General features: G+C 41.8%; 57 protein-coding genes, 1 rRNA gene, 1 pseudogene and 1 CRISPR repeat array (1 of these 60 cut by a window edge). Of the genes and pseudogenes, 43 read left to right on the top strand and 16 right to left on the bottom strand.

The features are described 5' to 3' along the window. Window positions 1–28 precede the first annotated feature (28 nt). The 4 genes from NSS92_RS10365 (at window position 29) to NSS92_RS10350 (ending at window position 5,517) form a co-directional block, all read left to right on the top strand. Complete coding sequence (locus NSS92_RS10365) at window positions 29–1,069, top strand: NAD(P)/FAD-dependent oxidoreductase (RefSeq protein WP_267588018.1); 1,041 nt, start codon at window positions 29–31, stop codon at window positions 1,067–1,069. 78 nt (window positions 1,070–1,147) lie between these two features. Then, the gene (locus NSS92_RS10360; protein WP_340867704.1) at window positions 1,148–2,752 is read left to right on the top strand and encodes an AraC family transcriptional regulator; all 1,605 of its coding nucleotides are present in this window, start codon (window positions 1,148–1,150) and stop codon (window positions 2,750–2,752) included. Window positions 2,753–2,862: 110 nt separating this feature from the next. Next, window positions 2,863–3,789, top strand: coding sequence for an ABC transporter substrate-binding protein (locus tag NSS92_RS10355; RefSeq protein WP_267588020.1), 927 nt, complete (start codon window positions 2,863–2,865; stop codon window positions 3,787–3,789). A 12-nt stretch (window positions 3,790–3,801) separates the two neighbouring features. Then, window positions 3,802–5,517 (top strand): ABC transporter ATP-binding protein, encoded by a 1,716-nt coding sequence (locus NSS92_RS10350; RefSeq protein ID WP_340867700.1) that lies wholly within the window; start codon window positions 3,802–3,804, stop codon window positions 5,515–5,517. 71 nt (window positions 5,518–5,588) lie between these two features. Here NSS92_RS10350 and NSS92_RS10345 read toward each other — a convergent pair whose 3' ends face one another. Beyond that, complete coding sequence (locus tag NSS92_RS10345; RefSeq protein WP_034283743.1) at window positions 5,589–5,915, bottom strand: YnfA family protein; 327 nt, start codon at window positions 5,913–5,915, stop codon at window positions 5,589–5,591. A 356-nt stretch (window positions 5,916–6,271) separates the two neighbouring features. Here NSS92_RS10345 and NSS92_RS10340 point away from each other — a divergent pair, with 356 nt between their 5' ends. The 6 genes from NSS92_RS10340 to NSS92_RS10315 all read left to right on the top strand — a co-directional run bounded on the left by NSS92_RS10340 (window position 6,272) and on the right by NSS92_RS10315 (window position 10,122). Then, entirely contained in the window at window positions 6,272–6,838 is a 567-nt protein-coding gene (locus NSS92_RS10340; protein WP_267588023.1) for an RNA polymerase sigma factor, read from the top strand. Next, complete coding sequence (locus NSS92_RS10335; RefSeq protein WP_340867697.1) at window positions 6,835–7,581, top strand: anti-sigma factor; 747 nt, start codon at window positions 6,835–6,837, stop codon at window positions 7,579–7,581. The genes NSS92_RS10340 and NSS92_RS10335 overlap by 4 nt, the downstream gene beginning before the upstream one ends. A gap of 103 nt (window positions 7,582–7,684) precedes the next feature. Continuing rightward, window positions 7,685–8,188, top strand: a complete 504-nt coding sequence (locus tag NSS92_RS10330; protein ID WP_340867695.1) for a hypothetical protein — start codon at window positions 7,685–7,687, stop codon at window positions 8,186–8,188. 90 nt (window positions 8,189–8,278) lie between these two features. Continuing rightward, window positions 8,279–9,304, top strand: a complete 1,026-nt coding sequence (locus tag NSS92_RS10325; protein WP_267588026.1) for a zinc-binding alcohol dehydrogenase family protein — start codon at window positions 8,279–8,281, stop codon at window positions 9,302–9,304. Beyond that, window positions 9,301–9,828, top strand: a complete 528-nt coding sequence (locus NSS92_RS10320) for a YfiT family bacillithiol transferase (RefSeq protein ID WP_267588027.1) — start codon at window positions 9,301–9,303, stop codon at window positions 9,826–9,828. The genes NSS92_RS10325 and NSS92_RS10320 overlap by 4 nt, the downstream gene beginning before the upstream one ends. A gap of 12 nt (window positions 9,829–9,840) precedes the next feature. After that, the gene (locus tag NSS92_RS10315; RefSeq protein ID WP_340867690.1) at window positions 9,841–10,122 is read left to right on the top strand and encodes a hypothetical protein; all 282 of its coding nucleotides are present in this window, start codon (window positions 9,841–9,843) and stop codon (window positions 10,120–10,122) included. A 23-nt stretch (window positions 10,123–10,145) separates the two neighbouring features. On the opposite strand, the gene NSS92_RS10310 is transcribed toward NSS92_RS10315, so the two are convergent. Then, a complete protein-coding gene (locus NSS92_RS10310) occupies window positions 10,146–10,625 on the bottom strand; it encodes a MarR family transcriptional regulator (RefSeq protein ID WP_267588028.1) in 480 nt (159 codons plus the stop codon). Window positions 10,626–10,794: 169 nt separating this feature from the next. Here NSS92_RS10310 and mprF point away from each other — a divergent pair, with 169 nt between their 5' ends. The 3 genes from mprF (at window position 10,795) to NSS92_RS10295 (ending at window position 14,806) form a co-directional block, all read left to right on the top strand. Continuing rightward, entirely contained in the window at window positions 10,795–13,365 is a 2,571-nt protein-coding gene (mprF, locus tag NSS92_RS10305; RefSeq protein WP_340867687.1) for a bifunctional lysylphosphatidylglycerol flippase/synthetase MprF, read from the top strand. A 92-nt stretch (window positions 13,366–13,457) separates the two neighbouring features. Next, entirely contained in the window at window positions 13,458–14,006 is a 549-nt protein-coding gene (locus tag NSS92_RS10300) for a thioredoxin family protein (RefSeq protein ID WP_267588030.1), read from the top strand. 332 nt (window positions 14,007–14,338) lie between these two features. Then, window positions 14,339–14,806: a thiol-disulfide oxidoreductase DCC family protein gene (locus NSS92_RS10295; RefSeq protein WP_142946303.1), complete on the top strand. Its 468-nt coding sequence runs from the start codon at window positions 14,339–14,341 to the stop codon at window positions 14,804–14,806. 36 nt (window positions 14,807–14,842) lie between these two features. Here NSS92_RS10295 and NSS92_RS10290 read toward each other — a convergent pair whose 3' ends face one another. Next, window positions 14,843–16,099 carry a transcriptional regulator gene (locus NSS92_RS10290; RefSeq protein WP_340867682.1) on the bottom strand — a complete coding sequence of 419 codons (1,257 nt, stop codon included), beginning with the start codon at window positions 16,097–16,099 and terminating at the stop codon, window positions 14,843–14,845. Between the two features lie 276 nt (window positions 16,100–16,375). On the opposite strand from NSS92_RS10290, the gene NSS92_RS10285 reads away from it, so the two are divergent. Continuing rightward, window positions 16,376–16,963 carry a nitroreductase family protein gene (locus NSS92_RS10285; RefSeq protein ID WP_267588032.1) on the top strand — a complete coding sequence of 196 codons (588 nt, stop codon included), beginning with the start codon at window positions 16,376–16,378 and terminating at the stop codon, window positions 16,961–16,963. A gap of 38 nt (window positions 16,964–17,001) precedes the next feature. Here NSS92_RS10285 and NSS92_RS10280 read toward each other — a convergent pair whose 3' ends face one another. The 3 genes from NSS92_RS10280 to NSS92_RS10270 all read right to left on the bottom strand — a co-directional run bounded on the left by NSS92_RS10280 (window position 17,002) and on the right by NSS92_RS10270 (window position 18,278). Then, the gene (locus tag NSS92_RS10280; RefSeq protein ID WP_024425223.1) at window positions 17,002–17,157 is read right to left on the bottom strand and encodes a YfhD family protein; all 156 of its coding nucleotides are present in this window, start codon (window positions 17,155–17,157) and stop codon (window positions 17,002–17,004) included. Between the two features lie 61 nt (window positions 17,158–17,218). Continuing rightward, window positions 17,219–17,329 (bottom strand): YfhE family protein, encoded by a 111-nt coding sequence (locus tag NSS92_RS10275; RefSeq protein WP_017358836.1) that lies wholly within the window; start codon window positions 17,327–17,329, stop codon window positions 17,219–17,221. 52 nt (window positions 17,330–17,381) lie between these two features. Then, entirely contained in the window at window positions 17,382–18,278 is an 897-nt protein-coding gene (locus tag NSS92_RS10270; protein ID WP_340867679.1) for a TIGR01777 family oxidoreductase, read from the bottom strand. Between the two features lie 94 nt (window positions 18,279–18,372). Here NSS92_RS10270 and recX point away from each other — a divergent pair, with 94 nt between their 5' ends. Both recX and NSS92_RS10260 read left to right on the top strand, forming a co-directional pair. Further along, entirely contained in the window at window positions 18,373–19,164 is a 792-nt protein-coding gene (gene recX / locus NSS92_RS10265; protein WP_340867677.1) for a recombination regulator RecX, read from the top strand. Window positions 19,165–19,167: 3 nt separating this feature from the next. Continuing rightward, window positions 19,168–19,482 carry a YfhH family protein gene (locus NSS92_RS10260; RefSeq protein WP_340867675.1) on the top strand — a complete coding sequence of 105 codons (315 nt, stop codon included), beginning with the start codon at window positions 19,168–19,170 and terminating at the stop codon, window positions 19,480–19,482. 225 nt (window positions 19,483–19,707) lie between these two features. Here the strand turns inward: NSS92_RS10260 and NSS92_RS10255 are convergent, their stop codons facing one another. Both NSS92_RS10255 and NSS92_RS10250 read right to left on the bottom strand, forming a co-directional pair. Further along, window positions 19,708–19,881 (bottom strand): YpzG family protein, encoded by a 174-nt coding sequence (locus NSS92_RS10255; protein WP_003217811.1) that lies wholly within the window; start codon window positions 19,879–19,881, stop codon window positions 19,708–19,710. 25 nt (window positions 19,882–19,906) lie between these two features. Next, complete coding sequence (locus NSS92_RS10250; protein ID WP_003217849.1) at window positions 19,907–20,056, bottom strand: small, acid-soluble spore protein K; 150 nt, start codon at window positions 20,054–20,056, stop codon at window positions 19,907–19,909. Window positions 20,057–20,172: 116 nt separating this feature from the next. Here NSS92_RS10250 and NSS92_RS10245 point away from each other — a divergent pair, with 116 nt between their 5' ends. From NSS92_RS10245 to NSS92_RS10235, 3 genes are all read left to right on the top strand, one after another. Continuing rightward, window positions 20,173–20,445, top strand: a complete 273-nt coding sequence (locus NSS92_RS10245) for a YfhJ family protein (RefSeq protein ID WP_267588035.1) — start codon at window positions 20,173–20,175, stop codon at window positions 20,443–20,445. 300 nt (window positions 20,446–20,745) lie between these two features. Beyond that, window positions 20,746–21,729, top strand: coding sequence for a glycosyltransferase family 2 protein (locus NSS92_RS10240; RefSeq protein WP_081124119.1), 984 nt, complete (start codon window positions 20,746–20,748; stop codon window positions 21,727–21,729). Between the two features lie 87 nt (window positions 21,730–21,816). Further along, the gene (locus tag NSS92_RS10235) at window positions 21,817–24,414 is read left to right on the top strand and encodes a YfhO family protein (RefSeq protein WP_340867666.1); all 2,598 of its coding nucleotides are present in this window, start codon (window positions 21,817–21,819) and stop codon (window positions 24,412–24,414) included. 61 nt (window positions 24,415–24,475) lie between these two features. Here NSS92_RS10235 and NSS92_RS10230 read toward each other — a convergent pair whose 3' ends face one another. The 3 genes from NSS92_RS10230 to NSS92_RS10220 form a co-directional block, all read right to left on the bottom strand. After that, the gene (locus NSS92_RS10230; protein ID WP_340867664.1) at window positions 24,476–24,895 is read right to left on the bottom strand and encodes a regulatory YrvL family protein; all 420 of its coding nucleotides are present in this window, start codon (window positions 24,893–24,895) and stop codon (window positions 24,476–24,478) included. 69 nt (window positions 24,896–24,964) lie between these two features. Further along, window positions 24,965–26,128, bottom strand: a complete 1,164-nt coding sequence (locus tag NSS92_RS10225; RefSeq protein ID WP_340867662.1) for an oxalate decarboxylase family bicupin — start codon at window positions 26,126–26,128, stop codon at window positions 24,965–24,967. A 94-nt stretch (window positions 26,129–26,222) separates the two neighbouring features. Further along, window positions 26,223–26,387, bottom strand: a complete 165-nt coding sequence (locus tag NSS92_RS10220; RefSeq protein WP_073204399.1) for a YvrJ family protein — start codon at window positions 26,385–26,387, stop codon at window positions 26,223–26,225. A gap of 166 nt (window positions 26,388–26,553) precedes the next feature. On the opposite strand from NSS92_RS10220, the gene NSS92_RS10215 reads away from it, so the two are divergent. The 9 genes from NSS92_RS10215 to cmr6 all read left to right on the top strand — a co-directional run bounded on the left by NSS92_RS10215 (window position 26,554) and on the right by cmr6 (window position 36,601). Beyond that, the gene (locus NSS92_RS10215) at window positions 26,554–27,156 is read left to right on the top strand and encodes a sigma-70 family RNA polymerase sigma factor (protein ID WP_149125850.1); all 603 of its coding nucleotides are present in this window, start codon (window positions 26,554–26,556) and stop codon (window positions 27,154–27,156) included. Next, window positions 27,104–27,325, top strand: coding sequence for a sigma-O factor regulator RsoA (gene rsoA / locus NSS92_RS10210; protein WP_039177285.1), 222 nt, complete (start codon window positions 27,104–27,106; stop codon window positions 27,323–27,325). The genes NSS92_RS10215 and rsoA overlap by 53 nt, the downstream gene beginning before the upstream one ends. 181 nt (window positions 27,326–27,506) lie before the next feature. Beyond that, window positions 27,507–27,938: direct repeats of the CRISPR family, unit length 34 nt; unit sequence GTCGCACTCTATATGAGTGCGTGGATTGAAATAT. A gap of 1,467 nt (window positions 27,939–29,405) precedes the next feature. Beyond that, window positions 29,406–30,248: a DUF6602 domain-containing protein gene (locus tag NSS92_RS10205; RefSeq protein ID WP_197198050.1), complete on the top strand. Its 843-nt coding sequence runs from the start codon at window positions 29,406–29,408 to the stop codon at window positions 30,246–30,248. Between the two features lie 15 nt (window positions 30,249–30,263). Further along, window positions 30,264–31,571 carry a type III-B CRISPR module RAMP protein Cmr1 gene (gene cmr1 / locus NSS92_RS10200; RefSeq protein WP_340867652.1) on the top strand — a complete coding sequence of 436 codons (1,308 nt, stop codon included), beginning with the start codon at window positions 30,264–30,266 and terminating at the stop codon, window positions 31,569–31,571. After that, on the top strand, window positions 31,541–33,352 hold the full coding sequence (gene cas10 / locus NSS92_RS10195) for a type III-B CRISPR-associated protein Cas10/Cmr2 (RefSeq protein ID WP_340867649.1): 1,812 nt from the start codon (window positions 31,541–31,543) through the stop codon (window positions 33,350–33,352). Before cmr1 ends, cas10 begins: the two co-directional genes overlap by 31 nt. Beyond that, window positions 33,345–34,577: a type III-B CRISPR module-associated protein Cmr3 gene (gene cmr3 / locus NSS92_RS10190; protein WP_340867647.1), complete on the top strand. Its 1,233-nt coding sequence runs from the start codon at window positions 33,345–33,347 to the stop codon at window positions 34,575–34,577. Before cas10 ends, cmr3 begins: the two co-directional genes overlap by 8 nt. 10 nt (window positions 34,578–34,587) lie before the next feature. Next, a complete protein-coding gene (cmr4, locus tag NSS92_RS10185) occupies window positions 34,588–35,460 on the top strand; it encodes a type III-B CRISPR module RAMP protein Cmr4 (protein ID WP_340867645.1) in 873 nt (290 codons plus the stop codon). Next, window positions 35,457–35,825: a type III-B CRISPR module-associated protein Cmr5 gene (gene cmr5, locus NSS92_RS10180; RefSeq protein WP_041090765.1), complete on the top strand. Its 369-nt coding sequence runs from the start codon at window positions 35,457–35,459 to the stop codon at window positions 35,823–35,825. The genes cmr4 and cmr5 overlap by 4 nt, the downstream gene beginning before the upstream one ends. Further along, the gene (gene cmr6 / locus NSS92_RS10175; RefSeq protein WP_340867640.1) at window positions 35,822–36,601 is read left to right on the top strand and encodes a type III-B CRISPR module RAMP protein Cmr6; all 780 of its coding nucleotides are present in this window, start codon (window positions 35,822–35,824) and stop codon (window positions 36,599–36,601) included. The genes cmr5 and cmr6 overlap by 4 nt, the downstream gene beginning before the upstream one ends. Before the next feature lie 1,619 nt (window positions 36,602–38,220). On the opposite strand, the gene NSS92_RS10170 is transcribed toward cmr6, so the two are convergent. Further along, window positions 38,221–39,201, bottom strand: a complete 981-nt coding sequence (locus tag NSS92_RS10170) for a metal-dependent hydrolase (protein WP_041087350.1) — start codon at window positions 39,199–39,201, stop codon at window positions 38,221–38,223. Window positions 39,202–39,392: 191 nt separating this feature from the next. Here NSS92_RS10170 and mutY point away from each other — a divergent pair, with 191 nt between their 5' ends. After that, complete coding sequence (gene mutY, locus NSS92_RS10165; RefSeq protein WP_340867635.1) at window positions 39,393–40,493, top strand: A/G-specific adenine glycosylase; 1,101 nt, start codon at window positions 39,393–39,395, stop codon at window positions 40,491–40,493. Here mutY and NSS92_RS10160 read toward each other — a convergent pair. After that, window positions 40,480–40,704 (bottom strand): hypothetical protein, encoded by a 225-nt coding sequence (locus NSS92_RS10160; RefSeq protein ID WP_003217808.1) that lies wholly within the window; start codon window positions 40,702–40,704, stop codon window positions 40,480–40,482. The two genes, mutY and NSS92_RS10160, sit on opposite strands and share 14 nt — an antisense overlap. A gap of 81 nt (window positions 40,705–40,785) precedes the next feature. Here NSS92_RS10160 and fabL point away from each other — a divergent pair, with 81 nt between their 5' ends. The 10 genes and pseudogenes from fabL to NSS92_RS10110 all read left to right on the top strand — a co-directional run bounded on the left by fabL (window position 40,786) and on the right by NSS92_RS10110 (window position 50,332). Continuing rightward, window positions 40,786–41,538 (top strand): enoyl-[acyl-carrier-protein] reductase FabL, encoded by a 753-nt coding sequence (fabL, locus tag NSS92_RS10155; protein ID WP_024425211.1) that lies wholly within the window; start codon window positions 40,786–40,788, stop codon window positions 41,536–41,538. A gap of 75 nt (window positions 41,539–41,613) precedes the next feature. Beyond that, window positions 41,614–41,763 (top strand): annotated as a pseudogene (locus NSS92_RS10150) (gamma-type small acid-soluble spore protein); the annotation flags it as partial. Between the two features lie 174 nt (window positions 41,764–41,937). Then, on the top strand, window positions 41,938–42,198 hold the full coding sequence (locus NSS92_RS10145) for a YgaB family protein (protein WP_039177303.1): 261 nt from the start codon (window positions 41,938–41,940) through the stop codon (window positions 42,196–42,198). A gap of 147 nt (window positions 42,199–42,345) precedes the next feature. Then, on the top strand, window positions 42,346–42,876 hold the full coding sequence (gene ntdP / locus NSS92_RS10140; protein ID WP_024425209.1) for a nucleoside tri-diphosphate phosphatase: 531 nt from the start codon (window positions 42,346–42,348) through the stop codon (window positions 42,874–42,876). 95 nt (window positions 42,877–42,971) lie between these two features. Beyond that, window positions 42,972–44,714, top strand: a complete 1,743-nt coding sequence (locus NSS92_RS10135) for an ABC transporter ATP-binding protein (RefSeq protein WP_267588046.1) — start codon at window positions 42,972–42,974, stop codon at window positions 44,712–44,714. 111 nt (window positions 44,715–44,825) lie between these two features. Next, entirely contained in the window at window positions 44,826–45,848 is a 1,023-nt protein-coding gene (locus NSS92_RS10130; RefSeq protein ID WP_267588047.1) for an ABC transporter ATP-binding protein, read from the top strand. Further along, the gene (locus NSS92_RS10125) at window positions 45,817–46,794 is read left to right on the top strand and encodes an ABC transporter ATP-binding protein (RefSeq protein ID WP_340867630.1); all 978 of its coding nucleotides are present in this window, start codon (window positions 45,817–45,819) and stop codon (window positions 46,792–46,794) included. Before NSS92_RS10130 ends, NSS92_RS10125 begins: the two co-directional genes overlap by 32 nt. Further along, window positions 46,769–48,355 carry an ABC transporter substrate-binding protein gene (locus tag NSS92_RS10120; RefSeq protein WP_340867627.1) on the top strand — a complete coding sequence of 529 codons (1,587 nt, stop codon included), beginning with the start codon at window positions 46,769–46,771 and terminating at the stop codon, window positions 48,353–48,355. Before NSS92_RS10125 ends, NSS92_RS10120 begins: the two co-directional genes overlap by 26 nt. A 61-nt stretch (window positions 48,356–48,416) precedes the next feature. Continuing rightward, on the top strand, window positions 48,417–49,418 hold the full coding sequence (locus NSS92_RS10115; protein ID WP_024425205.1) for an ABC transporter permease: 1,002 nt from the start codon (window positions 48,417–48,419) through the stop codon (window positions 49,416–49,418). Between the two features lie 17 nt (window positions 49,419–49,435). After that, window positions 49,436–50,332, top strand: coding sequence for an ABC transporter permease (locus tag NSS92_RS10110; RefSeq protein WP_025093464.1), 897 nt, complete (start codon window positions 49,436–49,438; stop codon window positions 50,330–50,332). A gap of 180 nt (window positions 50,333–50,512) precedes the next feature. Here the strand turns inward: NSS92_RS10110 and NSS92_RS10105 are convergent, their stop codons facing one another. Both NSS92_RS10105 and NSS92_RS10100 read right to left on the bottom strand, forming a co-directional pair. Next, window positions 50,513–51,586, bottom strand: coding sequence for an FUSC family protein (locus NSS92_RS10105; RefSeq protein ID WP_034284217.1), 1,074 nt, complete (start codon window positions 51,584–51,586; stop codon window positions 50,513–50,515). A 247-nt stretch (window positions 51,587–51,833) separates the two neighbouring features. Beyond that, complete coding sequence (locus NSS92_RS10100) at window positions 51,834–53,129, bottom strand: glutamate-1-semialdehyde 2,1-aminomutase (protein WP_340867623.1); 1,296 nt, start codon at window positions 53,127–53,129, stop codon at window positions 51,834–51,836. Window positions 53,130–53,258: 129 nt separating this feature from the next. Here NSS92_RS10100 and bcp point away from each other — a divergent pair, with 129 nt between their 5' ends. Both bcp and perR read left to right on the top strand, forming a co-directional pair. Further along, a complete protein-coding gene (gene bcp / locus NSS92_RS10095; protein ID WP_024425791.1) occupies window positions 53,259–53,726 on the top strand; it encodes a thioredoxin-dependent thiol peroxidase in 468 nt (155 codons plus the stop codon). 157 nt (window positions 53,727–53,883) lie between these two features. Next, complete coding sequence (perR, locus tag NSS92_RS10090; RefSeq protein ID WP_012009347.1) at window positions 53,884–54,321, top strand: peroxide-responsive transcriptional repressor PerR; 438 nt, start codon at window positions 53,884–53,886, stop codon at window positions 54,319–54,321. A gap of 35 nt (window positions 54,322–54,356) precedes the next feature. On the opposite strand, the gene NSS92_RS10085 is transcribed toward perR, so the two are convergent. Next, window positions 54,357–54,704: a YgzB family protein gene (locus tag NSS92_RS10085; protein WP_024425201.1), complete on the bottom strand. Its 348-nt coding sequence runs from the start codon at window positions 54,702–54,704 to the stop codon at window positions 54,357–54,359. 189 nt (window positions 54,705–54,893) lie between these two features. Between NSS92_RS10085 and NSS92_RS10080 the strand changes: the two genes are divergently transcribed. Both NSS92_RS10080 and NSS92_RS10075 read left to right on the top strand, forming a co-directional pair. After that, a complete protein-coding gene (locus NSS92_RS10080; protein ID WP_024425790.1) occupies window positions 54,894–55,772 on the top strand; it encodes a nucleotidyltransferase-like protein in 879 nt (292 codons plus the stop codon). 316 nt (window positions 55,773–56,088) lie between these two features. Continuing rightward, window positions 56,089–57,534 (top strand): 16S ribosomal RNA (locus NSS92_RS10075) (it continues 103 nt past the right edge of the window).

The following is a 57,534-nucleotide window of genomic DNA, read 5'->3' as shown; positions in this document are numbered from 1 at the left end:
CATTCGATGGAAAACTGGAGGGACTCAAATGACAGATCAGCTTGAATTGTTTGACGTCACCATTATTGGCGGCGGTCCAGCAGGCATGTACACCGCCTTTTATAGTGGGATGCGGGACTTAAAGACGAAGGTACTTGAGTACAACGAAAGCCTTGGCGGGAAAATCCTTCTGTATCCTGAAAAGGTCATTTGGGATGTCGGCGGTTTGCCGCCAACAAGAGGAGAACAGCTGATACAGCAGCTGGAAACACAGGCGAAAACATTTGAACCAGAGATTGCACTGAATCAAAAAATCACGTCATTTGAGCGAGATGAACATAATCATATCCTGCTGACGGCTGAAAATGGTGATCGTCATTTGACAAAGACCCTCATATTAGCGATGGGTCACGGCATTCCAGTTCAGCGGAAACTTGAAATCGAGCATGCTGACCGCTATGAAGTGACAAACCTTTATTACACTGTCCAGGAGCTCAAGACATTTGCTGGGAAGCGGGTTGTTATTTCTGGAGGCGGCGATTCAGCAGTTGACTGGGCCAATGCCCTTGCACCGATTGCTGAAAGTGTCACCGTCGTGCATCGCCGTGACATGTTTGGCGGACATGAGAAAAACGTCGCCAACATGAAGGCATCTTGCAAACGAATTTTAACACCGCATGAACTGACAGAGCTGCATGGTCAAGGCGACAAAATTGATGCTGTCACCATTCAAAACATAGAGACAGGTGAAAAAGAACGAATAGAAACAGATGCTGTGATCGTCAATCATGGGATGAAAGGCGATTTAAGCGTGCTATCAGAATGGGGTCTCAAGCAAGGTGAATGGGGACTAATTGAGGTCAATGAAAAAATGGAAACCAATTTACCGGGCGTCTATGCGGTAGGCGACTTGTGTACACATAAAAGCAAGGTTCGCTTAATTGCCGGCACGTTTGTTGATGGAGTCAATGCACTGAATAGCGCAAAGCTTTACATCGAACCAGAAGCTGAAAAAGTGGCATATGTTTCCTCTCATAACGAACGCTTTAAAGAGAAAAACAAAGAATTACAAACGGCTGGAGCGCGATAATCACCATTCAGTCAGCCATTGAAGTGCTAAAATGATGTTTATTTTAGCACTTTTTTTATATGGAAGGAGAAAAAGAAAATGGCAGCCTATACTCATACAATTCTTCGCATGAAAGAAAGCAGTGAACGATCTCTTTCTGTGAAACAAACGAACTCATGGCAAACCTCTTCACTTATGTTTTTGACAACGGACGGTGCGGTGAGAATTGAAATGGAAGGAATTCAATATGAGCTAAACGCCAAAGACAGTGTACTAATCCGCTCAGGAATAGATGTCATGGTTCAATCTTTATCCACCGAGCAAGTGGTGATCTATACTGTCACATTTGACCAATTCACTCTGGCACATGATGCACAAAATGAATTGGTCTATAAGGTGAATCACGATGATCTCCCTGACAACGGGGAAGTGGTGAAGGGCTCTGCCGTCCTTTTTTCCTACATCAAACAAATACAGACGGGCCAAAGCGTACAAGAACAGACGAAATGGCTGGAAGAAATGATGCACATTTTCCGCAAACAATCCAAGCCATACAATGAGAAAGTGCATTATTCAATCGACATGATCTTGCAGTATATGGCTGAGCATTATAATCAAAAACTAACAAGAAAAGACTTAGCTCATAAGATGGGGTTTCATGAAAGTTACTTTTCCACCTTTTTTAAACAAAGTATGGGACTGAGTGTGACAGAATACATTGCCCAAATTCGAATAGACGAAGCCAAAAAACGTCTTCTGCAAACAGATGATCAAATTCAAATCATAGCAAGGCAAGTAGGGTATGCAGACAGTTTATATTTCAGCAGGAAATTCCGTCAAAAAACAGGAAGAACGCCTAGTCAGTTTCGAATGAATCGGAGTCCTCAGCGTATTGCGGCGTTTCAATTTGTCGGTTCATTGGCCGCGGTAGGCATTCAGCCTGTTTGCATTGATCAAGATACCTATCTTCATTCTGATATGCTCAAGGAGCAATTGGCCAGTTCTCTCGTCATAGATGAACACACGCCTGATGACGTATTCAAATCATTTCAACTAGATTTAATCATTATTCCTAACTATTTTTATTCGAAGCATGCGTTGATCAAGCGGTTGGAGCGGATTGCCCCTGTCCTTGTTCTGCCATATGCCGGTGGTCATGTTGTACAAGAGGTCTTATCTACAGGTCGCCTGTTAGGAAGAGAGAAAGAGGCAGATGATTGGGTGAAACGCTTCGAACATCTGAGTCAAAAGGCAAGAAATGATCTATCTTCCTTTAGGGAAAAAGGAGAGACAGTGGCGATTTATGAAATGAGAGGACATGACAAAGTGTATATGTGGTCCTATGATGCTAGAGGCGCCTTCTACCTTTACGAAACGCTTGACTTAAAGCCTCCGAAGACGATTCTAGAAGAAGTTCTTCTCCCCAATCAACATACAGTCATTCCTTTAGAAAGGTTAAGAGAATACGAGGCGGATCACATGTTTTTTATTGTAGGTGTTGAACATGGGTGGTATGACCAAATGGATCAGCGGATGGAGGAAAGCGATGTTCTCTGTCAATTGTCCGCTGTGAAAAACGGAACCTTCTACCCATTAAGGCTAGAGGAGTTTCGATTTGATGAAGGGGAGCGGGCTCTTCATTTGATTGACCGTTTTGTCTCCCGATTGACTCAGGCAGCCAATCCAACAATTGTCCATATGTAAGTTGCGAGAATCCTCCATAGACCACGACAGGTGAGGTTGATAGAATACATGAGACTAGTAATTGATAATAGTTCTCATTTGTGACGTGGAACTGAAGGAGGAATACTGATATGAAAAAGGCGTATTGGATATATGCTGTCATTCTTCTGATGATATTGACAGCCTGCGGCAATAAAGAGCAAGCCAAAACAGCAGAATCAAAGAAGCAAACAAAAACAGTTGAAACAGTAAAAGGGAACATAGAAATTCCAGCTGAACCAAAACGAATACTCGTAGATGGATATTTAGGGAGTGTGATTGCACTTGACGTTCATCCTGTGGGATCAACCACGCAGGATTTAAAGAATGTTCACTTAAAAGGCAAGATAAAAGGAATAGAGGACATCAGTGACGAGCGCTCAGCTGAAAAAGCACTGAGCTTAAAGCCTGATCTGATTATCACAGCCGTAGAGGATGAAAAAGTCTATAATGTTTACAAAAAAATAGCCCCTACCATCGTGTATCCTTACGGCTCTTTCAAAGACGCCCATGAAGAAATAACGACATTGGCAAAGCTCTTAAATAAAGAAGAGGAAGGAAAAGCATTCCTCGCCTCCTTTGATCAACGAATCGAGGCGGCTCGAAAAAAAGTAAAATCTGCATTAAAAGAGAACGAAACAGTTTCCATTATGGGTGCATTTAAAAATGATGTGTATGTGTATGGGAACGGAATTTACCGAGGCGGACAGGCGCTATATCAACAATTGAAAATGAATCCACCAAAAGAGGTCGAAGATACAATTTTAAACAGTAAGACAGGCTACGAAGTACTCTCCTATGAAACCCTTCCGAAATATGCAGGGGATTATATATTCATTGATGAATCCAATGGCGGGACATTTGATAAAAATAATTCCGTTTGGAAGAGTTTAAAAGCTGTCAAAAAAGAGCAAACCTATCAACTGAATGCAGAATTCTTTTGGCCTTATGATCCCATTGCAGTCATGAATCAAGCAGAAAAATTTGCTGATTTATTGACAGATTTATCTAATCAGTAGGAGGTCTGTCAATTGTTTAAACGCTTTTTTTCATACTACAAACCCTATATGGGGCTGTTTATATTAGATTTTTCCTGTGCGGTACTTGCGGCCTTACTCGAATTATCCTTTCCACTAGCCATCAGTAAAGTGATGGACGATTTATTGCCAAATGGTAATTGGGAAGCCATTTGGTTCTGGGGCAGTTTGCTGCTCATTTTATATGTCATTAGCTCCACCATGCATTACGTTGTGACTTATTTTGGCCATAAGTTGGGGATCAATATTGAGACCGATATGAGGAATCAACTATTCTCTCATGTACAGAGAATGTCATTCCGTTTCTTTGACCAAAAGAAAACAGGAAAACTCGTTTCCCGTATGACCAATGATTTAATGGATATTGGAGAGATGGCACATCACGGCCCAGAGGATTTATTTATCGCTGTGATGACATTAACGGGCGCGTTTGGCTTGATGCTATCGATTAACTGGCAGCTTGCGGTTCTCACATTTATTGTCGTTCCATTCCTGATCGGATTATCTGTCTACTTTACGAAAAAAATGTCTGCTGCTTTTGATAAAATGTTTTCAAGCATTGGACAATTCCATTCACGTGTGGAAAACAATATTAGCGGCATCCGTGTGGTGAAAGCCTTCGGGAATGAGTCACATGAATTGGATCGTTTTATCGAGCATAACGAGCAGTTTAGAAAAACAAAACTGACAACTTATCAAATGATGGCACTGCATACAGCAGTGAGTCATTTACTCATTAAAAGTGTCACCGTATTTGGGCTGGTGTGCGGTGCATGGTTTGTGCTACAAAAAAATATGACATATGGGGAATTTGTTTCATTCGTGCTATTAACAGGTATTTTCTTAGGACCCATTCAACAAATCAATGCAGTCATTGAAATGTATCCAAAAGGTGCAGCAGGCTTTAAACGATTCGCATCACTGATCGACCAAACACCAGATGAAAAGGATGATGAGGATGCAATCGAAGTCCATCAGTTAAAAGGGAATATCATTTTTGAGCATGTATCTTTTCAATATGAATCAAACAAACCTGTGCTGCATGACATCAATCTTGAGGTCAAACAAGGAGAGAAAATTGCCATTGTCGGCCCATCTGGTGCTGGAAAATCGACCCTTTGCAGCCTGCTTCCCCGTTTTTATGAATGGCAGGAGGGGAGTATTACAATTGATGGCATAGAAACGCGAAAGATGACACTTGCATCGCTGCGCGCACAAATTGGTGTCGTTCAGCAGGAGATTTATTTATTCCATGGAACGATACGTGAAAACATCCTTTACGGAAAACTGAATGCATCTGAAGAGGAAATTTGGCAGGCAGTAGAAAAGGCTCAGCTGACGGACTTAGTCAATAGTTTGCCAAAAGGGCTTGATACGGTCATTGGTGAGCGCGGGATGATGTTATCTGGAGGACAAAAACAGCGTATCTCCATAGCGCGTATTTTCTTGAAAAATCCGCCCATTTTCATTTTAGATGAGGCGACCTCTTCGCTTGATACCGAGACAGAGTCTTTTATTCAAGCATCACTAGAAGAGCTGGCTGAAGGACGAACGACCTTTATCATTGCGCATCGTTTAGCGACAATTCAGCACGCCGACCGCATTATCGTTCTCACAAAAGAAGGCGTAAAAGAGCAAGGAAAACATGAAGAGTTACTCAAAATGGATGGTCTGTACCGTCGTTTATACGAAACACAATTTAGAATGTAAGGTTCGAAAAGAAGACAAGGGGCTAAAATAAACATATTTTAGCCCCTTTTTGATTTGTAGAAATGAGGAATTTAACTGCGAGGAGCAAATAACATCACACTGACTCCGGCCAAACAGATCAAAGCACCCATCCAGTCATATAGATCAGGTGTTTTTCGATCGACCCACCAGCCCCAAAACACAGCAAGAATGACAAAAACACCGCCATAGGCAGCATAAACCCGTCCGAAAGTCGGGAACTGCTGGAAGGTTGGAATGATGCCATATGCAACCAAGATGAGGCTGCCGGCGATGCCGAAGCTGACAGGTTTTGCTTCACGCAGCCAAAGCCATACCAAATAGCCGCCGCCAATTTCTGCTAAACCTGCTAATAAAAAAAGAACAATCGTCACCATCATATACGGACACTCCAATTTCTCCAATTTACACCCTATTATGACATGAGGAAAGAATGCGTTCTACCTCAATTGAATTGAGAGGGAGACGAGAGTTTGCTAAAATCAGCTGATCAGAGAGTGGTCACACATGGATTCTTGACTTTTGTACCACGAGTGATCCAAATGGTCTGTTATGCCGTAAAGTAAGTACATTCTCATGAGGAGCACACTTCCTTTTTCAGCGCTCTTTTTTTCTCCTTGAAAAAAGAGTAAAGTACAAGGTAGGCTTATTTCAGTAAATCGAGTGATAAGCAATACGTGAAGGATTTCATGATGAATACGCATGCTCTTTCTCATGAAAAAGGAAGGAGATGACCATGGACACACTGAAAGATTTTGAGCTGTATCACAAGATCAGATATGATCGTCACAAGCCCTCGCTTGAAGTGCTGTACGATCGCTATGAACGTGTGTTATATTCGTTTATTTATAAAATGACTGGCAACCGTGAGCTCGCGGAGGAAGTGCTTCAAGAGGTCTTTATCAAGCTCTGGCGCGGCATAGGAGAATATCATACGGATAAAGGGAAATTCTCCTCGTGGTTATTCATGATGTCACGCAACACAGCCATTGATCTCATAAGAAAGAACCGGAATGAAACGGCTTTGGAAGATGAGCATATTGAATATTTAGCCGATCATCAAGAAGATGTATCAAAAGAAGTAGAATGGAACGAGGAAAAACAAATCATACGTGAAGCAGTATCTACATTGTCAAAAGAACAGCAAATCATCATAGAAGATGTCTATTTTAAAGGGATGACACAAAAGAGCATCGCGGAAAAGCTGGGCATCCCTATTGGTACGGTAAAAGGAAGGGTTCGATTGTCATTGAAGCATTTGCGATCGAAACTGTCTCGCGGAGGAAAGGAGGAAGAGGCATGACTCAGTGTAAACATCAAGTGATTGATTATTTCAACGGGCATTTACAAGGAGAAGAAAAAACGCAATTTGAAGAGCACATCAAGCACTGCTCAGCTTGCAAAGAAGAGCTTGAAGAATTGACATCGCTCATGTCTGACATTCCATTTCTAGCAGGTGACCAAACACCTCCGGCAGGGATGAAAGATCGTATTTTATCCCAGGTGTTTGAAGAAGAGACAGTCGAAGAAAAGAACAGCCATAGAAAAGAGCTCAAGGCTGCACCCGAGCCAAACGAAATCAAACCGCTTCAAAAGAAACGAAACCAGTGGCTCTTACCACTCGTTGCGGCACTGCTTCTCATATCTGCAGCTGGAAATGTGTATTTCCTGACGAATGGAAAAGAACAGGCGGAAGAACCTGTCAGGGTTGTTGCCACAAAATCATTGGCATCGGCCGCATCACCAAAAACGACAGGTGCTTTTTCAGTGATAGAGCATAACGGCAAAAAAGAACTTGTGGTGAGTGCAGATGGCTTAAAGGGTCAGCTTGATCCATCTGCTGTTTATCAAGTGTGGCTCATTAAAGGAGATCAGCCGGTGCCAGCCGGTGCCTTTAAAACAGATAACAAAGGGGAAGGAACCGTCACCTATGCGTTATCTGAAAAAGAAGCAAGTGAATCATGGGATACCGTGGCTGTTACCCTTGAACCAAAAAAGGATAACAAGCTTCCGCAAGGTCCTGTCGTACTAAGCGCTGCTTTTTAAGTTCTTTGATTCATGAAAAGGATGCCTTCTTGGGGCATCCTTTTTTGATAGCGAAGGGGAACATTCAGGTAAATGAAACGTAGTACATATGGAGGTGAAACACATGAAAACATCCATAGAAAAAGACCTATTTCTCTTATCAGTCAGACACGCATTGATTGCCTGTTATTTTTTAGTGTTTCCGTTCGTTGCACAAATCCTTTATACCCCATCACCTTTATTCATCACCCTCATCGCTCTTTTTATGATTCATAACCTAACAGAAAGTATCATTTGGTTCTACAAATCGAGAAAGATGAGAAAGCACCAGTCTGGTGATTTATCAAAACGCGGGCAGCACTTTAGCCAGTTCGTGCAAAGACTTGAACAGCTCCTCATCCTAGGTTTTGTGATTCTTTTGATCAGTGAATGGATACAAGGAAGGGCGGATCTATCTACACTCTCATTCACTCTTTTTCTATTGATCATTGTTTTTCTTCAGCACGTCCAGTTTTACTACGTTCAGCTATTTTTTAAATCCAACAGCTGGTTCACTTATGTTCCTTCTTTGCAAAAGGCACGTCCTTCATACATGGCGAGGGAGCGAAAGGCCATGAAAAGGTCATAAATGTGCCATCACTCATTTGATCCAGCCATAAACATCAGAAAATTATGATAAAATGTGGAAAGAAAGAATGGAGAAAGGGAGTGCGAGCGAGTGAAAGCAGTTGGACTATTGGAGTATTTGCCGATTGAGCATGAGCAAAGCCTGATGGATCAGGAGGTCGCAAAGCCTAAAGCGTCTGGCAGAGATGTACTTGTGAAGATAGAGGCTGTGTCCGTGAATCCAGTTGATACAAAGGTGAGATCACCGAAGGATCAGAAGGAAGAAAAACTGAAAATTCTAGGCTATGATGCAAGCGGTACGGTTGTTGAAGTGGGCGAAGCGTGTACATTGTTTCAGCCAGGTGATCACGTATACTATGCGGGAGATATTACACGTCAAGGCTCGAATAGCGAATACCAGCTTGTGGATGAACGTATTGTGGCGAAAAAGCCTGCCAATCTATCCTTTGCAGAAGCAGCCGCAATGCCCCTTACAACAATTACGGCTTATGAGGCTTTATTTGACCGGATGCATATGAAGCGGAATGCTGAAGGCTCAACCTTGCTGATCATTGGTGGTGCAGGCGGTGTTGGTTCTATCGCCATTCAACTAGCTAAATTAGCGAAGGCCACTGTGATCGCTACCGCATCAAGACCAGAAACAAAAGAGTGGTGTCTGTCTTTAGGTGCCGATCATATCATTGATCATCATCAGCCGCTTTTAGCCCAGCTTGAGGAAAAAGGAATAGGCGAAGTGGATTTTATTTTATGCTTAAATGATACAGATGGACATTTCAAAGGCATGGCAGAAGCCATCAAACCGCAAGGCACGATCTGTACCATTGTCGAAAACCAGCACAACCTAGACATTCAATTACTCAAAAATAAAAGTGCTGCATTTGTATGGGAATTCATGTTTACACGTCCTATGTACGAAACAGCGGACATGATCAAACAGCATGAGCTTTTGACAGAGGCGAGTGAGTTATTTGAGCAGGGAAAAATAACGCATACTTTAACAAAGATTCTCAGTCCGATCAATGCTGCTAACTTGAAGCAGGCACATCAAACGCTTGAGCAAGGAAAGATGATTGGAAAATTTGTACTTGAAGGATTTGAGAGAGGAGAGAGCGTATGACGTCATTACAATATCCGATTGGCTTATATGAACCAGTTGAAACAAAAACGAAAGCACAGCTTGAAGCATGGATTGATCAGCTGGCTGCAATCCCCGAAGAGTATGAAGCAGTGACCGCACCGTTGACAGATGCTCAGCTTGATACACCTTATCGGCCGGAAGGATGGACTGTTCGTCAGCTCATTCACCACGTAGCAGACAGCCATCTGAATGCATACTTACGATTCAAACTTGCTTTGACAGAAGATACACCGGATATACGTCCATATGATCAGGAGGGATTTGCCTCACTTCCTGACAGCAAAGCGCCCATTAGTTTATCCCTGCCTTTGATCAGCAGTCTGCATCGCAGGTGGGTCACTTTACTGCGGGGAATGTCAGAGGAAGACTTCAACGCTTCTTATTATCACCCTGCCGATCAACAAACGGTGTCCTTATATGATGCAACAGGAATGTACGTCTGGCATTCAAAGCATCACCTGGCCCATATCACGGAATTAATCAAAAGAAATAAGTGGAATTAAAGGAGTAAACGCATGTCTGGTAGAAGAATTGTCGGCGCCATGTTTATCTGTATGGCGGCATTGTTTTATATAGCGAAATATGTTCTTTTTGAGATACGCTATAGTAACAGCTTAGGCTCAGAAAGAACGATTGAGGAACTTGAACAGCTGCTCCCTGGCGGTACGTGGATCAGCATCTTTTTTCTCATCATTGGCTTAGCCTATCTTTTATGGGATGACAGGGAAGTGATTCGTAAAAATCTTTTCACCCCAGATCGACAAGTAGAAGAAATAAAAAAGACGGACCTCAAGTGACCGTCTTTTTTCCTTTTCTTTTGTTAACCGCGTTCAGGACGCAGTGCTTTTTCTAAAATAGCAAGGCCTTCATTGACTTTTTCTTTTTCCTCGTCATTGAGCCGCTGCAGGGAATTTTTAATTTTTTCGTGTCCTTTTTGATAAATACTTCTGAAAATATTTTTCGCTTCCTCTGTCAGCTCTACGACAATGATTCTCCGGTCACGCTCAGAGTGCTTTCGCACGACAAAGTTAGACTGTTCTAACCGGTCAAGCAGACCTGTCATATTGGACAAAGAAGCGCCCATTTTTTCAGCGATTTCAGATACTTTGAGAGAGCCATGGTTATTGAGCAGCATGAGCACCTTCATTTGAGGCATACTCATATCAAGCTTCATCCATTCAGAAACATCTCCAAGACCTGCAGCTGTGAGCACTTTCATATAAAGAACCCATGTCTTTCTTTCCTCTGGAGATAGAATCTCTTCTTTTAATACGGTGGTATCATGAATATTATATTCCACGCTTGTTCACTTCCTTTAAGCGGCTCTTATTCTTTATATTACTGATTTTTACTTCTAATTGAAAGGATCGTCAAGCTTTTAAATGTTAAACTGCATGAATCAAGTGGTATTTGTTGTATAATAATGTTCAGTTGAAATAATTGAAGCAACCTAGAAAGTTGGGAAAAACATGTGGAACAAAAAAACGGGTATGACGATCTTAAAAATGCTTTTTCCGATCGTAATTATCCTTGTCGTAATCTTCATTGCGAAGCAGGAGCTGAGCGGACTTTCCATTAAAAAGACGTTTTATATTATTGATAGCTTGAACCGAATGGACTTGTTTATTCTTGTCTTTCTTGGACTTGTCGCGGTTTTATCGATGTCCTTATATGATTTTATTTTACGAAAAAGCCTTAATATGCCCATCAGCGGCTGGAAAACGATACGCATTTCCTGGATTGCGAACTCCTTTAACAGTGTTCTTGGATTTGGCGGTCTATCAGGAGCAGGGCTTAGAACGCTTCTCTATAAGGAGTACATAAAAGATACGAAAAAACTGCTGAAAGGCATTGCCCTTTTGACTTCCTCTGTCCTTTTGGGCTTATCTATTTTCAGTGATTTGATCTTGGTCAGGGTGCTTCCTGTTGAAAGTATTATCAGCCAAGAGCCGTGGCTATGGGCATTTGTCATTATCTTTGCCTGTATTGTACCGATATATATCGTCATGGCATCCATTCGAAAAAGCTCGATCGAGAGCGGTGAAAATGGACTAAAGCATCCAATTTACGCTTATATCGGTGCCTCGTTTTTAGAATGGCTGGCAGCTGGTCTTGTCATGTACATGGCTGTCGTCTCTATGGGGATGAATGTCGATGTCCGAATTGTTTTAGGTGTATTTGCGATTGCGTCAATCGGCGGTTTAATCAGTATGGTTCCGGGCGGCTTTGGTTCGTTTGACCTCATCTTTTTACTGAGCATGCAGTACATTGGTTTCGATAAAGAGATGGTGCTGACGGCGCTCGTCTTGTACCGCTTCGTGTACTCGATCTTCCCGTTTATCCTAGGGCTTTGTCTAGCTGCTTTCGATTTAACGGGAACGACGCTTAGACGTCTTGAAGGCAATCCAAAAATGGCGCCTGCCATTGAAACAACGAACGTCTTGATTGTTTTGCACCGTGCTTTATTAATCCGTTTATTGTACGGATCTTTATCGATTTTAACCTTTGGAAGCGGCCTTCTCATCATGGCGTCTGTTGTGCTTCCAGTCGATCGATTAGGTGTGATTACCAGCATTCCGCACTTTCTGTTATCGGGATTTAATGGTCTTTCTTTAATGTTCGGAATCATTCTGATGATTTTGTCCATTGAAGTGTATAAAAGAACGAAAAGATCGTACGTGCTGACAATGATCTCCTTAGCAGGCGGTTTTGTGTTTACGTTGTTAAAGGGATTTAACCTCAGTCTGATCTTTATTTTGCCTGTCATCATGGCCGTGTTTTTCTCTCTTCGAAATCAATTTGTGAAGCAGCAGGCACCTTATTCCTTAAATCAGTTTGTGGCGGCTGCCGTTGGATATTTATTCGTGCTCTTTAACTATAATGTCATTGGCAACTTTATTTGGACAAAAATCGGGCATTTCTTGAGTAAGGATTACTTGGTGCATAATGAACGGCATATCACGATGACAAGCATGATCGCTCTCATCGGTGTACCGCTTTTCTTTTTCATTAGTAAATTGATTTTTAATAAAAAAGCATTTCCAATTGGAGAAAAAGCAGATGAGGAAAAATTAAAAACGTTTTTAGAAGAAAAGGGCGGAAATGCTCTCAGTCATCTTGGCTTTTTAGGCGACAAAAAACTATTTTTCTCAAGTGATGGAGAAGCGATGCTTCAGTTTGGACGAATAGGCCGCTGCGTCATTGTGCTCGGAGATCCATCTGGACGTAAAGCGTCTTATCCGCTTGTACTTGAAGAGTTTTTACAGGAGACAGAAAAAGCCGGCTACCGCGTTGCTTTTTATCAAGTAGAACGAGAAGGAATGGCTCTCTATCATGACTTAGGCTTTCACTTCTTTAAGCTTGGGGAAGAAGCCATGGTCGATTTAGAAACGTTTACTCTGTCAGGTAAGAAAAAATCAAATTTACGAGCTGTGGCGAATAAATTTGAACGAGAAGGCTACACCTTTGAAATGCTGGAACCGCCCTTTTCAGATGAGTTGATCTCAACCTTAAAACAGATATCTGACAGCTGGCTTGGAAAGAAAAAAGAAAAAGGATTTTCGCTCGGTTATTTTCAAGAAGACTATCTTCAAAAAGCATCGATTGCGATTCTAAAGGATGAACAAGGGCAGATCATTTCCTTTGTATCATTGATGCCGATGTATCAAGAAGGGGAGATTTCCATCGATTTAATGCGTCATATGCATGATGCACCGAACGGGATGATGGATGCGCTGTTTATCAACCTGTTTCAATGGGCGAAAGAAAGAGGCTACAAATCGTTTAACATGGGAATGGCACCTTTATCGAATGTGGGGACGTTCCATCAGTCCTTTCTTACGGAGCGTTTGGCGAGTGTCATTTTCAACAATGTCAGATATATGTACAGTTTCAGCGGCTTAAGGTCGTTTAAACAGAAATATAAGCCTGAATGGCGTGGGAAATATTTAGCGTATAAAAAGAATACGTCACTGCCTGTCACAATGGTGCTTGTAACGAAGCTGATCGGGATGGACCCCAATCGAAAACGGCGACCATAAACCCAAAGACCTTTACCTTTCACTAGGTGAAGGTTTTTTTAGACAAAAGAATAGCAAAAGTGGTAAAGTTGAAGGATAAGGGGGATGTTCATATGACATTAAATGAATGGTTTACAAAGGGATTAGCTGAACGTACATATGTACACAATATGGAGAAAAACCGGGAAAATCTGCTCACGGTGTACAACCAGTACGCAATTCATCAAAAAGAAAAAGAGCTGCTGCAAAAGCTGCAAAAGAAAAAGCTCAGAGCGCTTGTCATCACTGCGGATTGGTGCGGAGATGCGATGGTCAATGTACCGATTTTCATGCGTATTGCAAATGAAGCACTCATTGATGCGCGCTATTTCATTCGGGATGAGCATCTAGACCTGATGGATCAGTATTTAACGAACGGGACCGCAAGATCGATTCCGATTATCGTCATCATTGATCAGGATGGGAATGAAGTGGGGAAATGGGGACCTCGCTCAGCAGAAGCACAGCGCTTTGTCGACGAGAAAAAACCGGACAAAGACGCACCTGATTATGAAGAAGCTTTTCAAGTATTTGCGAAAGAAGCCGCACAACACTATACGACAGACCGTTACTTATGGAAAGATATTGAGAAAGAAATAGTAGAAGTTTTGGCAAAAATATAAACCAAAAGACTACTTCGCCGCAATGGGAAGTAGTCTTTTTTTATCTTGTTTTTGCGTTTTACCTACAAAACACCGCATAAAGATGTAGAAAACCGCAGAATTCTATCAAATACCGCAGAAAACCGCAAAGCACCACGATTTTCCCAACCACTTTTAGTTGAAAAACCTCATATATGCCATGAAATCAATGATTTTGCCCTTATCAAAAGGCTCATATAACGCACGACGGTTGGCTTTTTCCCAATACAAGAGGCCCAGCAACTATAGTAATCTAGTTGTAATCTCCTTTGAACGAACTAAAAAAATGACGGAAAAGGACAGGCGATCAATTTATGAAAAAAATCATTTATCTCGATCAAGAAAAAAAGAAGCTCGCTGAATCGAAAAAAAGAGAACAGCGTTCCATCAAATCACTGAGGCTGCTTGTGTTTTATGACGGACAAAGTCCTTCATGTGCAAAAATGATTGACTTGTTAAAATCACTCGATTGGAAAAATCGGATTCATTTTGAATCCTTTAGACACTCGCAGCTGCTCAAACTGAATAAAATAAGTGAAGAGAAGGCGGAAAAACGAATCGTGTCTATATCCCTAGCCAAAAATCAAAAAAATTCAGGGATCTATACTTGGCTGCGTATGGCTTGCCATATCCCTGCATTATGGGGAACGGTCCCATTCATCGTGCTCAGCATCTGGCTAGGCTTTGGACAGCATGCGTACGATTTTTTTGCAAAAAGACGGTATATTCATTCTGTCAAACGGGTGAACCATCATGATACAGATCAACAAAAGACCATTTAACAAATAAAAAAAGCATGACCTTCGATCGGCAGAAGGTCATGCTTTTTTGTAATAGGGAAGATATACCGCTAAATGATCAAGAAGCTTCTTTGTATAGGACTGATACGCCTGCTCATCAAGCTCAGCACCTGCATAGGTAAGCAAGGTTCTAAGAGCAAACAAATATTCACTGTGCAGCTCATTGTGTTCAAAGTAAGGAAGGGCTGCTTCGACCAAATAGGTTTTCAAATCAAGAGGATTTTCCTCAATCATCAATTTATAGATTTTGATCATATATAAACAGTTTGGCTGAATACGAGGCTGTTTTAACAGCTCGTGTATGTAGGGAAGTGCTTTTTTGCGGTCATATTCAGCATATAGTGTCGCAATTTCATATAACGTTTCACAGTAACGATCTTCTATCTGTTCTTGATTAAAGTAATTGAGTGAATCTAGTAAATAAGGCACAGCTGAAGAGAAATCGCCTTCACGTTTTAAGAGCACCCCGTAATAAAAATAAGCGGACATTTTAATATAGGCATCAGGGTGAAGGGACGTGTGCAAAATCACTTCCTTTATATATTTCTTCGCAGTTTGATAGGCTTTTAGTTCAAGTGAGATCACGCCGTGAATGAGTGTACAGTGAATAATCCGCTTGAAATTGTTTTTTTGTCTATATAAATCCATCGCTTGATGTGTCGCTTCAAGCGCATCACCCAGCTGTCCCATATTTCCAAGGGCTTTTGCATAGTGATAATACAAATCACTTTGTTCAACTGAGGCGTAGGAAAAGCAGCTTTCAAGCTTTTTTAACCCATCTTCAAGCTGACCAATTTTAATTTGATGAATGCCGTCTAGATATTCAAAAATTTCTTTTTCTGTTTCAATAAAGGTTTTTTCGAATTTTTTGAGCACGCGGTGTGTTTTTAAGGCAAGCGGCTGTTTTTCCGTTAATAAATAAAATTGAAATAAAGACAAATGATACTGAATGCCTAAATCCAGCGAAAAGAACTGCTCCTCGTGCTGAATAATCATTTCTGCATTTTGTTCAGCCTGATCGAGAGCATAGAAATACATATTCATTTGAAACTCATCCAAAAGTGACAGCAGATGACGCGCCTTTTGTGACAGCGTTTCTTGGCTGATGCCAAGCCGTTCAAGCAGCAGATTGATCGTATCTTGATTGGCCTCCTTTGAGCCATTTTCAATCTTACTTAAATGAGAGACAGAACAAATTCCTTCTGCCAATTCAGATTGGGTCATATTTTGTTTATAACGGTAGAGTTTAATGATTTGTCCAATATTGATTTTCATTCCATCCAGAAGCCTCCCTTCCAATCATGGTTGAAAGCCTTTTGACAAAAAAACCAGATCAGACAAAATGGGAATACTTGAAAATCATTTCATCATCTTGGCTTTTTTATCAAAATTTGTTTAAAACGTAATATGATTGTAACATTACTTGAAAAAGTCAAACAACTATTTAGCAGACGGGGAGAAGGGATACTTGATTTGCAACTGCACGCAATGATGTTTATAATGTGAATGAGAATCAATTTCAATTAAGGTTGATTGAAAGGATGAATATATATGCCAGAAACGAAACAACAATCAAAAGCGTTAACGGTTCGAGACGCTGTCAGATATAGACGATCGATTCGAAAATTCAAAGACACACCGGTGACGATTGAACAGCTTCAGCCGTTATTAGAGGATGCGGTCTATGCACCGAACCATAAAATCACGGAGCCGTGGCGCTTTTTATATGCGGTGACGGATGAGGCCAAAGCAACTTTTGTAGAGCGCTTCATTGCTTTCTTTCAGCGCAACAACCCAGATGCAAAAGAAGAAAAGATCAATCAATACAGAGATTACTTTTCTAAGGTCCCAGCGCTTTTACTTGTCGTGCTAAAAGAAGACGAGAACCCTGTAGTGAGAAATGATGATTTTGCCGCCGTGAGCGCGCTCATTCAAAATCTTCAGCTGCTTGCGTGGGATCAAGGAATCGGTATGGTATGGAAGAGCGGACGTATTTTATACGATAAAGGCTTTCAACAAGACATGGGATTAAAGGAAAACGAACGGTTTGCTGCGATCCTTCATATAGGTTATCCAGAAGAGGTGCCTGAGGAAAAATCACGCCAGAAAGCATCAAGTCTTCTTACTGAAATCAAATAAAAGAAAAGCAGACCGCTGAATAAGGTCTGCTTTTTTACTTATTGTTTTTTGGCGCGCTGATCGGCTGCTTTCATACGTGCCATTGCTTTTACGTCATTCGGATCTGCAAGTTCTTTGGAAAATTCAACATATTCGCCATCCGTCTCTTGTGCCGCGAGCTCGTGGTTGGATTTTTTGTGTTGGTCTTTTTTCAAAGCCTTTCCCTCCTTTACAAGATCACTTTAGTTATGTGCTTGTTGGAGGGGAATATCCGTCTTATTTGTTTCTTTTTTCTGCTGCTCTTTCCGCTTTTTTGAATTCCTGCTGATACAGGACTTCCTGGGTTTTCTTCAGCTTCGAAGTTGGCTGGTGTTCTTTTTTCTTCATCAAAATCGCCCCCTCATCTCATTTCTAATAGGATGGGTGTTTTTGACAACATTTATTCCCCAGAATGCAAAATCGCTTCTTTTAGTTCAGGGTGCAAAAAGTCATAAGAAGAGAGCAGTGCTTTTTTTGGCAGAGCACGCTGACCTTCTAAAACAAGTAATGACATTTCACCAAGCGCCGTTTTGATCACAAAAGATGGCACCTTCAGCCAATGGGGACGGTGAAGGGCAGAAGCAATGGTTTGTCCAAGCTGTTTCATTTGAACAGGATTCGGTGATGTCACATTGAGCGGTCCTGACAGGTCGTCATGATGAATTGCATAAGCAATGAGATGTGCCACATCCTCAACATGAATCCATGAAACCCATTGCGTACCAGAGCCAATTGTCCCGCCGGCAAACAGCTTGTAAGGAAGTGTCATCAGCGGCAGTGTGCCTTTTTCTCCTAACACGACACCAAAGCGTGTGTAGACCGTACGAATGCCGAGGGCTTCAATCTTTTGTCCCTCAGCCTCCCAAAGCCTTGATATATGACTTAAAAAATCAGAATCCGCAGGGGGTGATTCCTCCGTAAAATCTCCTGTTTGAGATGTGCCATAAATCCCGACAGCACTTGCTTGAATCAGCACAGAAGGTTTCGATTCCTGCGCTTCTATAATGCGTCTTACCTCTTGTGTTGATTTGAGACGGCTGGAGAGGATGCCTTCTTTTGCCTTGTCTGTCCAGCGCGCGAAAATGGATTTTCCAGCAAGGTTAATCCATACATCGATGGCAGGCAATTCATGCTCAGGCGCAGCACCTTCGGTCAGCCACTGCACATAATGTAAATGATTTTGTTCGGATTCCTTTGGATTTCTTGTTAAAATATATAGATGATGTCCCTCAGCAGCGAGCACTTTTGTGACATGCTGGCCGATAAAACCGGTTCCTCCGGTAATGGCGATATTCAATTGACATCTCTCCTCTCATATACATACCTATATCTTTCACGATTTTGAATCAGAAGAAACATCCTGACTGTTTTGGAAAAGGAGTGATCACAGGATGCCCTATATTACAAAAATTTCTGCTCAGAAAAACAATACAGAGCGGGTAAACATCTTTCTTGATGAAAAGTACGCCTTTAGCGTTGATTTAGATGTGCTCGTCCAGCACGATTTGAAAAAAGGAAAAGAGCTGGACGAAGCAGATATCATTGAGATTCAATTCGGTGATTCGGTGAAAAAAGGATTTCAGCAGGCCGTTGATTATTTATCCTACCGAATGAGATCAGTGAAAGAAGTCACCGATTATTTAACGAAAAAAGAAATCCCTGCACCTGCTATTAGTGAAATTATACACAAATTAAAGCATTATAAGTATATAAATGATCTTGAATTTGCAGAAGCCTATGTCAGCACCCACCGGAAAACGAACAGTAAAGGACCGTCCGTCCTAAAAAAAGAATTGAAGCTCAAGGGGATAGACGATGACACGATTGAACAGGCGCTGTCACAATACCCTGATGACCTACAGCTGGAGGAAGCTGTAAAGCAGGTTCTGAAGCTTGTCAAAAAAGAAAAAAATCGTTCTGCAAAAGAGATTGAGCAGCGCATCAAGCTGCAGCTGCAGCGAAAGGGATTTTCGTTTGAGATCATTGATAAAGCCCTTCAAGAAGCCTATGATGGACAAGAAGAGGAAAAGGAAGAAGAAGCCCTCCTTTATATGCTGGAGAAGGCAAAACGTAAGGTAGGATATGACGGATCATTTGAAAAGAAGATGAAAGTGAAGCAATTTTTATTCAGAAAAGGCTTTGATCTCGATACAATTGATCACGTTTTAGACAAAGGGGAATGACAGATGGAAAAACGTTATAGTGAGATGACAGAATACGAATTGAAGCAGGAGATTGCTGCCCTTTCTGAAAAAGCACGAAAGGCTGAGCAGCTTGGCATTGTGAATGAATACGCAGTTTTAGAACGGAAAATCGATATGGCGAAAGCCTATTTATTAGATCCAGCCTTGATTGAAACCAAAACGACATATCAAATTAAAGACACGGAAGAAGAGTTTTATGTGGAATATCTAAATGGCGTTTTTGCGTGGGGATACAGAGTATCGGCTCCAAATAAGGAAGATGCCCTGCCGATTTCAATGCTGACGCAAAAGGACTGATCCAAGTGATCAGTCCTTCAGCGTGTAGACAAACCTTCGCATTCGCCCGCAGTTCTGCGCGCCGGTACTCACGAATGTCAAATTCGCTCCGTTCCTGTGCTCATCCTTCCTAGACTGCAAAGGTTTTCTATCACGCTGAAAAGAAGACAAAGGGCTAAAATAAAAATCATTTTAGCCCTTTGTCAACAATCTGAAGGACTGATCCTAAGTGATCAGTCCTTTTCTTTACTTCGAACGCTGTTTACGGACGTTGTTCTGAAGTACGATGTCGTGCTGCGTTTGCTGCGTTTCTCCGTTGACCTGAGAGGCAGAATGCTTTGCATTCGCCCATGGTTGAGGGTAAGCGGTTGTCCTTAATTGAACAAAGTCTTCCATATACGATTTCCCATTTGAACTCATATCTCAAGCACTCCCTTTGGAAAAATTAGCGTTTCCCTGATGCCCTCATACGTTCCTGTGGACGTGTATTCGTTTCACCATTCGGCCGTTTAGACGCATAAGCATCTGTAGCGCCTGGTTCGCCTTCAAACTTGTGATTTACCTGATTTGGAAAGCCTTTTGCTTTATTACGCATATCGATTCCCTCCAAACAATACAAATCATTTGCGTCTTTTGAAGACGTAAGGGTAGTATATGAAAAAAGAAGTTTTTTTAAAAAGGCACTTTCTGCTAGATGAAGGAGGAACAGGCATGGAACAATACTTTGAGCGACTAACAGAACAACTCATGGAAAAAAACAATATGCTGACATATGACGAAGCACGTACATGGGTAGAGCTGCTTTGGAGTGATTTTGAAACGACTTATGCAAAGGCTGGCCGCAAGTATAAAGGACAGGAAACAACAGAACGAATTGTCCAAGAGTGGATCGATAGCTACGGCGCGCAGCTGCATTTATTTCAAAATAAACAATCGAAGGCAAACGAGCATCTGCAACAAAACAACAAAGGGCTGCTTCACTAAAAAGGTTGCCCTTTCACTTCCATTCATCTTTTTCAATCATTAGGAAAATATACAAATGAACAAATAATTTTATGAAACAATACCCAGTCTGTGATCGAAATTACAGGCTTTTTACAATGATTAAACTTAAAATTACATTAAATTCATCCTGCTGAAAATCACTGGAAATAAAACTCTGATATAATGAAACGATTAAAGAGACATGTAATTTATGGATAATAAAAAAGGGTTTCGTTTTATGACAAAAAAGGAATAATGAACATATCAGACTATGTGAAAAAAGTGAAGAGAAGGTGCGATATGGAACGGGAACTGCTTTCTGTTATAATTCCTTCTTACAATGAAGGTGAAAACATCAGACGAATCTTTGAGGCACTCGAGGAAGAGTTTCGCGATTTTCATTATGACTTTGAAATCATCTTTGTGAATGATGGAAGCAAAGACAACACGCTTCAATACATGAGAGAGCTCTCTCGCAAAAGTGCAAAAGTTAAATATATTTCCTTTTCGCGTAACTTTGGAAAGGAAGCCGCTATTTTGGCAGGTCTTGAACATGCAAAAGGAGCAGCTGCGATTATTATGGACGCCGATCTGCAGCACCCGACGTATTTAATTCAGGACTTTGTCAGAGGGTATGAAGAAGGCTATCATCAAGTCATTGCCAAACGAAATCGTAAAGGTGACAGCAAGCTGCGCTCTTACCTGTCATCCATGTACTATAAGGTGATGAACAAGGTAGTAGAAGTGGACTTGCGTGATGGCGTCGGGGATTTCCGGTTAATATCACGCCAAGCCATCGATGCACTGCTACAGCTGAAAGAGGGAAATCGTTTTTCGAAAGGGCTTTTTTGCTGGATTGGGTTTGAAGAAAAGGTCATCTATTATGAAAATGTAGAAAGACAGCATGGTGATACAAAATGGTCACTGAAGAAATTATTTAACTACGGCATAGATGGCGTCATTTCTTTTAACAACCGCCCGCTGCGTATTTGTTTTTATACTGGCATACTGATCTTATTCCTCTCTTTGATTTACATCGTGGCCACCTTTATTCAAATCGTCAGAACGGGCGTGATGGTACCTGGTTATTTCACTTTAATATCGGCTGTGCTTTTCCTCGGAGGTGTCCAGCTTTTGAGTCTAGGTGTGATTGGTGAATATATTGGCCGTATCTATTATGAAACGAAAAAGAGGCCGCATTATTTAATCCAGGAATCAAATGTGATGGAACAAGAGACAAGCTCAAAGGAACAAGACCGAGTGTTAACGCAGTTATTTAAATAACGTGGAGTCAAATAACCGGCAAGCACGAATCGCTTGCTGGGTTGTTTTGTTTCAAAGAAAAGTGGATCTTTTGTGGAAAGGATTTAGATGATGAAACGTAGATGGATAATGATAGGAATGTGCCTCATTCTCGCTTTATTAGGACACTCCTTTTTCTTATATGAATATACACAAGGCCGGTACATGACAGGAGATGGAGACGGGATCTCACAAATGCTCCCATTTAAAAAGCTGCTTTACGATGAATACGTCAAAGGGAACTTCTTTTATTCCTATCAATTCGGTCTAGGCGGCGGTACATATACGCAATTAGGATATTATTTCACAACGTCGACTGTCTTTATGGTCACAGTCGCTGTCGTCTGGCTGATGAATGCGCTTCATCTCATCCAGTCAACGGACATTCATTTCTGGGCAAATGCCGTCATTTGGCTGAGTGTGATCAAGCTGACGCTTATTCTTTTCATCGCTTACCGTGTGCTCCTTTCAATGGTCCAGCATAGGCTGAGTGCATTAACAGGTGCCGCAATCTACGGATTGTCTATTGTGTATTTTCGGCATCAAACGTTTTGGGAGTTTTTCACTGACAGCATGATGTGGCTCCCGCTGCTTGTGCTTGGGGTTGAAAGGATTTTCAAAACGGGTAAGCCGGCTTGGTTTATTGTGGCGTGTAGCCTGATGCTCATCAACAATTTTTACTTTGCTTATATTCATTTTATCTTTTTAGCGATCTATCTTGTCTTCAGATATATCATCAAGCTTCGAAGTGAGGGGCATGGGTGGAAGGTGTTCTGGACGCTGGTGGTCTCTACGCTGTTATCCTTTGGAATCAGTGCTGCCTTTTTTGTCCCGTCTGTATATGGCTTTCTTAATAATATAAGGCCGCCATATGATCAATCCATACCTTGGTTTGATCTGCATGATCATCTGCTGTTTGCAAGCAGAGTGTATTTATTACCCTTAATTTTTCTGATTTGTATGTTCCTCGTTCCGCTCTACCGGAACAGGTGGTTTTTCATGTTCACATCGATCAGCGTTCTGCTCATTGTTTTTCACTACAGTCCAAAGATGGCGAGCGTGTTTAATGGTTTTTCAGCACCGCAGTACAGGTTTGAATACATTCTTGCCTTTACAGTTGGAGCGGTCGTTGCCATCACCATCAAGCATTTATCACAAATCGAGTGGAAGTGGAAAAAGCGTGCGGTCTTAGGCGCCTGGATCGTGTTTCTTCTCGCTGTCGCCCTTTCAGAACGAGCAAAGGGAAACATGGATGTTGTTGTGTTTACAGGCATAGGACTGCTTGTGATCAGCTTGTTTTTCCTATGGATTCATGCGGAAAAACGTCAGCACCTTCGTCTCTTTTCAGCTGTTCTTATCGTTGTCAGCTTACTGACAGCAGGCGTGTATCAGCAGGGCTACTTATCTGAAAGAAGCAATATTAAGAGCGTATCAGATACGTATCTGAATAGTGAGGCATATGCTGGACATGAGCAAATGAAGCTCATTCAGCAGATTCAAAGCCGCTCCTCAAAAGATCCGCTTGCCCGGATTGATTGGATGAACGGTGTGCGCAACAATACCCCGTTATTTGAAGGCTTTCAAGGCATGAGTGCGTATTCAAGTATATTGAATCAGCATTTGCTCAATTTCTACTGGAATGACCTGCAAATCGATATGGGACGGGAAAGCGTCAGCCGTTATGCAACAATGGGGGACAGGGCGAATTTATACAGCCTGACCTACGGAAAGTATTATATGAGAACGAGCGCGATGTCTTACTCACCGCCAGCTTATTTTAAGCCAATATTGGAAAGCGAGCATTATAAAGTGTATGAAAATACACGGCCGCTGCCATTTGCAAGAACAACAAGCACCGTTTATTCAGAAGAATCCTTAAAGGATGCCTCAGCACTAGATAGGGAGCATGCGATGCTGCAAGGCGTCATTTTAGACAAAAAAGGAAACGCTGAAATTGAGCACGCGCCAGATCGAGTCAAGGATGCAAAGATTCATACGGAACAAGCCATATACGAACATGGCGTGCTTGATGTATATGGAGAAACAGGAGGCGGTCTGAATATCACGCTGCCAGATGATATGGCCCGCGCTGGGGATGTGTATGTGAGCTTTTATGTGAAGCGGACAGACCGAAACGAAGGATTTCAGTTATCCGTTGACAACTACGTCACCTCACGAAAAAGCAATACATCCATCTACAAAACAGGCGTCAATGAAGTGACGATTCGAGTTCCTGCGGAAAAAATCCTTTCCATTCGAGTACCAAAAGGGACGTATGAGCTGAGTCAATTAAAGTTGTATCAAGAGCCTTACAGCATCCTAGAAAAGGCATATGAAAAAGAAAAACAGGATGATGGCAGCCAGCAGGTAAAGCTTGAAAACAGCCGCTTTACGATTTCATATGATAACAAACGCGGCGATGATTATATGGTTCTGCCAGTACCATATGAAAAAGGCTGGGAGCTCACAGTAAACGGTCAGCAGACCGATATTGAACAAGCCAATTACGCCTTTATCGGTTTTCCAATAGAAAAAGGAAAAAACGAGATTGTGCTAACCTACTATCCGCCTTATATCAGAATTCTCGCGTTGATTTCACTCGTCAGTTTGATTGGTGCGATCCTATATGCACGGAGAAAACACAAGAAACACCACTTTTCATCATAAGTGGTGTTTTTTTATCTTCCGAGGGCTGATTGAGCATGATATCCATCATATGAAGCATTCACTAAACTTCTTTCTCAAACGAAAAGGTCGCATAATCAAACAAAAAATGAAACAACCAAAGGCTTAGGGCAAAGAGGATTTCCTCAGAGGTAGACAGTAAAATGCCGCCTACCAATTCATCTGATAAATAGACAGCACCCCAAATAAACAAAAGATGAATTGAAAAGGCATAGAAAACGATGGAGCGTTTTTTGGAACGGCACTTTCTAACAACTCTCATGAGCACATGCTCCACATGCTCAAAGGATATCCCAAGTACCACATAGATGCCCATAAATAAAAGCATCGATAAAATCGATTGATAAAAAGCACCCGTTAAATGAAAGAACAGTACACAAAACAACAAAAATATGTAACAGACAGCCGACGCCGCCATGAGCCATTTCAGCCCTTGCCATAAAGCGTGAACAGATTGCTGCATAGGTGAACAAACACTCCTTTACATGAAGATACCTGCAAAAAGGACAGCCTTTTTGCAGGAAGTCATACGTTAATCCTCTTTTTTAGGCGCAGCGATCACAGGATGTTTTTCAGTATCAAGCAGTTTTAAGAAATCTTCGCCTTGATCTAAATGATCAAGAACAAGCTGTTTCGGTGTGACCGCAAGCCACTGATTGAGTGAAATGTCTGCATAATGATCGCTCTTAAAGATTTCTAAGAAATAGAGCGGTTCGTCGCCTGTATTTTCTACATAATGCCCCATCGCAAATGGGACATATCCAACGTCTCCCGCCTGATAGTTGAAGGTTCTCGCATGTCCATCAGAAGCAAAGACCGTCATTCGTGCTTTTCCAGAAATGAAATATTGCCATTCATCCGTATTTGGATGCCAGTGCAGCTCACGGATGGCACCTGGGTCAACTTTCACAAGAGCGGATGCAATCGTTTTGGACGCTTTGAAATTGGTAGAGTCCGCAATCCACACTTGTCCGCCGCTTGACGTAATCGGCTCCTGTTTTAACAGCTCATATTTAAAGGAATTAGGGACTTCTCCTTGCTCTGTTTTCACCTTGTCACATTCAAGGGAACCAGGAATTCCTTTTTGGAAAATATACTTTTCTTTCTCTGGCAGCTTGTCAAACTGCTCTTTTGTCATACCGAAGTTCTTGAGCACGACTTCCTCTGGCGTATGGGCAAGCCAATCGGTTACTTGGAACGTACTATTTTCAGAGAAAGACCCATCATCAAACACAAGCAAGAATTCAGCTCCCGGTTCAAGTGCTTGGATAGAGTGCGGCAGGCCAGAAGGGAAGTACCACAAATCACCCTCAGTCACATCCTCTGTAAAATTGCGCCCCTCTGCATCAACCGATGTAATCCGGGCTTCCCCATAAATCATGTACGCCCATTCTGCTTCCTTATGCCAGTGAAGCTCACGAATCGCACCAGGCTTTAGCCGCATATTCACAGATGCAAGACTTTTAGAGATCGGCAGTTCGCGGACTGTTACCTCGCGGGCGTAGCCGCCTTTTTCTAAACGATTGTGTGTATCAGAAAAAGAATATTTCAGATTGGAGACCGTTCCATGATCGGTTTCAGGCGGCGTGAGCATATCTGGATTTTGTCTGTCCCGCTCGAGATTACGTGGAATTTTGACCGTTGCTCCTTTTTCTCCTCGAATCGGCTGTGGTATTCCTTTTTGCTTTTCACTCATGATAAAATCCCCTTTCAACATCGTATTGTGTGAGGTGACAAAAGGCCTTTCATTTCGCCCTCGTTTTCATAAGGTGAAACGAATCAAGCAGATGTCAATCTGATTCATCATTTTTTTGAGCAGCGACTAATCGTTGGATGAGCTTGCTTAATTCATCAAACTTTCGTTCAAAGCGTGTCAGCAAGTACACCGTCAAAATGGCAGGGAAGCCCGCCTGACCGAGCTGCTTCAGCCATTCCTCTGAAAAAAAGGTCTCCATTTGTCTCACCTCCCAGCGGATGCTCGTCTTCTATATAAGTGGTATGAAAGAAGAAAAAGGAAAGTAGAGGGGGATAAAATGAACCATTAGACCCGTTTCACAAAGTTTACTTTTTTTAACTTTTGTCCACTTAATGCTAGTAGAGGGAACAAAGGGGAGGATGCACATGGATTATCGGCTGTTATTGAAAGCAAAATGGAAAGAAATCATTGATCACCCGCTCATTCAGCAGTTTTTAAGCAACCCGAAAAACGAGCAGCTGCTCCGCCAAGTCATGGAAGAGCCAAACGAGGAAAATGCCAAAAAACTAGATTCCGAGTTCAAACAGTTCTATCAGAAAATCCGCATCATCAAGTATATCTCCACAATGATACGCATCTTTTCAGTCGACTTTGACAAACGAGTAAAAAAGAAACAGCAGCGTTTTCCGCTCATACTCGATCATCCTGATACGCAAGAAGTGAAAGACCCTGTTCAAACAGATACGTATGAAGCTGTGCTCTTCAACCAGCAAGACCTAGGGGAGCATCTGCAAGACCAAACATTGTACAAGGCCTACCAGCAGCTAACAGACAAACAAAAAATGGTCCTAACCCAAATCTATGTCGAAGGCCAAACGATGAAAGAAATAGCTGATCAGTTCGGCGAAACAAGACAAAACATCTCAAACATTCACAAAAAAGCACTCAACAAACTAAAAGAAGAAACAGGGGGAGATGTCCGTGCACGAAGACAAAATGACCAATGGAGAAATGGAAGAACTCATTGAAACCTTCACACCCATGATCAAAAAGAAACTACAAAACACGGCATATCAAGAAAGAGAAGACCTCGAACAAGAACTCTATATCAAACTCATCGAAAAAGTAGACCGGCTGATTTACCAAGAAGGACCTGGCTTTTGGGAGTTTATTGTGGAATATATGACGAAGTTGTAAGAGAGGCTCTTGGTGCGAATGTGAGGTGAACATAAAATCCCCGGGACATTCGCACCTTTTTATTCGACAAAAATGAGGAAAAATGTATATTTTATGAAGGGGAAAACAAAATTCTATATTGAAATTTGTGGATTTTGACTATTATTTCCTAAAAAATGTTACAATTAGGGCGGAAATCGCAGTCGCACTCTATATGAGTGCGTGGATTGAAATTGCCCTGGGGTTCGCTCATGCTGAGCGTATCATCATGTCGCACTCTATATGAGTGCGTGGATTGAAATTCCCTCTTTTCGATATTCAAAATTATCATTTCGGTCGCACTCTATATGAGTGCGTGGATTGAAATACCCTAGTGATATAAACAACACCTCAGACGCTAGTGTCGCACTCTATATGAGTGCGTGGATTGAAATATCCTCAGGCATACCGTCTTCCAAGTCCTCGGAGTCGCACTCTATATGAGTGCGTGGATTGAAATATAGAAAGAGTAATTTTTAGCGATATGTGGCTTTGTCGCACTCTATATGAGTGCGTGGATTGAAATATGGTATCTCGCTCCACGCTAAACCATGGGATAACGTCGCACTCTACATGAGTGCGTGGATTGAAATTTTTCAATTGCGATTAAAAAGGGATGGAAAGAAGAGGTCGCACTCTACATGAGTGCTTAGCTTTTCTTGATTTTAATAAGAGAAAACAAAAGCATTTATTTTTGATCGAAAATTATTAGTGGAGTAACTATACAGATTAAAGTTTGCTTTTATTGGAATATTTGGAAAATAGTAGTCTTTTTAGTTAATAAAGAAAATTGAAGAGAATAAAATTAACTAGAATAGCTCTCCTCGGATATGTTAGAAGAACATTAAATCAAGATTAATGAATTAAAAACTTGGTGCGAATGTGAGGTGAACATAAAATCCCCGGGGCATTCGCACCTTTTTATTCGACAAAATTGAGAAAAAATGTATATTTATGAAGAAGAAAACAAAATTCTATATTGAAATTTGAGGATTTTGCCTATCATTCCTAAAAAATGTTACAATTAGGGCGGAAATCGCAGTCGCAGTCGCACTCTATATGAGTGCGTGGATTGAAATTTCACTGGCAAGCGTAGATAATTCCTCATCTACAGTCGCACTCTATATGAGTGCGTGGATTGAAATAATCTGATAAAGTAACGCACAGCCCTAGCAATATTGTCGCACTCTATATGAGTGTGTGTGTGGCCATGATCAGGTGCTTCTATGTGTCGCACTTTACATGAGTGTATGGATTTAGGTAGCTTGAAAGAAATGTTGACAGTTGCGCTTAATTTAGGTGTAAAAAACATGACTCTTGCTCAGTAGTCATGTTTTTAAATGAATTCAAACCTGTTGATGAAATAATGAATAAGTATCTTTAGAGCAATTAAATAGGATTAAGAAAAATTCGGTGCGAATGTGAGGTGAACATAAAATCCCCAGGACATTCGCACCTTTTTATTCGACAAAAATGAGAAAAAATGTATATTATTTAGAGGTGAAAACAAAATTCTATATAGAAACTTGAGGGTTTTGACTATGATTCTCTAAAAAATGTTATAATTAGGGCGGTAATCGCAGTCGCACTCTACATGAGTGTGTGGATTGAAATACGAAAAAGCTTTTAACACTTGTCCACATTCCCGGTCGCACTCTACATGAGTGTGTGGATTGAAATAAATTATGCCTGCCACCCTAAAATAGAAGTTTTGGTCGCACTCTACATGAGTGTGTGGATTGAAATATGCAGTGACCTCCTGAATGTATGATGAATTGTTGTCGCACCCATATATGAGGTGCGCATGGTTTTCAATGATTGTGTCTTAAACGGTTATGTCTACCTTAAAGATCATCTTCTTACAACACCCTCTTTCAGATACAAAAGCCATCAAAATAGACTGTTCATTTGTATAGTGAAAACATGACTTTTTGCAGTCATGTTTTTTTCTTCTTTTTTTCCTGAATACACCTTAAAAAATCTCAAAATAAGTCGAAATGAAAAGTAGTTATTTAGATTCAAATTTTATCCATTCGCAATGAATGATGAAGGAGGAATTGGTTTGGGTGAAACGGAGCGAACCGGTAAAGTGGAGCAGCTGATCTTAGAGAATTATCAAAGATTAAACAGCATGATATCAGAAGAAGTGGACTTTGCTTCTAATCATGGCGGACTGACAGGAGATTCTAGAGAAGTGATGTGGCTGGAGTTTTTTCGGAAAATCATTCCTAAAAAATATTCATTAGCACAAGGTGTCATCATTATTGACTCAGAAGGAAATCATTCTAACGAAGTCGATATTGCCGTATTTGATGAGCAGTATACGCCGTATGTGTTCCAACACAATTCGTTGAAGTTTATACCGATTGAGGCGGTTGCGGTTGCTATTGAATGTAAAAGCTCTAATTTGAAAGAAAAAGGTTTAGAAGAATGGTCTGAAAAAATAAAACAGCTAACACCAAAAACAACAGGAATTGCTAGAATGGCTACAGGTTACTTCACAAGTGAAAGTAACACACAAAAGAGGACGCGTCCTTTACTCATTTTAGCAAGTAACTTTAAAAGAGAAGGAGACCAAACAATTTCAAGTAAAGCAGCTAAATTAGCGGCGTCCTTTGATTTCATGCTCATGAAAAAAAGCAATGAATTTCAATTAAAAGTACCTAATGAACATGAACATCTAAGATGGTGGTCAAACGAATTAAATTGTTTCAAACAAGAAAAACGATCTAAGGAAGAAGAAAAATTTTTAGATGAAAACAAACTCAGCGATTTACGTATTGATGGATACGATCTGTTGACGCTAAACTTCCAATTAAATCAATTGCTAATGCTCATTAACAATCCCATGTTTTTCCCCCACTATGCATATGCCAAGCTGTTTCAGAAACAGATAACAAAGTGAAGAAAGGAGAGCGACATGACAAGGGAATCTAGTAAACCCAAAACCAATTGGCATGATGTGAAACATGCGATTGACACGAAAATCCATGAAGACCAAAGACTTTTTAAAGAGCCGCTCACTATTCATTTAGTTACGCCAATGTTTGGGGGAGGGCCCAAATCAAACTCAATTGATCAAGACAGACCGATTCGAGAAAGTGCGATTCGTGGACATCTTCGTTTCTGGTGGCGTGCAACTCGAGGAGCTGTTTGCAAGAATGCAAATGAATTATCTAAAAGAGAAGCAGAGATATTTGGTCATACAGAACAAGCGAGCCAGATTCAAGTGGTAACGCATTATGAAAAAGACGAAGTGAAAAGAAATTCAAAAGTATTTTTTAAAAAGAAAAATCATCCTTTTCCACGGTATGTTCTTTCAAATATGAAAGATGAAACACCATACCTCATGAAGGCGCAATTTTCTTTAAATATCCGGTTATCTAAAAAAACAACCCAATATGAGTTAATCAAAAAAGAAGTTGAAGCGGCCTTGTGGGCTTGGATCAACTTTGGTGGACTTGGGTCAAGAACGAGACGTGGATGTGGCAGTTTATATTGCAAGCAATTTTCACCATACAACAAGAGGACAAAAAGCCAATTGGAAAAATGGTTTGAGCAAAAACTTTTAGAATATGACATCCAATTGCCAGCATCAAGTCGAGAATGGCCGACGCTTAGTCGTGAATTCAAAGTACAGGCATTCCCATCATCTATGATCTCAAGCTGGCGATCCGTCATTCAGACATATGAAACATTTCGAAGAAGATCAAATCCGACCAAAAAAATGGGGCGGAGTTGTTGGCCGGAAGCAGATACTATTCGTCTTTTAACAGGTAAGGCTAAATCAGGTCATGACATCCCTTATCCAAAAGATAAACCATTTGAATATCAAGCATTTCCTAAAGCTCAATTTGGTTTGCCTATTCAGTTCCGATTTGCTCCTAAAGATAAGGGGAAAGACCCAGATCCTACAACGCTCCTACCTAAAGGAAAGGATCGTTTGGCTTCACCACTCATCTTAAAACCGTTAGCTATTAATCAAAAGGAATCAGTGGGCATGGTGATGGTGCTGCAGCAACCAAAGATCGAAGCGTTATCGCTTTTAGGGTACGGAAAGCCTTTGTCTGATGTGACAGATGAACAAAGTATCTACCCAACAGCCACCTACTCAAAAAACCCATTACAAGACGAGAGTGGCCGTACGCACTCATCGGCGATTCAAGCCTTTTTACATAGCAAGGAGGTGCAAACATTTTGTCAGAAGGATTACAAAAACAAACATTGATGCTATTTTCTATAGGGCCCGTTCAAGAATTTATTGCGCAAGCAAGGCGGACGCGTGATTTATGGTTTGGCTCTTTTCTTCTATCTGAATTAAGTAAAGCAGGTGCGAAGAAATTTCAGGAACTGGGTGGAACGCTTATTTTCCCTGTGTTCAACGAATCCTCTGCAGAACCAAACAACGCACCAAATAAAATATTGGGGGAAATCTCACACGAACAACCTTCATCCATTGCAAGACAAGTGAAAAAAGCAATATATGACAAATGGAAGGAATACGCAGACTTTGTAAGAGAGATTGTGGATCCTTATATTCAAATAGGCACATGGAATCGACAAGTAGATGATTTAATAGAATTTTATGCTGTATGGACTGAGATGCAAACTCAAGAGGAAGCGGCAAATGCGTCTGCAAGTCCATATCATTTGGCTCTTCAAGAAGTCGAAGGTTTAATGGCGGCACGGAAGACGTTAAGAGATTTTAAACAAAATGAACCAGGGGCGTTATTCGGTGAACCAAAATCATCACTTGATGGTGGACGAGAGTCTGTTTTCCAAAAGCAAAAAACACCACAGCAAGTGGCGCAACTTGCGCAATGGGGAATTGGTGAACATGAATCATTAGATGCGATTTCAGTGATCAAACGATTGTCCTTACATAAGCATCCGAGTATGACATTTCCATCTGTATGTGATAAAGCTTTTGCTCCCTATCAAAACATGTTGCTAAAAAATGAACAGATGAAGAAAGTAGCCACACAATATGTGAGAGCTGTAGAAACGTATTTTGAGAATATGAATCTGACAGTAGCCCCTATTGATTTGAGTGAGGCATCGCTTTTTTATGAAAGAAGAATAGAAGATTATCTTGAACAACGTGGACTTGTCGGGAACACACGAACAGAAGCGAAAAATGATATCACACAGCTGCTCCAAAAATATTTCAAAGGTGAATACAGCAAGCATCACGGCCAGCCGATCAAACCACCAGCACCTTCACCTTACTATGCCTTTCTCATGGCGGATGGAGATAAGATGGGCAGCCAACTGCGAAATATACAGCATGTAGAAAGTCATATTGCATTTTCTAAAACGCTCTCAACTTTTGCTTCAAAGGCAAGTGAGATTATTTCCAAATGTGAAGGTACATTGATTTATGGTGGTGGAGATGATGTCATGGCTTATGTACCGGTGCACCAATGCTTAGAAGCAGCTGGGAAATTACAAAGTGAATTTGTTTCAACGATGAAGGCTCATCAACATAGTGAAATACCTCCTTCGATTTCAATTGGCATCGCCATCGTTCATATGCTTGAGCCTCTTGAAGAAGTAAGAAGCATGGCACGTCAGGCTGAACAATATGCGAAACAAGAGCGGAATTCATTAGCGATTCATTTCCAAAAGCGAGGCGGAGGAGACACAATGAATATCTCAGTCTCATTTCAAATAGATCCAGTGGCCTCTATCCAAGAGATGACGACGTGGTTAAAACAGTCTTATTTCACATCTGGCTTTGCATATGGCTTACGAGAGTTGTATCAAACATACGAACAGTCTTCTTTTAGAAAACAGCCGGAAATTTTAGATGAACTCATTCCACTAGAGATAAGACGTCTTGCATTCAAAAAGAAAACGGAAGCAAAAACAGAGCAAGAAACGAAAGAGTGGATCGACAAATTGATTGCGAAGTATATACCAAAGAAGAATACATTAGAAGAATTACATACAATCGCTGAATGTATGATCATTACTCTTCAACTAGAGGAGGTAAGTGGACATGCCTGAAAGATGGTTTCACATTCAACCGCTTGATCCGCTGCTTATTCGTGATGCACGCCCATTTCAAAGTGTACCGGGTATACGGGCGCGTTCACTAAACGATGTTCCGCCAAGTGTGGTCGCAGGAACACTTCGTACAGCTCTAGCAAAGAAACGACAATCAATAAAACACACGACGCCACTTTCTTATTATTCAAAATCTCTTGTGCGAGGTCCTTTATATCGCTGGCATGATCATTTATATGTGCCAATGCCTAATGACCTTGAGTTATTCGATGATGAGTATGGGATGAATCAATTGAGACCAAAGCCAATGATGTCGGAAGGACAGGGCTTTTTTGGTACAGGAAAAACAGGCCGTTTTAGTGAGGCATTATGGCCGCCAATTGGAGCTGGTGCTCGTAAAAAAATGAAATCGCCGCCTGCTTTTGTATCACTAAAGTGGATGGTGAACTGGCTGACAGACGCAGTGGATGAGAGTCATGTGAAGGAAGCCTTGACTGAATACCAACACATGCAGAAGGAAAATCATTCTTTCAAAAAGGAAACACCACCGGCATTTATTCCAGCATTACAGCGTCAGGAACGAACACAAATTGAGGTGGAGACTGGCAGTAAAAAGGCAAAAGATCAGCATCTATTTTCAACAGAATCACTCTTATTCCCAGATGACTTTAAACTGGAGGCGGGAATAGAGTTATCTACTGAAGAGTCAGAAGAATTAAAGCCTTTCTCAAGTCTTCACCCAATCGGTGGTGAAAGGCGGCTGGCTCATATAGAAGACCGGCCACATGTATACCAACAAGATTGGACATGTCCAGATATGATTAAAGAATCGCTTAAGAACAAGCCGTATGTTCGCATGATATTGGCGACACCTGCTTATTTCAGTAAAGGATGGCAGCCCGGCTGGCTGGATGAACAGCTCATGTCAAAACCACTATTTGATACAAATGTACGACTCAAATTGGTTTGGGCATCTGTTCCACATTGGCAGCCTATCTCTGGATGGAGCTTAGCAAATAAAGACAAAGGGCGTGAAAAAGCAATACGCCGCTTAGTCCCCGCAGGTAGTGTTTACTTCTTTACAGTAGAAGAAGGAGATCCAGCAGAACTGGCCGAAAAAATGTGGCTTCAATCAGTATCTGATCGTAACCGGCGCAAAGAAGCGTTTGATCGTGAAGATGGCTGCGGGTTAGCACTTTGGGGAACATGGAAACCGAATGAATAAGAGGAGTGAGATGATGGAAGCAAGCCGTTGGTTTTGGATACATTGTTTATCCCCCCTTCATATTGGAGCGGGTGAAGGAGTTGGCGTGATTGATATGCCCATTCAACGAGAAAAAGTAACAGAATGGCCGATTATACCTGGAAGCAGTATCAAAGGCGTGCAGCGTGAACATTATCGCGTGAAAGGACAAGACACATTCGTACAAAAAGTATTTGGTACACAAGGAGATCAAGATGGAAGTGCAGGAGCAGTCGTCATGACAGATGGCCGGTTATTTTCATTCCCGGTGGCGAGTAGATACGGTACATTTGGATATGTGGCAAGTCCCCTCATATTGAAAAGATTAGCCCGCGATGCAAAAGCATTAGGCGTATCGCTGGATATCCCTGATCTCATAGAAGAATCAAGCACGCTAGTCACCATGAATTCTAAATTAGTAGAGAATGACGAATTATATCTAGGTGAATTCCAAGGGGCTGCGAAAAAATCTCAACAACTAACCGATTTTGCTAAAAAGATGGCCAAACTTTTATTCGACGATAAACAATCACAAACTCTTTGGATAGAACGATTTGTGATTGTAAGTGATGACGTTTTTCAATACATTGTCACCATGAATTCTGAAGTGACACCTCGTATTAGAATTGATCATGAAACCCAAACAGTTAGTAAAGGTGCTCTCTGGTATGAAGAGTATGTACCAGCAGAAGCCATATTTTATGGACTCATGTGGTGTGATCGTGTCGATGGAAGCAATGATTTATCTGTTAGACACCAACTGTTAAATCAACTAGAAAAACAGATGTATCTTCAATTAGGTGGAAACACAAACGTAGGTAAAGGAAGAGTATCCTGGCGTATGACAGGAGGGGAGGGATCATGAAACTCATTCAACATCATTATGCTGAAAAAGCGTATCAACATGTGATGAATGCCAAAACGAATGAGGAGAATTTCTCAAATCAATATGGACAACTCTGTCACAGATTCGCCTCAATGATCTTAACAAATGGATTAAGGCTCACCATTACATTTTTTGAAGCAAAATCAAAAAAAGGAAATGCTTATCAACAATTCGTTCAGGATATAAAAGAAACACTAGATATACAAGGGGATTGGTCAGCTTCCAATCGAGATTACTTAATCAAATCAAGACAAGCATTAAGTGCATCTGTTTGGTTAAAAAGATATGCAGAATCTATTTTAAAGGTGGAACAAGGGGCGGAAAATGTGGAGGACATCCAATGAATCTGTCATTAACCTTAAACAAAAGCAAATGGGAGATTGATGGTTCTACATTGTCGGACATCGTAAAGGACAGTTCGAAGAAGCAGTCATTTTATGAAAATGTGATTAGTTTACATCAAGAACAGTGGAAAAAAAACAATCACTTGTTGTATGAAAAATTTGTGGAGCGATATTATGCCGATACGAACCCCACATGCCTAGTCAAATCCATATCGCCGTTAGTCATTGGACATGGAGGAGAGGGTGTACTTGAAACGGGATTATTATTACACCCGATATACGGCGTTCCTTATTTACCAGGAACAGCATTAAAAGGCGTAGCCTCTCATTATGCCCACTCTGTATTAGGTGAAAACTTTCCAGAACTAAAACAAGGTGGTAGTGATTACAACACATTGTTTGGAACAAACGAACATGCTGGCATCATCGAATTTCATGATGCGCTCATGATGCCTGAGACAGTAAAGGGAGCATTTAAAGTAGATGTGATGACACCACATCATTCAGACTACAACAGCGTCAAGCTAGATAAGATGAATCAAGGGGGAAGTGTTCCAGCCCCTCGAGACGATGACTCACCAACACCGATTCATTTCTTAACGGTGGTCAACGGCCGCTTTCAACTTCTATTGAAAACAAAAAAGAATCTACCAGAAGAATCGGAATGGCTCGAACTCGCCAAAACCATCTTACTAGGCGCTTTAGAACACGAAGGAATCGGTGCTAAAACAAATGCAGGTTATGGAAGACTTAAAATGGACGACGTCATTTCATAAGACTAAGTGCGAATGTGAGGTGAACATAAAATCCCTGGAACATTCGCACCTATTCATTCCAAAAAATGAGAAAAAATGTATATTTTTCAGGAGTGAAAACAAAGTTCTATATAGAAACTTAAGGGTTTTGACGATCATTCCCTAAAAAATGTTATAATTAGGGCGAAAATCGCAGTCGCACTCTACATGAGTGCGTGGATTGAAATCAATGATTTCTAACCCATTATCCGTAATCATCCTGTCGCACTCTACATGAGTGCTTGGGTTGAAATTAGCCGATGGTTCAGCTTGATGTTTTTTTCAAATCGCACTTTATATGAGTATGAGGAGTAAAATTCTTATCAGAAGGTAGCTTGAGAGATATATTGACAATTGCGCTTGATATAGGTGTGAAAAACATAACTCTGTCTTAGCCATTTTATTAATGAATTCAAAGCTGTTGATGAAACAGCGAAATAAGTATGACTATCATCAGTAATAGTTTTTAATTAAATAGGATTAAGAAAGATTCGGTGCGAATGTGAGGTGAACATAAAATCCTTGGAACATTCGCACCGTTTCATTCGACAAAAATGAGAAAAAATGTATATTTTTTAGGGGTGAAAACTTAATTTCTATATAGAAACTTAAGGGTTTTGACGATCATTCCCTAAAAAATGTTATAATTAGGGCGAAAATCGCAGTCGCACTCTACATGAGTGCGTGGATTGAAATGTTATCGGCACAATGTCTTGATCTATAAGAGACTGTCGCACTCTATATGAGTGTGTGGATTGAAATATACGTGCTTTGTACGCCCTCTATATCTTCCGCTAGTTGCACTCTATATGAGTGCGTGGATTGAAATGATACTTTGATAGATTCATTTTGTACGTTGTTATGTCGCACTCTACATGAGTGCGTGGATTAATAATTGCGAAAACATAACTCTGCCTCCTGCCTCAGTAGTCATGAATCTAATTGAATTCAATTGTTGCTGAAATATAAAGAAGTATGATTAACAAGTTTCAATAGATTTCATACTAAGAAAAAGTCGGTGCGAATGTGAGGTGAACATAAAATCCCTGGAACATTCGCACCTATTCATTCGGCAAAAATGAGAAAAAATGTATATTTTTTAAGAGTGAAAACAAAATTCTATATAGAAACTTGTGGGTTTTGACGATCATTCCCTAAAAAATGTTATAATTAGGGCGGAAATCGCAGTCGCACTCTATATGAGTGCGTGGATTGAAATATACTCTCCTTGCCGAATAAGCACCACCTTACGCTATGTCGCACTCTACATGAGTACGTGGATTGAAATATAAGTAATTGGAACATGGTTAACACATCCTTCTGTCGCACTCTACATGAGTGCGTGGATTGAATAACATAGACGTATTGCTCTCTAGTTCCATATTGAGTCGCACTCTATATGAGTGCGTGGATTGAAATATCATATCTTCAACCGAATTACGCAGCGTCATCAATCGCACCCTCCATGAGTGCATAGATCACAATTTCTGCAAATTATATAAAGTCAAATACCTATCCATTTCAAAATCTACACAAATGAATAATCAAAATAATGTACTTTCCACCTAAATCCAAGCCCTACACAACAAAAAAAGACTCGCTCACACAGAGCCGAGTCTTAATTTTTTTTGCAGTTTTTCTTCACTGAAAATCCAGCCGGTATAGGAATTTTTGATTTGGTGGTCCATGTCGATATGGCAGATCGCGACAAAAGGATAATGACCTTTGCTTCGATAGCGCAAATCAATGAACCGCACCTCATAATGATCCTTAAATTTATCCACTTCCCACCGGTAGACAGGAGAGAAGGAGAGAAAGGCTGAAATGTTTTCATCTTGCTTGGCAATTTTCATAATTTCAGTATCAGGGACAGGCACACGGTTAAAGGTGTCTAAAATGACGACCTCTCCATTCATACTGCGCCCAACATGGAAAGAGGATTTACATTTCACGGCAATACGCCATTGTCTGAACTTCATTGTAGGCGAAATAATAATCTCTTCAATTTCATCGAATCGAGCACGCAGCTGACGTTTAATCTGAAGCTGCATGATGACCCTGACGATATAGTAACAGAAAATCACGGCATACAGCGTAATAAACGTATAGCCGGGATGTCCGCCAATCGCCCAAACGACTATGGCGACAAGGTGTGTAAAAAAGATAAACGGATCAAACGTATTAATGATTCCAAGCGCTACCCATTTCTTCGAAAATGGACGAATGGCCTGCGTACCGTATGCATTGAAAATATCGACAAACACATGAAGCACAACGGCTAATAGTGTCCATAACCAAAGGTGAAGTAAATTCGCCCCCGGCACAAATGGGAAAATCACAGCTGGAATCAGCAATGACCAAAACAGTACAGCCGGAATGGAATGTGTAAATCCTCGGTGATTTCTTATATAAACCGCATTATTTTTTAGTTTTAGCACAGTATCAATGTCTGGTGCTTGGGAGCCGGCGATGGTCGCGATCATCACGGCGTGTGCCATGTGTGGATCTGCGCTGACGGCTGGATCTAAAAGTGCAAGTCCCCCAAGAGAAATGCCCATTACTACATGAGTACCAGTGTCCAATTGATTACCTCCTAGTTGTCATGCTTAGGAACAATCATACAAAGTATACGTCTCCAATCAAGACTATGTGCAAAATCACTTTTGCTTTATCCCGATTTAATGTAACATGTTAACGTATCTACAAACAGTATACAACAAATAAGGTTCTATTCAGAACGTTAGCCCTCGGTCCAATGAGAAGGAGTATAGATATGAAAGACATTCAAGAAAAGCTGGACCGCAAAGATATTGCGGGCTTTCAGCATGATTTAATTGATTGGTATGAAAAAGAACAACGAACATTGCCATGGCGTGAAAATCAAGATCCATACCGCGTCTGGGTATCAGAAGTGATGCTTCAGCAAACGAGAGTAGATACGGTCATTCCGTACTTCAACCGGTTTATGGAGCAATTCCCGACGGTGAAAGATCTCGCTTTAGCTGATGAAGAAAAGGTCATGAAAGCATGGGAAGGTCTTGGCTACTACTCAAGAGTGCGTAATTTACAGGCAGCTGTGAAAGAAGTATATGAATCCTATGGTGGCATTGTCCCTAATACGAAAGAGCAATTTTCAAAGCTCAAAGGTGTAGGCCCATATACGAGCGGCGCAGTGCTGAGTATCGCCTATAACAAGCCGTATCCTGCGGTAGACGGCAACGTTATGAGGGTCATTTCTCGTATTTTGTCCATATGGGATGATATTGCAAAACCAAAAACGAGAAATATTTTCGAGTTTGCGGTCGATCAGCTCATTTCCCGGGAAAAGCCGTCAGAATTTAATCAAGGGCTGATGGAGCTAGGTGCGCTCATTTGCACTCCAACATCCCCTGCCTGCCTCATTTGCCCTGTGAACATGCATTGCTCGGCACTCGAGGAAGGCGTTCAGCATGAGCTCCCAGTGAAAAGCAAAAAGAAAAAGCCGACTGCGAAATCAATGGCAGCAGCGGTGTTATTTGATGACGCAGGCAACCTATATATTCATAAGCGGCCAAGTACAGGCCTTCTTGCGAATTTATGGGAATTCCCTAACATGGAAACCATGAAGGGAAGAAAAACGGAAAAAGAGCAGCTGATTGATTTCTTAAAAGAGGAGGCGGGTGTACAAGCGGAGCTTGGTGATTTAGAAGGCACCATTCAGCATGTATTTACCCACCTCATCTGGAATATTTCTGTTTTCTTTGGACGAGTTACCTCTATATCTGATGACACGATGCTGAAAAAAGTCACAACAGAAGAATTTGAGGGGTATGCTTTGCCAGTCTCACACCAAAAAATTTGGAAGCTGGCACTTGAGCAGCCTAGTCATATTTAACCGTTGTACCGTGGGTATAATCAGCTTCATTTCGATGCAACCCCCCGCGGTCTTCGATTTCAGAAATGATTTCTCGATACTTAGATTGCCCTTCTTCGTTCAAATAAGGTAAAATTTGTTGGAAAGCATGATGAAAGTAAGCAAGCTCAGTATCTTTCCATTGATCCTTGGACATCATGCCAAGCTGGCTTAAATCGCGTCCGACATACATGAATGTAACCTCCTAATAGGAACTTTCCTATTAGTGTGAAGCGAATGAACCAAAACTATTCAAATCAGGAGATGAACCATAATGAGTCAACGTAAATGTGCATTAATTACAGGTAGCAGCAGAGGAGTCGGGAAAGAAGTAGCCCTTCGCCTCGCTGAAAAAGGATATGACATTGTCATTAACTATGCGAGAAGCAAAAAAGCCGCACTTGAAACAGCGGAAGAAATTGAAGCGATGGGTGTCAAAACATTGGTTGTCAAAGCCAATGTAGGCCAGCCTGAGAAAATCAAAGACATGTTTCAGCAAATCGACGAAACCTTTGGCCGTTTAGATGTATTTGTAAACAATGCGGCATCAGGTGTTCAGCGTCCCATTATGGACCTTGAAGAAAATCATTGGGACTGGACGATGAATATCAATGCGAAAGCCTTGTTATTCTGCGGACAAGAAGCGGCAAAACTAATGGAGAAAAACGGCGGTGGACATATCGTCAGCATTAGCTCTCTTGGCTCTATTCGCTATCTTGAAAATTACACAGTAGTCGGCGTATCAAAAGCAGCACTAGAAGCTTTGACACGTTACCTTTCTGTTGAGCTGTCACAAAAAAATATCGTCGTCAACGCCGTATCAGGCGGCGCGATCGATACCGATGCACTCAAGCACTTCCCGAACCGAGAAGAGCTTTTAGAAGATGCGAAGAAAAACACACCTGCCGGCCGAATGGTGGAAATTAAAGACATGGTCGACAGCGTGGAATTCCTTGTATCAGGCAAAGCAGACATGATTAGAGGCCAGACGATTATTGTGGATGGCGGACGTTCTTTGCTTGTTTAAAAAAATCATGAATAGGATGTACACCTTCTGCACAAATTAATGTGCGTGGAGGTGATAATGATGGATCAACAACAAAACAAAACAAACGCACAACAAGTGAAGAAACAAAACCAAGCTGCTGCACAAGGTGGTCAATACGGCACTGAATTTGCTAGTGAGACTGACGCACAGCAAGTAAAAAAATACAACCAAAAAGCTGAGCAAAACAAACAACAAAACAGCTAATCACTGAAACAAAGGAAAGCACTTCATATACGAATGAAGTGCTTTTCTTTTTGCCTCACACCACCATCCGACAAAACCTGTAAAACCTCTACATAAACAGTCAAAGGATTTCTTCCTTCTTTCAAGAAATGGTATACAGACAAAAAGTGGATTCGATGAAAAGGGAGGAGTTAGATGTCTGATTTCGATCAGCTTGTAAAAGAACAAATGCAGCTCATGGATCAGCTGCTCGATGTGCAGGGAGAACTCGATCTATGCTTAGAAACAGAAAAACAATTGCTGCAGGATGAAAAAAAAGAAGAGTGGCATAGGCTTTGTGATCAAATCAAACAGAAACGTGAGGAACTGCAAAAAGTGCAAACCTTATTTACAAAACAGACAGAAGAGGTCATCAATTCATATAAACAGATGGAAAAGAGTTCTAGCGTGATGTAAGTCAGTGTGCCGTTCAATTGGGTTGAATGGCTTTTTCATTTCATTTTTTAACTATGTAACGGTATAATATAATAGAGACATGTTTAGTTGGGAAATTAGGTCTTTGGACTGTTAGGTTTGTTTGTTATAGAAAGTAGGGGAGAAAATATGGGCTATCCCAAGGAAGGAGAAACCATCCAAATTCAAAGCTATAAACATAATGGCTTGATCCACAGGATTTGGAATGAAACCACCATTCTGAAAGCAACGGAATTGTGTATCATTGGGGCAAACGACCGTACAATGGTGACTGAATCCGACGGCCGTACTTGGATGACGAGAGAACCGGCTATTTGCTATTTCCATGCAAAACAATGGTTTAATGTAATTGGGATGCTTAGAGATGATGGGGTATATTATTACTGCAACATCAGCTCTCCTTTTGCGACAGATGATGAGGCAATTAAGTATATTGATTACGATTTAGACGTCAAAGTCTTTCCAGACATGACGTACAATATTTTGGATGAGGACGAATATGCAGATCATAAGAGGCAGATGAATTATCCAAAAGAAATCGATAGTATCTTAAGAGAGCATCTGAATACATTACTGCATTGGATTCACCAGCGGAAAGGTCCGTTTGCTCCTGAATTTGTGGATATGTGGTATGAACGTTTTTTACATTATACAAAATAAGCAAGAGCATCAAAAAACCTGTTTGGCTTTTTAGGCTAACAGGTTTTTGACTGCGTACGGATAAGAGGCACTGATAGATTGGGAAGGAGATTTACATGGGGGTCATTAAACGCTACATGGCTTTTGTAACACCGTATAAAAAACAGATTGCATTGACAATGGTCATCGGAATGATTAAGTTCTCGATACCCTTAACTTTGCCTCTGCTTTTAAAGTATGTCATTGATGATGTCATTCAAGGCTCGGGGTCCGCTGAAGAAAAGACATCATCTCTACTGATCATTATGGGAATCATGCTCGTATTATTTGTAGTGATGAGGCCGCCTGTTGAATACTATAGACAATACTACGCTCAGTGGACAGGCAGTAAGGTATTATTTGATATTCGGGAAAAACTGTTCTCGCATATTCAAAAGCTAAGTCTTCGTTATTATGCCAACACGAGAACAGGAGAAATTATTTCAAGAGTGATCAACGATGTGGAGCAGACAAAGGAATTTGTCATCACAGGTCTCATGAACATTTGGCTGGATATGATGACTGTACTGATTGTGATTGCCATTATGTGTACACTGGATCTGAAGCTCACCATCGTATCTGTCATTATTTTTCCGCTATATGCGTTTGCAGTAAAGTATTTTTACGGACGGCTTCGTAAGCTGACAAAAGAGCGGTCACAGGCACTGGCTGAAGTGCAAGGGCATTTGCACGAGCGTGTTCAAGGAATGCCAGTCATTCGAAGCTTTGCGATTGAAGAATATGAACAAGAGAATTTTCATGATGAAAACAAAAATTTCTTAAACAAAGCAATCAACCATACGAATTGGAACGCCAAAACATTTGCTGTCGTCAATACCATCACTGACATTGCACCGCTGTTAATCATTGCATTTGCTGGCTACACCGTGATTAACGGGTCGCTTTCGATCGGGACTATGATCGCCTTTGTCGGCTATATTGACCGGATGTACAATCCGATTCGCCGTCTCATTAACTCATCCACGACGTTAACCCAGTCCGTTGCATCAATGGATCGGATCTTTGAGTTTATTGATGAGCCATATGAGGTCATAGACCGGCCGAATGCAAAAGAAGCCAATCATTTAAAAGGAGAGGTAGAGTTTAAAAATGTGTCGTTTCGTTATGAACACACGCAGGAAGAGATTCTGCACAATATCTCCTTGAAAGTAGAAAAAGGACAAACGGTTGCGCTTGTAGGAATGAGCGGTGGAGGGAAGTCGACACTCGTCAGCTTAATTCCAAGGTTTTATGATGTCACAAACGGGTCACTTGAAATTGACGGCATAGATATAAAAGAGTACAAAGCAAGAAGTCTTCGAAATCAAGTTGGAATGGTGCTGCAGGATACATTCCTATTCAGTGGCACGATTAAAGAAAATATTGCGGTTGGAGACCCAGAAGCATCTTTTGAAAAAATGGTTTCTGCTGCAAAAGCAGCAAATGCGCATGATTTTATTATGTCTCTTCCAGAAGGATATGACACGAAAGTAGGAGAACGGGGCGTAAAGCTGTCAGGCGGACAAAAACAGCGGATTTCTATTGCAAGGGTATTTCTTAAAAATCCACCGCTGTTGATTTTAGACGAAGCAACGTCTGCACTTGATTTAGAAAGTGAGCATTACATTCAAGAAGCGATGCAAAAGCTGGCGAAGGATCGCACAACCTTTATTGTCGCACACCGATTATCAACCATTACACATGCTGACCAAATTGTGGTCATGGAACAAGGCGAAATTGTGGAAAAAGGAACACACGAAGAATTAATGAACCAAGACAGCCACTATCGCCATTTATTTACCATTCAAACATTAAATTAGTAGAAGCCTATCCGATTCTAGCGGATAGGCTTTTTTATGTTGTCAAAAACATGACATATTTCCCAGCTTGTCTCAATACAATTTTAAAAAGTATGACGGGGTGGTGAATATGTGAAAGAACAAGACGTGCTGCTAGATGTCAAACAGCTGTCCATTGCGTTTCAACAGAAAAAGCAAAAAGTGCCCATCGTCCATCACATATCGTTCTCGATTCAAAAAGGGGAAACGTTAGGGATTGTGGGCGAATCTGGCTGCGGGAAAAGTATCACAAGCATGTCATTAATGGGTCTGAATCAGCAAACCGATACAACGGGCGAGGTTCATTTCGAAGGGCAAAATCTGCTGTCACTTTCAGAGAAACAGTGGCGAGAGATAAGAGGAAATGACATTTCGATGATTTTCCAAGAGCCTATGACCTCTCTGAACCCATTAATGACCATCGGCAAACAAATGACGGAAGCCCTTTTCACACATCAATCAATCGGTCAAAAAGAAGCAAAAGCGAAGGCGATTGATCTGCTTCAAACAGTTGGATTGAAGCAAGCAGAATCGCTGCTGAAAAAATATCCACACGAATTATCAGGCGGCATGCGCCAGCGTGTGATGATTGCGATGGCAATGCTTTGTCACCCAAAGCTCATGATCGCTGATGAACCGACAACTGCACTTGATGTGACCATTCAAGCGCAAATCCTTCGTCTGCTCAAAAAGCTGAACGAAGAGATGGACACTGCTATTTTATTTATTACCCATGATCTAGGCGTCGTGCGGCAAATATGCCAGCGAGTCATGATTATGTATGCCGGTCGAATTGTAGAAGAAGGAACCGTTGACCGTATTTTTCAAAAACCTCTGCATCCCTACACGAAAGGTCTTTTCGCCTCAGTCCCATCGTTTAAAGAGAAAAAAGAAAAACTCATCTCTATTGCAGGTCATGTGCCTAAGCCAGGGGCCATCCGGTCCGGCTGTCAATTTGCACCACGCTGCCCATATCAAATGGCGCAATGTCTTGAAACAGATCCAGCCTTACAATCCATTGAACAGAATCACCGCGTGGCATGTTTTCTAATGGAAGGAGGAGAAGACACTGAGTCACCCACTCTTGCAAGTGAATCAGCTGACAAAACGGTATGACACAGCCGCTTTTTTTTCTAAACATAAACAATCGACTTTGGCTTTAAATCAAGTCTCCTTTCACGTGAAGGAAGGAGAAACGCTTGGCATTGTTGGTGAATCAGGCTGCGGTAAATCAACTCTTGGCAAAAGCTTGATGAGATTGACTGAACCGACGGCAGGCTCTATTCAATTAAAAGGGCAGGAGATCACCCTTCTGAAAGAACGAGACATGCGTTCCTTAAGAAAAGACATTCAAATGATCTTTCAAGATCCATATGCTTCTTTAAATCCGAGAATGAAAATCAAAGATATTTTAGAGGAACCACTGATTGTTCATCATCATGGGACGAAAGCAGAAAGGCGGAAACGGGTGAAAGAGATGCTGCACATTGTTGGGTTTGATCCGTCTTACGGGGAACGTTATGCGCATCAATTCAGCGGCGGACAAAGGCAGCGTATCGGTATCGCTAGAGCACTTATTACGCACCCAAGTCTTGTCATTGCCGATGAACCAGTTTCGGCTTTAGATGTATCCGTGCAAGCGCAAATTTTGAATTTGATGCTTGAATTGCAAAAGACGCTTTCTCTGACGTATTTGTTTATTTCTCACGACCTTGGGGTTGTCAAGTATATGAGTGACCGGATCGCCGTCATGTATGCTGGGCGCATTGTCGAGATGGGTCCTGCCGAAGATGTGTTTCACAGCCCGCTTCATCCCTATACGTCGCTGCTTCTGAAATCCATTCCACATATGGATCACGTACTAGAGGCGCAAGATGTGGCAGCAGAAGAGACCACAATGACGGAACGCGGCGGCTGTCCTTTCTACAAAAGGTGCCCAAAAAGATGGGAGAAATGCTTGAAAGCAGTTCCTGCTTTGCATGAAGAGGAACCGGGGCACGCGGCCGCGTGTTATTTATATCAAAAGGAGGAACACAATGAAGAAGACATGGTTATTCAGTAGTTTCATTTTTGTGCTGGCACTGGCGCTCTTTTTAGGGGGATGCTCGTCTTCACCGACATCGGAAGAAAAGGCAACAAAAGATACCCTCGTATTTGGCAGAGGGGGAGATTCCACTTCACTAGATCCAATCACAACGACAGAAGGCGAAACCTTCAAGGTCACAGAGAATATATTTGAAAAGCTTTTGAATTACGGTGAGAAAGACACGACCATCCATCCTGGCCTCGCAACAGAATGGGATGTTGCAAAGGACGGAAAATCATACACGTTCTACTTAAGAGAAGGTGTGAAATTTCACGATGGCACAGACTTTAACGCAGAAGCAGTAAAATTTAACTTTGACCGCTGGATGAATGGAGACGCAGAAAAGTTTCCTTACTATGGTATGTTTGGCGGCTATAAAAAAGATAAAGGGCATGTCATTAAAGACATCATCGTCAAAGGCGAGCATGAAATTGAATTTCAGCTAAAGCGCCCGCAGGCGACATTCCTCAAAAATATCGCTATGTCACCATTTGGCATTGCCAGTCCAGCGGCAGTTGAAAAAAGCGGCGATTCATTTAGAGAAAATCCAGTGGGGACAGGACCATTCAAGTTTAAAGAGTGGAAGCAAAACGACCGTATCGTGTTAGAAAAGAACAAGGATTATTGGCAGAAGGATAAACCAAAGCTGAATCAAATCATCTTCCGCTCCATTCCAGAAAACTCTGCTCGTTTAAATGCCCTTAAAACAGGCGAGATCGACTTAATGGATGGCGTGAATCCGTCAGATTTAGATGGCCTTAAAACCGACAAAGCACTCCAGCTCATTGAAAGACCATCGATGAACGTAGGATATATCGGACTGACCGTCACAAGAAAGCCGCTTGATAACAAGCTGGTTCGTCAGGCACTCAATTATGCGGTCGATAAAGAATCGATTATTGAGTCATTTTATGGCGGACTGGCTGAGCCCGCAAAAAATCCATTGCCGCCTGCATTAGAAGGCTACAATGACGACATTGAGCCATATCCATATGATCCAGAAAAAGCGAAAGAACTATTAAAAGAAGCGGGCTTCCCTGACGGCTTTCGCATCAAGCTTTGGGCAATGCCTGTACCACGTCCATATATGCCAGATGGAATGAAGGTAGCAGAAGTCATTCAGTCAAATTTTGAAAAGGTCGGCGTCAAAGCAGAAATTGTGACATATGACTGGGCCACCTATTTAGATAAAGCAAGTAAAGGGGAAGCAGATGTGTTCTTATTAGGCTGGACAGGGGACAATGGCGATCCTGATAATTTCATTTACACACTGCTGGACAAAGACAGCATTGGCGGTAACAACTATACATTCTTCGAAAACGATAAAATGCATGACATCCTCATTGAAGCGCAAACAGACACAGATCAAAAGAAACGAAATGAGCTGTACAAAAAAGCGCAGGAAATCATTCATGACGAAGCGCCTTGGATTCCATTGGTGCATTCAATTCCAATGCTTGCCGCTTCTAATGATTTAAAAGGCTACCAGCCGCATCCAACTGGTTCAGAAGCTTTAACTGACGTGTATTTCGAATAAGCAAATAAGGGAGATCTTGTATCTCCCTTATTCAAACAAAGATAAAGGCGGTGAAAGCTGTTTGTTTGCTTATTGTATGAAGCGGGCAGGAATGCTCATCCCAGTACTGATCGGAATGACATTGGTCGTGTTTTCAATTATTCGTTTTATACCTGGAAATCCAGCGCAGGTCATCTTAGGACAGCGGGCAACGAAAGAGGCAGTAGAACAATTAACGATCCAGCTCGGTTTAGATCAGCCATGGTACGTTCAATACGGTCATTATATGCTTGGCCTTTTAAAAGGGGATTTAGGGACTTCCATTCGAACAGGAGCGGCTATTGCCCAGGAAATGAAGCCTTACTTATTTGCGACGTTAGAATTGACCTTTTTTGCCATGGTGCTGGCGATTGTCGTGGGAGTGAATGCCGGAATCATTAGTGCTTGGTTTAAGCATTCTTTCTTTGATTATGCCGCGATGTTTATTGCACTTATCGGAGTGTCCATGCCGATTTTCTGGTTAGGCTTAATGGGGCAGTGGCTGTTCTCGATCGAATTAGGTATTTTGCCGACAACGGGCCGAGAAGACGTAAGGAATCCAGTCGAATCGATCACGTATATTCATACACTGGACACGCTTTTGCAAGGCCGGTTTGATCAATTCGCTGACAGCATCAAGCATTTGATATTACCAAGTACAGCACTCGCAACAATTCCTGCTGCGATTATTGCGAGAATTACAAGGGCAAGTATGCTGGAAGTGCTTCATTCAGACTTTATTCGAACAGCAAAAGCAAAAGGAGTACGTTCATTTTTCATCATTTATCAGCATGGCCTGAAAAATGCGCTCATTCCGATCTTGACGATTATTGGTCTTCAGACGGGCCTCTTGCTTGGTGGAGCGATTTTAACAGAAACCATTTTTGCTTGGCCGGGAATTGGGCGGTATATATATGACGCCATCAGTTATCGTGATTACCCAGTCATTCAAACAGGTATTCTTGTCGTTGCGCTTATATTTGTCCTGATCAATTTCATTGTGGACATCTTGTATGCGGTCATTGATCCAAGGATTAAATATTAGGGAGGGAGAGTGACAATATGGAAGCACAAAAAGAGCTTGAACCACCTCAGCCAAAAGATGAACGCTCTCAATCATTGATTCTTGAATCAATGAAGCAGTTCTTTCAGCACAAGCTGGCGGTCATTGGCAGTGTGATTGTCTTTTTATTTCTGATCCTAGCGATCTTTGCACCGCTCATTGCTCCTTATGGAATCAATGAACAATCACTTGGTGAGCGATTTAGCGCCCCTTCAGCTGCACACTGGTTTGGTACGGATGATTTCGGCAGAGATATATTTTCGAGAGTTGTGCATGGAGCACGGATTTCCTTATGGGTCGGCTTCTTCTCGGTCCTCGGTTCTGTCATTTTAGGCACACTGCTTGGATTGATAGCTGGCTATGGCGGACGAGTGCTAGATGCTGTGATCTCGAGATTGTTTGATATTTTACTCGCTTTTCCTAGCATTCTATTAGCGATTGCTATTGTCTCCATCCTAGGCCCCTCCTTACAAAATGCCCTTATTGCCATTGCGATTATTAATGTCCCAACCTTTGGACGGCTCGTTCGTTCAAAAGTGCTGAGTATTAAACAAGAAGAATACGTTCTGGCAGCAAAGGCGGTTGGGATGTCACACCGCCGCATCGTACTGCGTCACATTCTGCCAAATAGTATGGTGCCAGTCATCGTCCAGGCGACGCTAGCGATCGGAACGGCAATTATTGAGGCAGCGGCTTTAGGCTTTTTAGGATTGGGTGCACAGGCGCCAAGTCCAGAATGGGGGAAAATGCTCGCCGATGCGAGACCTTATCTCGTTCAAGCCCCTTGGACATTATTCTTCCCAGGAATAGCGATCATGCTGACGGTTCTAGGCTTTAACCTGATGGGAGATGGATTAAGAGACACACTGGATCCTAAAATGAAGAAAATAAAATAAGACCGATTCTCAGAATCGGTCTCAGCGCGCGGACAAACCCCCGCATTCGGTGTCAGTACTGCGTGCCGGTGCTCACGAATACTCAATTCGCTCCGGTGCTCGATCTTCCTAGACTGCAAAGGTTTTCAGGGCACGCTGAAAAGAAGAAAAAGACCGATTCTAGGAATCGGTCTTTTTTGTTTATGCTTCTTTTTCTTCTGTCTCGATTTCACTATCTTTTGGGTGATACGTCTGGAAGCTTGTAATCAATGTATCTAAATGCTCTAATTCATCACGGTATTCGATGATGCTGGACATGACATTCAGCATATTGTAATCGAGCAAGTCGTTTTCTTGGTTTTGCTGATGCTGAATAAATGATTTCGTTAACGTTTCAAGGCGAAGAGAGCATTCATTTTGAAATTCATCGTCCTGCGGCTTCATTTTTCCGACGAATTTCATCAAGGTGCGCTCATGCCAATACAGTAAATAATCAATTTCATCCGTTAAGCTTTCCCTGAAATGCTCTGGCATCAAATGAATCTCATTTTCTAATTTATGAAGCTTTTTCAGCAAATACAGAGCGCGATTTGATGTCATAATGGCCTGCCTGAACAAAACAAGCTTTCTTGATTTGACATAGGTTGTTTTCTTTAAATAGCTTCGTTCTTCTTTGTATAACAAGTAAATGTGATCTAATTTGATCATGCGTTCTTTTATTTGATCGATGTCATCCTTTAATGTGGAATGATCAGTAGACTGTCTGGAGCTCAGACGGATCCATTTTAAAATCTCCTCCGTATTTTCCATAATGTGATGAACAAGCTTTGTTTCATACTTTGGCGGCAGGAAGATTAAATTCACTAAAAATGAAGAAAGAACTCCTAACACCACAGTAGCTGTTCGAATTAAGGCAAAGGAAAGGAAATGATCCCCTGCACTTTCTAAAATCGCGATGACGGTTACAAGTGCAATTGGAATTGTGTGTTCAATCTTCAGTTTTAAATTAATGGCGATGACCATGACGGCGGTTAAACCGATAATGACTGGTCCTGTGCCAAAAAGCAGACCGAACGTAATGGCAAGCGCTGCACCAATAATATTGGCTTGCACTTGATCAACAATGGTTAAAAAAGATCGATAAATAGATGGCTGGATAGCAAATACAGCTGCAATTCCCGCGAAGACGGGCGTTGGCAACCCAAGCCATGTTGCCAGGTAAAGCGCGAGTACAATGGCAATACCGGTTTTTAAAATACGGGCTCCAAGTTTCATTGGTTTTGTCCCTGCATTCCTTTCTTTTCGATAATAGATGATCACTCGTCATTTATCATTCATATTTTGATGAAACAACTAAGTAATATACAGCGGTCTTCCGAAATATTCAAGTGATTTTTGAAAGTTCATGAAAACATCAAAAGAAGGTATTGAGAAGAAATGTAACAGATTCGCACGCTTTTGACAAACAAGAGCTGGTCAATAAAAAAACAGGCGCATGTTTTTACGCCTGTTTTGGACTTCATTATGATTGTTTCAGCTGTGCAAACGCATGATCTACTGCTTGCAGCGTCTCAGAAATATCTTTTTCAGTATGTGCGATTGTTAAGAACCAAGCTTCATATTTAGAAGGAGCGAGGTTAATGCCTTGCGCGAGCATTAATTTGAAGAAGCGGGCAAACATTTCGCCATCCGTATTTTCAGCCTGCTCGTAGTTCACAATCGTTTCTGTTGTGAAATAAATTGTGAGAGCACCTTTTAAGCGATTCACTGTAATATCTACTTGATGCTTTTTGGCACGGGCTAAAATGCCTTCTTCTAACATAGCGCCAAGTTGATCAAGATGCTCGTAAACGCCGTCTTCTTTTAACAATTCCAAGCAGGCAATACCTGAAAGAATGGATGCAGGATTTCCTGCCATTGTGCCAGCTTGATAGGCTGGTCCAAGCGGGGCAACTTGTTCCATAATTTCTTTTTTACCGCCGTAAGCGCCGATAGGAAGTCCGCCGCCAATAATTTTTCCTAATGCAGTGAGGTCAGGTTTTACTTGAAGCAAGTCCTGTGCACCGCCATACATAAAGCGGAAAGCGGTAATAACTTCATCATAAATCACCAGTGCGCCTTTTTCATGTGTGAGGTCATTGACCTGCTGCAGGAAACCGTCCTTAGGCTCTACGATGCCAAAGTTCCCGACAATTGGCTCGACAAGGACAGCTGCTACTTCATCACCCCATCGATCTAATGCTTCTTTATAGCTGTCAATATCATTAAATGGAACGGTAATGACTTCATTAGCGATACTCTTTGGTACGCCCGCTGAATCAGGTGTTCCTAAAGTGGAAGGACCAGAGCCGGCTGCCACTAGCACAAGATCAGAGTGGCCGTGATAGCACCCGGCGAACTTAATGATTTTTGTTCTGCCTGTATATGCGCGAGCCACTCGAATCGTTGTCATCACCGCTTCTGTACCTGAATTGACAAAACGAACTTTGTCCAAAGCAGGCATGGCTTCCTTCAGCATTTTAGCAAAAGCGACTTCATGCTTCGTTGGTGTTCCGTAAAGGACACCTGTTTCAGCCGCTTTCGTGATGGCTTTTGTAATATGCGGGTGGGCGTGTCCTGTAATAATAGGACCGTATGCTGCCAGATAATCGATATAGCGGTTTCCGTCAACATCCCAAAAATAAGCGCCTTCTCCTCTTTCCATCGCAACGGGTGAACCGCCGCCTACTGCCTTATATGAACGAGACGGGCTGTTGACACCCCCAACAATGTGCTCCAGCGCCTCTTGATGTAATTTTTCTGATTCTGTGAATTTCATAAATAGCCTCCTATCTCAACGTATCACGTCGTCTATCATTATTTTAACATGCCGATGCAAGCGTCCTTAGTTGAATATCCTCTCAAAATTGGATAGGCTAATTAAAAAATAGGTTGGAGGGATTGTGTCATGACAATCGAAGTAGGGCAGCAAGTACCTGACATTGAATTAACCGGTGACAATGGGGAGAAAGTAAAGCTTTCTGATTTTAAAGGAAAACATATTGTTCTTTATTTCTATCCAAAAGATATGACACCAGGCTGTACAACAGAAGCATGTGATTTCCGCGACCGCCATCAAAGCTTTGCAGAATTAGATGCTGTCATTATCGGCGTAAGCCCAGACAGTCAGGACAAGCACCAAAAGTTTAAAGAAAAACATGATTTGCCGTTTCTGCTTCTTGTAGACGATGAACAAAAATTGTCTGAAGCCTTTGGGGTATGGAAGCTGAAAAAGAATTTTGGCAAAGAATATATGGGAATCGAGCGTTCAACGTTTCTTATTAATAAAGAAGGCACGCTTGTGAAAGAATGGCGAAAAGTTAAGGTAAAAGACCACGTAGAGGAAGCGCTTGAGGAATTGAAAGCTCACGCTTAATATCCTCATATGATGAGATCGGCAGACATGCCGGTCTTTTTTGTAAAGAAGAATAGGTAAAAAAGAGGATTGTAATTGACAAAGTTTCGGCTCTGGGGGTACACTATTTATAAAGATTATAATATAAGAATATTTTTGAAGAGAGGTGCATGATGAAATGGCTGCTCACGAACTAAAAGACGCTTTAGATGCTCTAAAAGAAACCGGTGTTCGAATTACTCCGCAGCGCCATGCCATCTTGGAGTTTCTCGTAAATTCTATGACACACCCAACCGCGGACGATATATATAAAGCACTTGAAGGAAAATTTCCAAACATGAGTGTCGCAACGGTTTACAACAATTTACGAGTCTTCCGGGAATCTGGATTAGTAAAGGAATTAACGTATGGTGATTCCTCAAGCCGATTTGATTTTGCGACATCTGACCACTACCATGCGATTTGTGAAAACTGCGGAAAAATCGTAGACTTTCACTATCCTGGCCTTGATGAAGTTGAACAGCTTGCATCCCATGTGACAGGCTTTAAAGTCAGTCATCATCGCTTGGAGATCTATGGAACTTGTCAAGAATGTGCGAAAAAAGAAAATCATTAATGAAAAAGCTGACCGTTTAAATGGTCAGCTTATTTTTATGACTTTTTTCGATTGTAGGATTCATCAAACTCTTTACCTTCTAATGCTGGATCAAGTGTAAGCGGCTCCCTGCAATGCATGCACATGTCCACCCGCCCAAGCACTTTTGTTTCCTTCTCACAGCCTGGACAAACAACACGTACTGCCTTCGTAGAAAGCATACCAATCCAAAAGTAAACGGCTGTACTTAATCCAATCGATAAGACGCCGAGCAGCATAAAGAAAGTTGACAGCCAGATCGATTCCTTGAAGAACACACCGATATACATGATCAGAAAGCCAACAAAAACCAAACTAAGTGCAAATGTTCTGATTTTATTAATCTTACTGGAGTATTTCGCCATCCCTAGTCCCCCTTATCTCCAATATAGCACATTTTACCTTTCCGTTTGAATTAGTTATAGAGTTTTGTGAATAAATTGCTTATAATGATTCAATGATCTTTTTTCATGTATTGAAGGAATTTTGATTCTATGAGGAGAAATACATAGCATTAGAGAAGAACCTTACACCCGAGTATTGGAGGAATCACTATGGAAAATCTTCTCCGTCCTATTTATCAAGAGAGAGCAAGCCATCCAGACACATTAGCTGTGATTATAGTAGAAAGAAGACATAAAGTATCTTCTGAGACGGATAACTTTGATGCAGCACTTTTAGTCATCGTAAAAGAAGCGGAAGAGCCGTTATTTATCAAGCACTATGAATCCGATCACCAAACAGCTTCTTTAAATGTTGTCACAGATGATCAACTGAAGGAATGGATTACCCTTGGTACTAACCGCCGAATCATCGATTGGATTTTGAATGGAAAAGTCCTGTTTGATCGAAATGAATATATCTTCAACTTAATTGATGAACTAAGTACATTCCCGTTTTCAAACCGCAAGCTCAAAATCGGTTTAGAATATGGCAAGCTCATTCGCAGATATATAGAAGGAAAAGCATTTTTTGAGTCAAATCAATTCCTTGATGCATATAATTCCATTGTGCATGCCCTGCATCACCTAGCACGTATTGAAGTAATTGATAAAGGCTTCCACCCAGAAGTGACCGTTTGGAACCAAGTGCGTCATATGGAACCGGAAGTATACAAACTTTATTCAGAACTGATTGAAAGCCATGAAAGTCTGCATAAGCGTTTGGAACTTTTATTTTTAGCAAATGATTTTTTGATCCATTCAAAAGCAGAAATTGGTGCCGCTCATTTGCGTCATGTCATGGAACAGAAGGATATATGGCTTTTTGGTGAGCTTCTTGCACACCCTGATCTAAAGTATTTCACGCCTGACCTTAGCGTCATGATTGATTTCTTTGTGGAAAAAGGAATTGTTCAAGTGGAGCCGATTGAGACAAAGGGACAAAAAATCTATCATCGAGGATATTTTGTGAAAAAAGATATTGACGCATGAATATTATGATGGTATATTATTAAACGTCGCTAACGAGCAACTGAGTTGCTTTGAAAGAAAAGCTGACAAAAAGAAATTCTAAAAAACGCTTGACGCACACGGTGCTCAAATGTTATATTAAGAAAGTCGCCTCTGAGCGATAACGAAGATGATCTTTGAAAACTAAACAAGACAAAACGTACCTGTTAATTCGAGTTTTTATAAAAAAATCCTATGATACTTCATAGGTAGTCAGTCAAACTGGCGAGGCAGGAAGTGATCACATGCTAAGTTCGCTACATCGTGTAGCAACGCATGTGTGATATGCATCCTGCATACCTCGGAGAGTTTGATCCTGGCTCAGGACGAACGCTGGCGGCGTGCCTAATACATGCAAGTCGAGCGGACAGAAGGGAGCTTGCTCCCGGATGTTAGCGGCGGACGGGTGAGTAACACGTGGGTAACCTGCCTGTAAGACTGGGATAACTCCGGGAAACCGGAGCTAATACCGGATAGTTCCTTGAACCGCATGGTTCAAGGATGAAAGACGGTTTCGGCTGTCACTTACAGATGGACCCGCGGCGCATTAGCTAGTTGGTGGGGTAATGGCTCACCAAGGCGACGATGCGTAGCCGACCTGAGAGGGTGATCGGCCACACTGGGACTGAGACACGGCCCAGACTCCTACGGGAGGCAGCAGTAGGGAATCTTCCGCAATGGACGAAAGTCTGACGGAGCAACGCCGCGTGAGTGATGAAGGTTTTCGGATCGTAAAGCTCTGTTGTTAGGGAAGAACAAGTGCGAGAGTAACTGCTCGCACCTTGACGGTACCTAACCAGAAAGCCACGGCTAACTACGTGCCAGCAGCCGCGGTAATACGTAGGTGGCAAGCGTTGTCCGGAATTATTGGGCGTAAAGGGCTCGCAGGCGGTTTCTTAAGTCTGATGTGAAAGCCCCCGGCTCAACCGGGGAGGGTCATTGGAAACTGGGAAACTTGAGTGCAGAAGAGGAGAGTGGAATTCCACGTGTAGCGGTGAAATGCGTAGAGATGTGGAGGAACACCAGTGGCGAAGGCGACTCTCTGGTCTGTAACTGACGCTGAGGAGCGAAAGCGTGGGGAGCGAACAGGATTAGATACCCTGGTAGTCCACGCCGTAAACGATGAGTGCTAAGTGTTAGGGGGTTTCCGCCCCTTAGTGCTGCAGCTAACGCATTAAGCACTCCGCCTGGGGAGTACGGTCGCAAGACTGAAACTCAAAGGAATTGACGGGGGCCCGCACAAGCGGTGGAGCATGTGGTTTAATTCGAAGCAACGCGAAGAACCTTACCAGGTCTTGACATCCTCTGACAACCCTAGAGATAGGGCTTTCCCTTCGGGGACAGAGTGACAGGTGGTGCATGGTTGTCGTCAGCTCGTGTCGTGAGATGTTGGGTTAAGTCCCGCAACGAGCGCAACCCTTGATCTTAGTTGCCAGCATTTAGTTGGGCACTCTAAGGTGACTGCCGGTGACAAACCGGAGGAAGGTGGGGATGACGTCAAATCATCATGCCCCTTATGACCTGGGCTACACACGTGCTACAATGGACAGAACAAAGGGCTGCAAGACCGCAAGGTTTAGCCAATCCCATAAATCTGTTCTCAGTTCGGATCGCAGTCTGCAACTCGACTGCGTGAAGCTGGAATCGCTAGTAATCGCGGATCAGCATGCCGCGGTGAATACGTTCCCGGGCCTTGTACACACCGCCCGTCACACCACGAGAGTTTGCAACACCCGAAGTCGGT

It is taken from the genome of Bacillus sp. FSL M8-0166 (assembly GCF_038008825.1).
In the GTDB taxonomy this organism is placed as follows: Bacteria; Bacillota; Bacilli; order Bacillales; family Bacillaceae; genus Bacillus; species Bacillus safensis.
The sequence above is the reverse complement of the archived record's forward strand: the minus strand, read 5'-3'. Positions and strand labels throughout refer to the sequence as shown.

Excerpts from the sequence above, each read along its gene's own strand:
- NSS92_RS10365 (WP_267588018.1), top strand. The coding sequence starts at position 29 with ATGACAGATCAGCTTGAATTGTTTGACGTCACCATTATTGGCGGCGGT.
- NSS92_RS10360 (WP_340867704.1), top strand. The coding sequence starts at position 1,148 with ATGGCAGCCTATACTCATACAATTCTTCGCATGAAAGAAAGCAGTGAA.
- NSS92_RS10355 (WP_267588020.1), top strand. The coding sequence starts at position 2,863 with ATGAAAAAGGCGTATTGGATATATGCTGTCATTCTTCTGATGATATTG.
- NSS92_RS10345 (WP_034283743.1), bottom strand. The coding sequence starts at position 5,915 with ATGATGGTGACGATTGTTCTTTTTTTATTAGCAGGTTTAGCAGAAATT.
- NSS92_RS10340 (WP_267588023.1), top strand. The coding sequence starts at position 6,272 with ATGGACACACTGAAAGATTTTGAGCTGTATCACAAGATCAGATATGAT.
- NSS92_RS10335 (WP_340867697.1), top strand. The coding sequence starts at position 6,835 with ATGACTCAGTGTAAACATCAAGTGATTGATTATTTCAACGGGCATTTA.
- NSS92_RS10330 (WP_340867695.1), top strand. The coding sequence starts at position 7,685 with ATGAAAACATCCATAGAAAAAGACCTATTTCTCTTATCAGTCAGACAC.
- NSS92_RS10320 (WP_267588027.1), top strand. The coding sequence starts at position 9,301 with ATGACGTCATTACAATATCCGATTGGCTTATATGAACCAGTTGAAACA.
- NSS92_RS10315 (WP_340867690.1), top strand. The coding sequence starts at position 9,841 with ATGTCTGGTAGAAGAATTGTCGGCGCCATGTTTATCTGTATGGCGGCA.
- mprF (WP_340867687.1), top strand. The coding sequence starts at position 10,795 with ATGTGGAACAAAAAAACGGGTATGACGATCTTAAAAATGCTTTTTCCG.
- NSS92_RS10300 (WP_267588030.1), top strand. The coding sequence starts at position 13,458 with ATGACATTAAATGAATGGTTTACAAAGGGATTAGCTGAACGTACATAT.
- NSS92_RS10295 (WP_142946303.1), top strand. The coding sequence starts at position 14,339 with ATGAAAAAAATCATTTATCTCGATCAAGAAAAAAAGAAGCTCGCTGAA.
- NSS92_RS10290 (WP_340867682.1), bottom strand. The coding sequence starts at position 16,099 with ATGAAAATCAATATTGGACAAATCATTAAACTCTACCGTTATAAACAA.
- NSS92_RS10285 (WP_267588032.1), top strand. The coding sequence starts at position 16,376 with ATGCCAGAAACGAAACAACAATCAAAAGCGTTAACGGTTCGAGACGCT.
- NSS92_RS10275 (WP_017358836.1), bottom strand. The coding sequence starts at position 17,329 with ATGAAGAAAAAAGAACACCAGCCAACTTCGAAGCTGAAGAAAACCCAG.
- recX (WP_340867677.1), top strand. The coding sequence starts at position 18,373 with ATGCCCTATATTACAAAAATTTCTGCTCAGAAAAACAATACAGAGCGG.
- NSS92_RS10260 (WP_340867675.1), top strand. The coding sequence starts at position 19,168 with ATGGAAAAACGTTATAGTGAGATGACAGAATACGAATTGAAGCAGGAG.
- NSS92_RS10255 (WP_003217811.1), bottom strand. The coding sequence starts at position 19,881 with ATGAGTTCAAATGGGAAATCGTATATGGAAGACTTTGTTCAATTAAGG.
- NSS92_RS10250 (WP_003217849.1), bottom strand. The coding sequence starts at position 20,056 with ATGCGTAATAAAGCAAAAGGCTTTCCAAATCAGGTAAATCACAAGTTT.
- NSS92_RS10245 (WP_267588035.1), top strand. The coding sequence starts at position 20,173 with ATGGAACAATACTTTGAGCGACTAACAGAACAACTCATGGAAAAAAAC.
- NSS92_RS10240 (WP_081124119.1), top strand. The coding sequence starts at position 20,746 with ATGGAACGGGAACTGCTTTCTGTTATAATTCCTTCTTACAATGAAGGT.
- NSS92_RS10235 (WP_340867666.1), top strand. The coding sequence starts at position 21,817 with ATGATGAAACGTAGATGGATAATGATAGGAATGTGCCTCATTCTCGCT.
- NSS92_RS10230 (WP_340867664.1), bottom strand. The coding sequence starts at position 24,895 with ATGCAGCAATCTGTTCACGCTTTATGGCAAGGGCTGAAATGGCTCATG.
- NSS92_RS10225 (WP_340867662.1), bottom strand. The coding sequence starts at position 26,128 with ATGAGTGAAAAGCAAAAAGGAATACCACAGCCGATTCGAGGAGAAAAA.
- NSS92_RS10220 (WP_073204399.1), bottom strand. The coding sequence starts at position 26,387 with ATGGAGACCTTTTTTTCAGAGGAATGGCTGAAGCAGCTCGGTCAGGCG.
- NSS92_RS10215 (WP_149125850.1), top strand. The coding sequence starts at position 26,554 with ATGGATTATCGGCTGTTATTGAAAGCAAAATGGAAAGAAATCATTGAT.
- rsoA (WP_039177285.1), top strand. The coding sequence starts at position 27,104 with ATGTCCGTGCACGAAGACAAAATGACCAATGGAGAAATGGAAGAACTC.
- cmr1 (WP_340867652.1), top strand. The coding sequence starts at position 30,264 with ATGACAAGGGAATCTAGTAAACCCAAAACCAATTGGCATGATGTGAAA.
- cmr3 (WP_340867647.1), top strand. The coding sequence starts at position 33,345 with ATGCCTGAAAGATGGTTTCACATTCAACCGCTTGATCCGCTGCTTATT.
- cmr4 (WP_340867645.1), top strand. The coding sequence starts at position 34,588 with ATGATGGAAGCAAGCCGTTGGTTTTGGATACATTGTTTATCCCCCCTT.
- cmr5 (WP_041090765.1), top strand. The coding sequence starts at position 35,457 with ATGAAACTCATTCAACATCATTATGCTGAAAAAGCGTATCAACATGTG.
- cmr6 (WP_340867640.1), top strand. The coding sequence starts at position 35,822 with ATGAATCTGTCATTAACCTTAAACAAAAGCAAATGGGAGATTGATGGT.
- mutY (WP_340867635.1), top strand. The coding sequence starts at position 39,393 with ATGAAAGACATTCAAGAAAAGCTGGACCGCAAAGATATTGCGGGCTTT.
- NSS92_RS10160 (WP_003217808.1), bottom strand. The coding sequence starts at position 40,704 with ATGTATGTCGGACGCGATTTAAGCCAGCTTGGCATGATGTCCAAGGAT.
- fabL (WP_024425211.1), top strand. The coding sequence starts at position 40,786 with ATGAGTCAACGTAAATGTGCATTAATTACAGGTAGCAGCAGAGGAGTC.
- NSS92_RS10145 (WP_039177303.1), top strand. The coding sequence starts at position 41,938 with ATGTCTGATTTCGATCAGCTTGTAAAAGAACAAATGCAGCTCATGGAT.
- ntdP (WP_024425209.1), top strand. The coding sequence starts at position 42,346 with ATGGGCTATCCCAAGGAAGGAGAAACCATCCAAATTCAAAGCTATAAA.
- NSS92_RS10135 (WP_267588046.1), top strand. The coding sequence starts at position 42,972 with ATGGGGGTCATTAAACGCTACATGGCTTTTGTAACACCGTATAAAAAA.
- NSS92_RS10120 (WP_340867627.1), top strand. The coding sequence starts at position 46,769 with ATGAAGAAGACATGGTTATTCAGTAGTTTCATTTTTGTGCTGGCACTG.
- NSS92_RS10110 (WP_025093464.1), top strand. The coding sequence starts at position 49,436 with ATGGAAGCACAAAAAGAGCTTGAACCACCTCAGCCAAAAGATGAACGC.
- NSS92_RS10105 (WP_034284217.1), bottom strand. The coding sequence starts at position 51,586 with ATGAAACTTGGAGCCCGTATTTTAAAAACCGGTATTGCCATTGTACTC.
- NSS92_RS10100 (WP_340867623.1), bottom strand. The coding sequence starts at position 53,129 with ATGAAATTCACAGAATCAGAAAAATTACATCAAGAGGCGCTGGAGCAC.
- bcp (WP_024425791.1), top strand. The coding sequence starts at position 53,259 with ATGACAATCGAAGTAGGGCAGCAAGTACCTGACATTGAATTAACCGGT.
- perR (WP_012009347.1), top strand. The coding sequence starts at position 53,884 with ATGGCTGCTCACGAACTAAAAGACGCTTTAGATGCTCTAAAAGAAACC.
- NSS92_RS10085 (WP_024425201.1), bottom strand. The coding sequence starts at position 54,704 with ATGGCGAAATACTCCAGTAAGATTAATAAAATCAGAACATTTGCACTT.
- NSS92_RS10080 (WP_024425790.1), top strand. The coding sequence starts at position 54,894 with ATGGAAAATCTTCTCCGTCCTATTTATCAAGAGAGAGCAAGCCATCCA.